The organism is Streptomyces sp. NPDC001093, from assembly GCF_040298985.1.
Classification (GTDB): domain Bacteria; phylum Actinomycetota; class Actinomycetes; order Streptomycetales; family Streptomycetaceae; genus Streptomyces.
On the sequence record NZ_JBEPBF010000061.1, the window covers coordinates 1 to 56,634 of the forward strand.

Genomic DNA, 56,634 nt, shown 5'->3' on the forward strand with positions numbered 1-56,634 from the left:
GGTGTGCAGGGCCGCGCACATCAGCGCCACGACCGCGCCGCCGGTGACCAGCGCCACCGCCACGCGCTGGGCCGCGTCCAGGGAGTGGCTGTCGGAGGAGCCGACCAGGGCCAGCAGCCCGGCGAGGCCCACGGTGGCCATGACCGCGCCGCGCCAGGCGGTCGTGCCGGCCCCGCGGCCGACGCACAGCGCCGCCATGGGCAGGGCGAAGACGATGGTCAGCGCGCCGAGCGGCTGCACGAGACTGAGCGGGCCGTAGGCCAGCGCCACCACGTGCAGCACGCCGCCGAGCCCGTTCAGCGCCATGGCCCCCCACCAGCCGGGCCGCCGCAGCGGCAGGTACGCGGTGCCGGGGGAGGCGAGCGCCACCTGCTCCTGCACGATCGCGCCGGCCGCGTAGGCGAGGGCGGACACGAACGACAGCAGCACGGACAAGGCGAGGGCGCTCATCGGCGTCTCCTGTGCGGGCGGCGGGGGCCCTGAGCCCGGCGCGACGTACGGTCGGCTTCCATGGCCAACACTCTGCCCGGTCGCACTCTTCCCGTCGTCGTACCTGAGCACGCAATGCCTCCTACTGCCGATGGAGTACACCCGTCGCGCGATCATCCTCGCGATGGGTGACGCGAGGCGGACACCCCGTGTCGGGCCCGGGGAACGCACCTGGTAGCAGTACTCGTTGTGGACCTCGACCCCGCTCTCGCCGCCCTCCGCCCGCTCGGCGGCTTCTTCGTCCTGCGTACGGTGCCCGGCCCGGCCGGAGCCGCCGCCGGACCGGATCCCGGCCAGCTGCCGACCCTCGCCGAGACCTACGGACGGGCGACGCCGGACGCGTTGGCGGTGCGGGTGGCCGTGGTCGCGGACCGGCTCGGCACCCGCGGGCCACGCGTGGCCGCCTCCATCGCCCAGCAGGGCCTGGCCGCCCGGCTGTGGTCGGCGGCCCTCGGCTGCGCCGCCCTGTACGGCCGGTTGCCCGACCTCGCCCCGCGCCTGCTGCGCTGGGACCCGCTCGCCTCCGCCCCCGACGACCTGTACCTGACCGAGCTGCGCCCGCGGCCCGGCGACGCCGCCGGCCTGGCCGCCGCCGTGCTGCACGGACACCTGGAACCCCTGACGGAGGCCCTGGGCGCCGGGTACGGCAGCGCGCCCGGACTGCTGTGGGGCAACGCGGGCTCCGCGCTCGCCGGGGCGGCCCGGCAACTGGACCGCTGGGCCCGCGCCCACGACCGTACCGACGTGGCCGACCGGGCCGGCGCCCTGACCGACGAACTCTTCGCCCACCCTCTCCTGCGCACCACCGGCGCCCGTACCGGCACCGCCTTCCGCCGCCGCAGCTGCTGCCTGTACTACCGGGTGCCCGGCGGCGGTGTCTGCGGCGACTGCTGCTTCATCCGGCCGCCGCGCTCTTCCCCAGGGGCCGCTTCTGGGTGACCATGAAAGGAACCTGCCGCTGGTACAAGGGGGTTGTCAGGTGCGTGTGGGACTGCTGACCCGGGAGTACCCCCCGGACGTGTACGGCGGCGCCGGTGTCCATGTGGAGTTCCTGGCCCGGGAGTTGGCCTCCCTGGTGGAGCTGGAGGTGCACTGCTGGGGCGAGGGCCGCGGCGTGGGCGTCGTACGCCACCGCCCCTGGTCCGCGCTCGACGGCTCCAACGACGCGCTGCGCACCTTCTCCGTGGACCTGTCCATCGCCGCCGCCCTCGAAGGCCGCGAACTCGTCCACTCCCACACCTGGTACGCGAACCTCGCCGGCCACTTCGCCAAGCTCCTGTACGGCGTCCCGCACGTGCTCACCGCCCACTCGCTGGAGCCGCTGCGGCCCTGGAAGGCCGAGCAACTGGCAGGCGGATACGCGCTGTCGAGCTGGGCCGAACGCACCGCCGTCGAGGCCGCCGACGCGGTGATCGCCGTGTCCGGCGCCATGCGCGAGGACATCCTGGCGTGCTACCCGGCGCTCGACCCGGCCCGCGTCCACGTCGTGCACAACGGCATCGACACCCACCTCTACCGGCCCGACCGCGGCACCGACGCCCTCACCCGGCACGGCATCGACCCCGCCCGCCCGTACGTCCTGTTCGTCGGCCGGATCACCCGCCAGAAGGGCGTGCCCCATCTGCTGCGCGCGGCACGGGACATCGACCCGGGCGTCCAGGTCGTGCTGTGCGCGGGCGCCCCCGACACCCCCGAGATCGACCGGGAGTTCCGCGAGCTGTTCGAGGAGCTGAGCCGCATGCGCGCGGGCGTGTTCTGGATCCCGCAGATGCTGCCGCGCCCCGAGGTGGTCCAACTCCTCACCCGCGCGGCCGTGTTCGTCTGCCCGTCGGTGTACGAGCCCCTCGGCATCGTCAACCTGGAGGCGATGGCCTGCGGCACCCCGGTCGTGGCCTCCCGGGTCGGGGGGATCCCGGAGGTCGTGGACGACGGCCGTACCGGTGTGCTGGTCGACGTGGACGAGGAGTTCGAGACGCGTCTCGCAGCTGCCCTGGAGGCCGTCCTCGGCGACCCGGAGGCGGCCCGGCGGATGGGCGAGGCCGGACGGGAGCGCGCGGCGCTGGAGTTCGGCTGGGACGCGGTGGCCCGGCGCACGGCCGCGCTGTACGAGGAGATCCTCAAGCAGGCTTAGTCCCGTCCGCTCGGGGCAGCCATGGTTCAACCAGGGTGAGGGGAGCGGCCATGCGTCGTGGAGGGCCTTCCGTACTCGGGATCGTACTGGCGGGCGGCGAGGGAAAGCGGCTGATGCCGCTGACCGCCGACCGCGCCAAACCAGCCGTCACCTTCGGCGGCACCTACCGTCTCGTCGACTTCGTCCTGTCCAACCTCGTCAACGCCGACGTGCTGCGCATCTGCGTGCTGACCCAGTACAAGTCGCACTCGCTGGACCGGCACATCACGACCACCTGGCGGATGTCCAGCCTGCTCGGCAACTACGTCACACCGGTCCCGGCCCAGCAGCGGCTCGGCCCGCGCTGGTACCTGGGCAGCGCCGACGCGATCCTGCAGTCGCTGAACCTGATCCACGACGAACAGCCCGAGTTCGTGGCCGTGTTCGGCGCCGACCACGTCTACCGCATGGATCCGCGGCAGATGCTCGCACAGCACATCGACGGCGGGGCCGGCGTGACGGTGGCCGGCATCCGGGTGCCGCGCGTGGAGTCCTCGTCCTTCGGGGTGATCACGCCGGGTTCGGACGGCCGTACGGTGCGGCGCTTCCTGGAGAAGCCCGCCGATCCGCCGGGCCTGGCCGACGACCCGGAGACCGTCTTCGCCTCGATGGGCAACTACATCTTCACCACCAAAGCCCTGATCGAGGCGCTGCACCGGGACGCCGAGGACGAACAGTCGGTGCACGACATGGGCGGCTCGATCCTGCCCCAGCTCACCGTGCGCGGCGAGGCCCAGCTGTACGACTTCGGCGAGAACCACGTGCCCGGCGAGACCACCCGTGACCAGGGCTACTGGCGGGACGTGGGCACGCTGGACGCCTACTACGAGGCGCACATGGACCTCATCGCCGAGCGGCCCGCGTTCAACCTCTACAACCGCCAGTGGCCCATCTACACCCACTCGGGCCAGCTCTCCCCGGCCCGCTTCAACGCGGGCGGCATCGCGAGCGAGTCCATCGTCAGCGCGGGCTGTCTGATCCGCGGTCAGGTGACCAGGTCGGTCCTCTCCCCGGGCGTACGGGTCGACCCGGGCGCGGTGGTCCAGGGCTCGGTGCTGCACGACAACGTGCGCATAGGCCGGGGCGCGGTGGTGCGCGGCGCCGTCCTCGACAAGAACGTCGAGGTCCCGCCCGGCGCGACCATCGGCGTCAACCCGGAACGGGACGCCGAGCTGTACACCGTGTCCAAGGGCGGGGTGATCGCCCTGGGGAAGGGACAGCGGGTGCCCTAGGGACAGGGTCCGCGGCATGCGATGCGCCATATGCGGGTCCGGCCGGCTGAGACCGGTCGGTGAGCTCATCTCGGGGGAGAGGTCGTTCCAGCGGCTGCGGCTGAGGTTTTGCCGGCCGGGATTCCTCAAGTCCCGGCCGGTGTTCGTGGCTTCCCTCGGGCGCGCCTGCCGCGACTGCGGAGCCCTGTTCCCCTTTCTCACGGAGTACGACCGGCGGGAACTGGATGCCGCGGCCGACGACCTGATCGAGGTCGAGGACGTCGTCCCGGAACCACACGCCTGGGACCCGCCCCGCAGTGCGGGTCAGGGCCGGACGCATGTCCGATGCCGCCGCACGCGTGTTCCGGTCCGCGATCCGCCCCGATCCGCCCGCCGTTCCCGCTCTGCCGGCCGACGAGGAGAGTGCCGTGGACCCGGCGGCCGTCGCCGGAGCCGGCACCGGCACGGTCATGGGCTTTCCGCAGGCGACCTGCGTCCCGGAGCCCGGCCGGACGCTGATGGAGCGGGCCGTGCAGCGGGCACGCGCGTGAAGCGTGCACACTTGTTCGGCTCACCAGCGACAGGAGCCGTGCGGACACGCACCGCTGCGACGCCGCGCTCGGCTTCGCCCGCAGCCACGAGGGATTCCCGCAGGCACTCTGACGAACCGTCATCATCCCGCCGATGCCGGGTGCGACGCGTTTGATCCGATAGCCGTACCTTGCCCGGATCTGAGTCGTTCGACCTTCAGGATTCAGACATCGATGTCGAACCTGCGGAGGTCATGCGACATGAGAGGGACCCGGCGCACGCGGCTGTGCCTGGCCGGGGTGATGGCAGCGTCCGCGCTGATCGCCACCCCCGCCGCACGGGCCGCCGAGCGGACCGACGGCCACCTCACCGATCTGGTCAACCCGTTCATCGGGAGCCAGGACGAGGGCAACACCTTTCCCGGCGCGGCCGTGCCCTTCGGCATGGTGCAGTTCTCTCCGGACACCGGGCACAACACCGGCTACGACTACACGCAGAACCGCATCCGCGGCTTCTCCCTGGTCCATCTCTCGGGCGTCGGCTGCCGCATCGGCGGCGACCTGCCCGTGCTGCCCACCACCGGCGAGGTCACGCAGACGGACTACACCCGGTACGCGGCCGGCTTCTCGCACCGGGACGAGACGGCGAGCCCCGGCTACTACCGGGTCGGTCTCTCCTCGGGCATCCGTGCCGAGCTGACCGCGACCGAGCGCACCGGCGTGCAGCGCTACACCTTCCCGGTCACCGACAAGGCCAACGTCCTGCTGAACGCGGCCCAGTCGCTGCACAAGGGGGTCTCCAGCTCCGTCGAGATCCTCGACGACCACACGGTGCGCACCGAGATCACCGGGCACGGCTTCTGCCGGGACACCGGCCCCTACACGGTCCACACGATCACCCGCTTCAGCCGGCCCTTCACCGCGTACGGCACCTGGGACGGCGGGACGCTCACCCCGGGCTCGCGCCGCGGACCCGGCGGCGCCTATGTCCGCTTCGACACCACCAAGGACCGTACGGTCGTCGCCACCACGGCCCTGTCGTACGTCGACGCGCGCGGCGCCGCCGGCAATCTGGCCGCCGAGGGCGGCCGGTCCTTCGACACGGTGCGCGAGCGGGCCCGCGAGGACTGGGAGAGGCGGCTCGCCGCCGTCCGCGTCCAGGGCGGCACGCGTACGCTGCGCCGGACCTTCTACTCCTCGCTGTACCGGTCCTTCCTCGCGCCGAACGTCGGCAGCGACGCCGACGGCCGCTACTTCGGCTGGGACCGCCGTGTCCACCGGGCCCAGGGCTTCACGTACTACCAGAACTGGTCGCTGTGGGACACCTACCGCACCCAGGCCCAGCTCCTCGCGCTCCTCGCGCCGCGCGAGGCACGGGACATGGCCCGCTCGGTCCTCGCGATCGACGAGGACGGCGGCTGGCTGCCCAAGTGGGGCTACGGCCCGGTCGAGACGAACGTCATGAGCGGTGACCCCGTCACCCCGTTCCTCACCACGGCCTACCAGACGGGGCTGCTCAAGGGCTTCGAGGAGCGGGTCTACCGCGCGCTCAAGAGGAACGCCGACGGCGTTCCCCCGGCCGCGTACCCGGGCATCGGCCGGGAGGCCAACACCGAGTACCTCGCGCACGGCTTCGCCCCGTTCGACCAGGACCGGCCGTACGCCAAGATGGGCGACTCCGACTACCACCACGGCGCCTCCGTCACGCTGGAGTACGCGCTCGCCGACGCCATGCTGGCCCAGATGGCGCGCGGCCTCGGCCACGAGGCCGACGCCGCCCGCTTCGCGGCACGGGCGCAGAACTACCGGAACATCTTCGACCCCTCGACCGGCTTCTTCCGTGCCCGCGACGCCTCCGGGGCCTTCACCGGCTCGGCCGACCCGGCGCGCGGCACCGGCTTCCACGAGGGCACCGCCTGGCAGTACCAGTGGCTCGTGCCGCAGGACGTGCCCGGCATGGTGCGGCTCATCGGCGGCGAGCACGCGGCCAACGACCGGCTGGACTCCTTCTTCGCCTACGACCGGCTGCTCGCCGACCCGGCGCAGACGGCCCGCGAGGTGTGGGTGCACGGCGACGCGTACGCGTACTACAACGCCGACAAGTACAACCCGATGAACGAGCCCGACCTCATCGCCCCCTACACCTATCTGGCCACCGGTCAGCCGTGGAAGACCACCGACGTGGTGCACGCCGCCCTGACCCTCTTCACCGACGGGCCCACCGGCATCACCGGCAACGACGACCTGGGCACGATGTCCGCCTGGAACGTGCTGTCGTCCATCGGCCTGTTCCCGATCCAGCCCGGCTACGGCACCTGGGGCCTGTCCACGCCGGTCTTCGACCGCGTCGACCTGACTCTGGACCGCCGCTACTGGCCGAGCGGCCGGCTGACCGTCGCCGCGCCGGGCACCTCCGCCACCGACCGCTACATCCAGACCGTCCGCACCGACGGAGCACCGCACGGGCAGACGTATCTGACGACGGGTGCGCTGCGCTCCCTGCGCTCGCTCGCGTTCACGGTCGGCCCGCGCCCGTCTGAGTGGGGTACGTCACCCGGGGCGGCGCAACCCGTGCTGAGGTGACCTCACGTTCCACCTGCGTCCCGCCTCTTTCGGACGAGGCGGGACTTAATCTGCTGTTAACTGAGCGTAGCCTGATCGTACTTGACCGTAATCGGGTGGCAGAGATTGACTGCGAGCGACTGCAGATCCGCCCGTCGTCGACGCGTGAGGCAATCCCTTGACTTCCGACCTGCTCGCCCCCCTGGACCTGGCGTTCTGGAACATCGAGTCCGACCGGCATCCGATGCACCTCGGCGCGCTCGGCGTCTTCGGCGCGCACTCGCCCACCGCCGGTGCCCACGCCGCCGACCTGCTCGCCGCCCGGGCCGCCGCCGTGCCCGGGCTTCGCCTGCGCATCCGCGACGTGTGGCAGCCGCTCGCCTTCGGCAGCGCCACCCGGGAGCCCGACCCGGACTTCGACCCGCTGAACCACGTACGGCTGCACGCCCCGACCCCCGACTTCCACGGCGTCGCCGGCCGGCTCATGGAGCGCCCGCTCGAGCGGGGCCGGCCGCCGTGGGAGGCGCATGTGCTGCCCGGCGAGGACGGGATGTCCTTCGCCGTGCTGTTCAAGTTCCACCACGCCCTCGCCGACGGGCTGCGCGCGCTGAAGCTCGCCGCCGGCATCCTCGACCCGGTGGACCTGCCCGAGCGGGCGCCGCGCGCCATCGAGCCGCAGCGCGGGCTGCTGCCCGACGTGCGCAGGCTGCCGGGGCTCGTCCCCGGGCTGGTCAAAGGTGCGCTGTCCGACGTGGGCCGGGCCCTGGACATCGGGGCCTCCCTCGCCCGGTCCACCCTCGGCATGCGGCCCACCTCCGCGCTCACCTCCGCCCCGAGCGGCACCCGCCGCACCGCCGGGGTGGTCTTCGACATCGACGACGTGCACCGGGTGCGCAAGACCGCCGGCGGCACCGTCAACGACGTGCTGATCGCCGTCGTCGCCGGGGCGCTGCGCCGCTGGCTGGAGGAACGCGGCGAGTGCACGAAGGACGTGGCGCCCCGTGCCCTCATCCCCGTCTCGCGGCGCCGTCCGCGCACCGCGCACCCACAGGGCAACCGGCTCTCCGGCTATCTGATACGGCTCCCGGTGGGCGAGCCGGATCCGCTCGGCCGGCTCGGCACCGTGCGCACCGCGATGCTCCGCAACAAGGACGCGGGGCCGAACCGTGGCGCGGGTGCCGTGGCGCTGCTCGCCGATCACGTCCCGGCCCTCGGCCACCGGCTCGGCGGGCCGCTCGTCGGGCAGGCGGCCCGGCTGTGGTTCGACATCCTCGTCACCAGCGTGCCGCTGCCGGGGCTGGGACTGCGGCTGGGCGGGCACGAGCTGAGCGAGGTGTATCCGCTGGCACCGCTCGCCCCGGGGCAGTCGCTGGCGGTGGCCATCTCCACGTATCGCGGCCGTGTGCACTACGGCCTGGTCGCCGATGCGCAGGCAGTGCCGGACCTGGACCGGTTCGCTCACGCGGTGTCGACCGAGGTGTCGACGTTGCTGGCGGCCTGCGAGGCCTGACCCGGCCTCGCAGGCCGGGACGGGGTTCCCACCCGCACCGCCGAGCGGCTTTCACCACCGGGTGCGGGTGGCTCCCGGTGGTGCGCTCTCGTGGTGGGTGGCTGTGGCTGGTCGGGGGCGGGGGTGGTCTGGCTTCGGTCGGGGTGGGGTTCGCGCGCGTACTGCCGTGTGGTTTTCGTCGCCGGGTGCGGGTGGCCCCGGCGGTGCGCCTGCGCCGCCGCCGGCGGCGGCTGTGGCTGGTCGGGGGCGGGGAGGGCGCTCGGCGGGGGCCGCCCCCGAGGCGACCGGATCTCCGGCTGGTGCGGCACTGCAGCCGCGGGGGCCCGGTCCGCTCGGGCGATGGGGAAACGGGCGCGGGAGTGGGTGGTTTCGCTGCTGGTCCTGGTGGGTTTGGCGGTGGGCCGGTGCGCTCCGTAAAATTCCCCGTTCGAAAGCGGGCGCGAGTCGGAGCGCTGCGCGGGTGATCAGGGAAGCGGCAGCGCGATGACGGTGACAGAGGACGGCTCCATGGCCTCCATGGCCACGGAGGAAGTGGTCTACGGCCCCGGTATCGACCCGGAGCGGCTGGCCGTCTGCCTCAGCGTGCTCGAGGAGCTCGACACCATCGAGGTCGACCACCCGGACGCGATCAAGGTCCGCCGGGCCACCTCGCACATCTACCGCACGGTCAAGCAGCGCCGCCGCCAGGAGCGCCGGGCCGCCAAGACCGCGCACGACCGCGCCGTCACCGAGGCCACCGCCACCGGCTCCGCCGAGCGCATCGACGACGAGACCGAGGGCATCCTGCCCTCCTCCAAGGTCGACGCCGGCACGATCGCGGGCATACTCCAGCGCCCCCGCTCCTGCTACACCTGCAAGACCCGCTACGTCGAGGTCGACTACTTCTACCACCAGCTCTGCCCGGACTGCGCCCGCACGAACCGCGCCAAGCGCGACGCCCGCGCCGACCTCACCGGCAAGCGCGCCCTGCTCACCGGCGGCCGCGCCAAGATCGGCATGTACATCGCGCTGCGCCTGCTGCGTGACGGCGCGCACACGACCATCACCACGCGCTTTCCCAAGGACGCCATCCGCCGGTTCAAGGCGATGGAGGACTCGGCGGACTGGATCCACCGTCTGGAGGTCGTCGGGATCGACCTGCGCGACCCGGCCCAGGCCGTGGCCCTCGCCGAGCAGGTCGCCGAGGCGGGCCCGCTCGACATCCTGATCAACAACGCGACCCAGACCGTACGCCGCCTGCCCTCCGCGTACGCGGCCCTGGTCGAGGGTGAGACCGCCCCGCTGCCCGCCGGTGAACTCCCCGCCCACCACGTCATCGGCGCCTTCAACTCCGGCGCCGTCGACGGTATCGCCGCCCTGCCCGTCGGCACCAGCGGCCTGGACGCCCAGAAGGTCGCCGACCTCGCCCTGGTCGCGGGCAACGCCAGCGTCGCCCGGCACCTCGACGGCACCGCCATCGACGCCGGCGGCCTCGTCCCCGACGTCGTCGACACCAACACCTGGGTGCAGACCATCGACCAGATCTCGCCGGTCGAGCTGCTCGAGACCCAGCTGTGCAACTACACGTCGCCGTTCATCCTGATCAGCGCCCTGCGCCCGGCCATGGCCGACGCCGCGAAGAAGGCGGGCAGCGGGCGTGCGTACATCGTCAACGTCTCGGCGATGGAAGGCGTCTTCAGCCGCGGCTACAAGGGCGCCGGGCACCCGAACACCAACGCCGCGAAGGCGGCCATGAACATGGTCACGCGGACCAGCGCGGCGGAGATGTTCGAGACCGACGGCATCCTCATGACCTCCGTCGACACCGGCTGGATCACCGACGAGCGCCCGCACTACGACAAGCTGCGCCTCGCCGAGGCCGGCTTCCACGCCCCCCTCGACCTGGTCGACGGCGCCGCCCGCGTCTACGACCCGATCGTGCGCGGCGAGGCGGGCGAGGACCTGCACGGCGTCTTCCTGAAGGACTACGCGCCGGGCAAGTGGTGACCGTGCGCAGGTGACGCCCTTCCCCGCGCCCCGGGCGTCAGTCCACCGCGCCGAGCCGGGAATGGCGGGCCGCCACCAGCTCCAGCACCGTGCGCCAGTCCTCCAGGACGCCCGCGTCGAACCCCGCCGTACGGCTCTCCTCGTCGGCCTGGCGCAGCCGCAGCACATCGTCGTCGGCCGGGCCCGCCTCCCCGCGCACCAGACGGAACACCCGCTCCCCGAGCAGGGAGCGCACCGCCTCGGCCGCGCCGAGCGCCCGGCCCCTCTCGTCACCCGGGCACAGCACCGGCCCGATGCCGTGCACCAGCCCCGCCACCTGGAGCTCCTTGTCGGCGGGGCGGCTGCGGCGCAGCAGCGCGGCGGTTCGCAGCGCGTGCTGGTGCCGGCCGGCGTACAGCAGATCCATCAGCTCCTCGACGCTGCGCAGCTCCATGCGTCAGTCCTTCCGCGAGACAGCCGTTGCAGCTCATCAGCAGATCATGGCGAGCTTGCGCCCCGGCCAACGGCACCTGAACTGAGCCGCATGCAGTCCGAGTGGGTGACCCGCTCGACGGCCGGGTGATGCGCCGCAAGGTAAATGGCCGCATATTAGGAGGTATTGGGGGGCGAAACGACTTCTGATAGTTACACCTTGTTTGCACTCCCGATCGAGCGCGAGCCCGCTCATTTGGGTAATCTGGAGGGGACGGGCAGCAGCACCGGGTCCCACCCAGACCCATACGTCCGTACCGGCGCCACCGCGTCCGAACTGGCCTTCCAACCAGACCCGAGCGGGCGCCGAGTGCCGGAGCGCAGGCTGTCCGGCAGGCCCCCCGAGGGTGACCGACACATAAGGAGTGCGCGGTGACACCGGAGAAGACGAATCGCGATCAGCGCCCCAAGGAACGCACGGAACGCGTGGGCCGGCGCCCTGGGGAGCTCGGCAGCCTCGATGTGTGGGCCCGGTCCGCCCCGATCCGCCTGGCGGGTTACGAGGACGACCTCGCCGAACCCCACATCCTGCCCAGCGTGGACTGACCCCCGGGCCGGACCCCTGGCGATCGCCGGCCGCATGGGCGTGACCTGACAGACTCACGCCCATGTTGATCAGAGCAGCCCTGGCCGACGACTGGCCGCGGATCTGGCCTTTCTGGCACCGGATCGTCGCCGCCGCCGAAACCTACGCCTGGGACCCCGAGACCTCCGAGAACGACGCCCGCGCACTCTGGATGAACCCCGCCAAGCGCGTCTACGTCGCCGAGGACGCGACCGGAGCGGTGCTCGGCTCGGCCTATCTCACCCCGAACTACGGCGGCCCCGCCGCCCGCGTCGCCAACGCCGGTTTCATGGTGGACCCGGACCGCGCCGGCGAGGGTATCGGCCGGGCCCTCGCCGAACACGTCCTCGCCCAGGCCAGGGCCCACGGCTACCGCGCGATGGTCTTCAACGCCGTGGTCGAGACGAACCCCGCCGTCGCCCTGTGGACCTCCCTGGGCTTCATCGTCCTCGGCACGGTCCCGGACGCCTTCGACCATCCCCGGCACGGCAGGGTGGGCCTGCACATCATGTACCGGTCGCTCGAGTAGGCCGCCAACAGGCGCGGGCCTCCTGACCCGTACGGCCGGGGCTCAGGAGCCGGCCACCGGCGCCGTCCGCCGCCACGGGCGCAGCGTCTCCAGCTCCTCCGCCAGCTCCAGCAGCACGGCCTCCGAACCCGGCCGGCCCACGAGCTGTACGGCGCAGGGGGCGCCCGAGGGAAGGGTGCCGAACGGGACCGACATCGCGGGCCAGCCGGTCAGGTTCCAGGGCGGGGTGAACGGGGAGTACGCGGTGTTGGCCAGGACGTTGCGCAGCCAGCCGCGTTCGTGCCACGGACCGGCCCCGGGGGAGCGCCGGGCCAGGGCCGCGGTGAGCAGGACGTCGTACTCGGTGAAGAAGGGGGTCAGCCGGGCGCGCAGGCGCTCACGGCTGTCCCCGGTGCGCACCGAGCGGACGAACCGACGCCCCAGCGCCGCGTGCACCCGGGTCCGCCGGGCCAGCAGGGCCCGGTCCAGGCCCTCGGCGTCGACCGCGGTCCCGGCCGTCCAGTGCCGCAGCGCGGTCACGCCCAGCGAGAGGGGATACGGCGGCTCGGCCCGCCGCACCCGGTGCCCGGCCCGCGTGAGCTCCCCGGCCGCCTCCCGGACCGCGGTCGTATACGGTCGGCTCACGCTCACCCCGGCGAGCGGACTGCGCACGGCCGCGGCGATCCGCCGGCGCGGGGGCTCCGCCGCACCCGGGACCTCCGCGCCCGCCAGCACGCCCAGCATCAGCCGCAGGTCCTCGACCGTCGTGGCCAGCGGGCCGTTCTCCGCCATGCCGAACCAGTCGCCGTTGCCGATCCCCGCCGGCACCACGCCGTGCCCCGGCTTCAGCGTGACCAGGCCGCAGTTCGCCGCCGGGATGCGCAGTGACCCCATCCCGTCGTTGCCGAGCGCGATCGGTACCAGGCCCGCGGCCACCGCGGCCGCGCTGCCGCCGGAGGAGCCGCCCGCCGTCCGGGAGACGTCCCAGGGATTGCGGGCGGTGCCGAACACGCCCTCCGTGGTGCCGAACACACACAGCTCCGGCACGTTGGTCAGACCCACGACCACCGCGCCGGCCGCCCGCAGCCGGGCCACCGTGACGTGATCCTCGGCGGCCGGGGTGTCGGGGGTGGCGGCGGAGCCGTCGCGGTGGGACTCGCCGCGCACCGCGAGATTGTCCTTCACGGCCACCGGCACGCCCGCGAGCGGCAGTTCGGCCAGATCGGCGCGGGAGGCCACCTCGTCGGCCTCGGCGAGCGCCGCCTCGGCCCGCACCTTCCGGAACGCCCCGATCCGGCCGTCGAGCCGCTCGATCCGCGCGAGATGCTCGGCCGCCACCTCCCGGGGTGTCACCCGCTTCTCGCGTACGGCAGCGGCTATCTCGGCGGCACTCCGCCCGGCCCAGTCACCCACGGGCACTCCTCGCTCGGTCTCGCTCGGTCGTCGGCTACTCGCTGGTACGAATCACGGCGCAGGGAGAACTGTGCCTGGTCGGGCGGGGTACGTCGAGAGCCAGGGCGACGCAACGTGTTCGTCATCCGATCAATCCTTCAAGTCCCGTACCCTGCAGCGCCGTTGACAGGCTTGTCGGCGCCACACAATTATCAAGACGTCCGATGAATCGGAGTTTATGGGAGCCGCTCATGAGCACGCCCGGGGCCACGGCAGGCGCCCGGCTGCGGGAGACGGGGGAGTGGCTCAAGGTCAACGGGGAGGCGGTGTACGACACCACGTACTGGTCCCGGATGGGCCAGCTCGGGGAGGATCCGCGCTTCACGGTCCGCCCGGACGAGGCTTTCAACGTCCATTCACTGGCCCGCCCGGGCGCGAAGCTGATCGTCGGGGCGCCGGTGCCGGTGCGGGCGGGGGACAAGGTGACCATGCTCGGCCACGACCGGCCCCTGACCTGGACCATGACGAACGGTTCGCTGGTCATCGACGTACCGGAGGCCGCGCGGATCGCGGGCCGGTACGTGTGGGTGTTCAAGGTGGACTGGCGGGCTTGAGCGGTCGGGCCTCGGCGCAGGCACGGAGGTCGGGCGGGAGCAGGCCGAGGATCCGGTCCCGCTCGGCCTCGCTCGGGCCGACCTCCCGGGCAAGGCGGAAGAGGCCGAGGTGGGCCTCGGCGGTCTCGCGGAGACCGAGCAGCGCCCCGGCGGCCTCGACCCGGTCGGGGACGGGGGCGGAGGTGTCGGCGAGCACCGTCTTCAGTGCTTCCTCGGCCAGGTTGCGCACCGGGCGGTACGCCGCGAGTCCTCGTGCCGCCCGGACCCGGTGCCGGGCCGCTGCGGAATCGGATTCCAGGATCCTGCGATAGGCGGCCACCGCCTCGTTGCCCACGTCCAGTCCGTCCCAGGCGGAGGCGGCGGCGAGGTGAGCCTCGGGGTCCGTGGTGTGCGAGCCGGAGAGGTCGCGCAGGACGTTCCGTCCCTCCTCGCCGAGGTCTTCGGTGAGCAGGGCGGCGGCCCCGGCCCTGACCGCCGGCGGCACGTCCGGGTCGGTGGCCAGGGCGCGGGTGAGGGGGATGCGGTTGTGGGCGCCGCTGGTGGGGAGGAACGCGCAGAGGGCTACGCGGAGTTCGGGCGGTTCGGTGGGGTCGCTCGCGAGGGAGTGCCTCATGGCCGGCTGCGCCCAGCCGACCCCCTCCGCGGCCGCGATCCGGTCCGGCAAGGGCGCTTCGGGATCCTTCGCCCAGGCCAGCAGCAGACCCTCCGTCCGGCGCTTCCCAGGTTCGTCCCGCAGCAGCAGGCCGAGCGGCCTCAGCAGTGTCAGGGCCTCGGTCCGACGCTGCTGGACCAGGTCCATCCACCGGTCGACGGCCTCGCGGGGGTCCACACCGGCGATCGCGGCGATGCGGAGGTGAGTGCGGTCGGTGCCCCGCCCGAGAAGCACGTACTCGGCACAGCCGCCGGACAGACCGGACACGTACGATCCCGTCGCGGCCAGCTGCATGCTCAGCCGGTGCAGCCGGCCGTCGCGCATCCCCGCGACCAGCGCCATCCACCGGTCGTAGGGAATCCACTCGAAGGCCCGGCTCAAGGCCCTCACCCGGATCGCCTCGTCGATCCCGGGATCCTCCACCATGCCCATGAGCGCGAGGCGGACGCACGGTGCCATGGCCGCGCGGTACTGCCACCGTTCCTCTTCGATGTCCAGCAGAGCGTCCGGGGGCGTCGTGGTGCCGGCGAACATGGCCCGCATCCGTTCGTGCACCGGTGACTCGGTCACCAGCGCGTCAGCGAGATCCAGCAGCTGCCACAGCCGTTCGTCCTTGATTCCGGGCTCGTCCAGCAGACGGTGCAGCGTCTCCGAGGCCGCGCGCTGGTCCACCGCGGCCAGTCGCTCGAGTGACTGGATGCGGTGCCGCACACCGGCGAGGGGGTCCTCCGCGATCCGGCGCAGCAGACCGGACGCGGTTTCGCGGTGTTCGGCGCCCAGGATCCCCGTCGCGGCGCGGAGGCGCACGGCTGCGGGCAGTGTTCCGTCGGATGCCGTCCTGACGAGGCCTTCCGCCCAGGCCGCGGTGTCGTCGTCGGCGGGGAACTCCACGAGGGCCAGGCGCTCGGACATCCCCACGTCGGGATCGGAGGCCAGGTGGCGCAGTTCGTCACGTGTCCGCTCGCTCGCGCCCATGCCGATCAGCCGGGAGGCGTACCCCAGGCGCTCGGTCAGGGTGGCGTCCGGGTCGCGCATCGCCGTCAGCAGAAGTTCCCGGGCCCTGGCCGGGGGCCCCAACTCCCTCAGGAAGTGCGCCAGTTCGTTGAGCTGCGAGCCCTGCCGCCGCGTCTGCGGGAACTCGTCCACGCAGGCTTGCGCAGTGGTGAGCCGGCCGGCTCGGACGAGGGCGCGGACGGCTGCCCAGCGGGTCGAGGCGGACAGCCTCTCGTCGCGGGCCGTCCGCTCGAGAAGCTGAGCGTCGGTCGTGGCACCAATGGCGTTGCGGATCACGTCGTCGGAAGCGGTCCGGTCGCGCAGGATCTCGGCCGCCAGCGTCCGCGTGACCTGCAGCCGCAACGGTCGGCGCAGCCGCATGGCGGCTTGCAGACGCAGGTGGGCCGGAGCGGAGGTGTCCCGGCAGAGGCTCTCCAGCACCTCGGGCCGCTCCTGCGACAGCAGCGTGCCGACCAGGTACACGGCCTCGTACGCAGGCAGCCGGGCCAGCCGGGGATTCGCCGCCAGGGCCTCGGCCAGAGCGGTCCTCGTGTCGGAGTCGGTGACGTTCACCAGGTGGTACAGCTGGTCGTCGGTGTCGATGTCCAGCAAACCCGTGGACGTGCGCAGCAGACGTGCGAGCAGATGCGTGCCCCCGGCGCGGTCCAGTCCCCACAGCGCCGTGGCAGCCAGCAGGCGGCGGTCCGGCAGCCGGCCGGGATCCCGGGCCATGGCCACGAGACGCTCACACGCCCCGGCGGGATCCCCCGCCTCGGCCAACAGCTCCGCGATGTCGATCCGCAGCGACAGCGGCAGGTCCTCGTCGTCGGCGAGTTCCGCGGCGAGGGCGGCCGCGTCCGCGCACGCACGCCGTACGTAGCGTTCCAGCGCGACCAGACGCGGCCCGTTCGGCACGGTGCCGTCACGCACGAGGGCGGCCAGGTCCTCTTCGTGCAGCACGGTGCACAGCCGCTCCAGCACGGTGTTCACCGTGACCGAGTCGCCCACCCGGACGCCCCGGTCGTACAGCTTGATCACCGCCCGGGTGAACCAGGCCGCCAGCCGCCGGTCCACGGTCGCCTCGTCGCAGAGGATGGTCGCGCACAGCAGCAGGTCCCGCCAGCCGCCCGTGCGTACGGCGGTGCGCAGGAACTCGTCCAGCGGGTGGGCCTGCTGCCAGGCCGCCGCGATGAAGAGGATCAGCTTGGGCTGTTCGGCGGCGATCGCGTCCCGCAGGATGCGCAGCGCCTCCGGGGCCCGGGGGCTCAGCCGCTCGGCGATGGCGCACCCCGCCAGGTACTCCTGGACGGTGTGGTGCAGGAAGTAGAACCCGCCGCTGCGCCGGGTGATCAGACCGGTGAGGGTCAGGGCGCGCTCGACCACGTCCGCGGGCGCAGTCGCCTCCGGGGCCCGCACGGCGAGGAGTTCGAGAACCTGGTCCAGCAGCGGACGGGTGTCCCCGGCCTGCCGGCGGTCCGCCACCGGCCCGAGGACGTCATGCACATGGGCCAGCAGCTCGGGGGTGACACCGAGCACCGCCGCGCCGCCGTCGGCGAGGCGCCGGCCGCCCTTGTCGCGCAGCAGCCGGACGAACCGGGCGTAGAGGTCGGCGTGATGCCGGGGCAGGCCACCCGTCGCCGCGATCACGCAGATCATGGTGAGGTACAGCGGGTTGCGGGCCATGTCCCCGAGCCACCCGTGGCGCAGCTCGTCGGTCAGGGACGCGACCCGGCGCGCCGCGTCCGGCACCTCGAGCTCGGTGAACCAGGCCAGCGCGACCTTGGCGATCTCCTCCTCCCCGAACTGCTCCAGCGTGTACTGCCGCAGCTCGCCCAGCTGGTACATCTCCGCCGCCACCAGCGACCGGCTGGCCACCGCGAACCGCAGGTCCGGATCGTCCGTGAGCCCCTTGAGGCGCCGGACGACCTTGCGCCGGGCCTCCGGGTCCAGGACCTCGTCCAGACCGTCGACGCACACCAGCCAGGGCACGCCCGGCAGGGGAGCGGCCGCGAAGAACTCCGCGCCGAACGAGCGGCGCAGACCGGTGAGATCGCGCCGTACCGTCTCCGCCAGGGCCTCCGGCAGCGGGCGGTCGACCAGCTGGTCGGCGGCGATGCGCACGGGGACGTACGACGGCGCCTCCGCCGGGTGCTCCAGCCACGCCGTCGCCGCCGTGAACGTCAGGCGCCGCAGCAGGCTGGACTTGCCGGACCCGGCCTCACCGGTGAAGAGCACATGCCGGGCGCCGTCGAGAACGCCCTCGGCGGGCCGCTTCTCGTCGGATGCCCGCCGGTCGGGCGTCTCGCGCCGCGCCGACGCCTCCTGCCGCACGTACACGGTGGACAGCGGAATGTCCTTGGTGTCGGCGACCAGCATCGCGTAGGGATGCTCGTCCGCCCCGATCCGTGCCGCCCGCAGATACTCCCGCAGCCGGGGGCCGGGGTGGCGGAAGCCGCCGGCGCGCAGCTGAGCGTCGTCCAGCGCGGACAGCCAGGCGATGGGGGCCCCGGGAACGGCACAGCGCGCCAGCACCTCCTCGATCGGCACCATGTGGGCGCTGCCCGCCAGGTCGGAGCGCGCCAGCATGCCGCAGACCGCGCCGGTCCGCTCGTTCACCACCGGGCTGCCGCTGTAGCCCTCGCCGACCGGTGTGCCGTAACCGCGCGGCATGGCCAGCGGGTCGTGGAGGGTGAGGCGGGAAGGGCCCAGGTACTGCAGGGTCGCCCACTGGCCCGGCTGGTAGTGGCCCTTGGGATGACCGTAGACGGACAGGCTGTCGCCGGCCCGCAGATGCGGTGAGGTCGCCACGGGGTGGGCCGCGGTCCCGCAGCGCAGGAAGGCGACGTCCAGCCCGTTCGGCGAACGGTGGATGTCCTCCTCGGCGACCGTGAGCGCGAGGTCGGCCTGGCTCGCGACGATCCGGCCCCGCACCGCGCCCGCCGCCCCGGCCACCACATGCGCGCACGTCACCACCACGCCGGGAGCGATGACGAATCCGGTCCCGCCCCTGTCCTGACCGGGCAGGTCCAGCGCGACGGTCGACGCCTCCAGCAGCTCCCTCCACCCGTCCACCGCTACGCTCCCGGCGCCTCCGCAGCGGTCCACTCCAGAGTGACCTTCCAGGTGGATCTGGTGGACGCCTTGCCCACGACGGCGAGGAACTGCCCGGTGTCGAAGGAGATGTCACAGCCGAACTCGACCGTCGCCCTGGACGCCCCGGTCTGCTGCAGGCGTGTGCCCATCGCGCGGGCGAGCGCCGTCAGGCCGTCGAGCACGGGTTCCAGGCGCGGCCGGCCCCAGCCGATCTCCTGCTCCTCACCCAGTGCCGGACCCGCGGGCCGGCCACCCGGACCGACGGACAGCAGCACCTTCTGGCCGTCGATCTCCACCGGTACGACCGTCTCGCCGCCCGCGTCCCGTTCTTCGTCCAAGCCCGCGCCCCTTCCCCGTCACAACGTCAGCCGGACGGCCCATCGTAGTGGCGGGCCGATGGCTCAAGGGGCCTGTTCCGTCGCCATGTTGCCCGGTACGGGGCCTGTGCTGCCGCGCCCTGTCAGTCGTGGCACGGGGACTCCCACCGAGCGGGCGGGGTTGCCGTCCAGCAGGGGCAGCAGTTCGCGTGCCGCGGTGCGGCCGAACTCCGCGCTGTCCCGGGAGAGGGCGGACAGCCGGGGGGTGACCATGCGGCACAGGGCCGAGTCCTCCCAGGAGACCAGCGACACGTCCTGCGGGACACGGAAGCCCAGTTCGGCGGCGGCGGCCAGGCCGGCCACGGCCATCACGTCGTTGTCGTAGATGAGCGCCGTCGGGACGGGCGGGTCGCCGAGGACGCGGCGGGTGACGGCGGCGCCCTGCGCGTCGGAGTAGTCGGTGGTGACCGAGCGGACCTCGGTGAGCCCGCGCCGCTCCGCCTCCGCGCGCAGCGTGGCGATACGGCGCTGGGTGTGGGCCAGGCCGGGCAGTCCGGCGATGTGCACGATCCGGCGATGGCCGAGCGCGGTCAACTCGTCCACCACGGAGGCCATCGCCCCGGCGTCGTCCGCCCAGACGGTGGACAGGCCGGGGTGCCGTACGTCGGGTGCGCCGCCGATCACCACGGCGGGCAGCCCGAGTTCGTCCAGCAGGCCGGGGCGCGGGTCGTCGGCGCGCGGGTCGGCCACCAGGACGCCGTCCACCCGGTGCTCCGCCCACCAGCGCCGGTACACCGCGCACTCCTCGCTCACGTCCTCCGCGACCTGGAAGAGCAGGCCCAAGTGCCGCTCGGCCAGCACCTCCTGGATGCCGGAGACGAGCTGGAGGAAGAAGGAGTCGACGCCCAGGGTGTGCGCGGGACGGGCGAGGACGAAGCCGACCGTGGCCGCGCCCTCGCCGGACAGCGCGCGGGCGGCCGTGCTGGGACGCCAGCCGAGCTGCTCGGCGACCCGGCGGACCCGCGCCCGGGTGGCCTCGGAGACACCTGGGCGGTCGTTGAGCGCGAAGGAGACGGCGCTCTCGGAGACCCCGGCCCGCCGGGCGATGTCCTTCATCGTGGGCCGGCGTGCGGGTGACCGTTTGGTCGGCACGTTTCCCCCTTCCTGACGATGCTCGCTAATGCGCTTGAGTGTCAAGACTCTAAAGCGCATTAGTGAATGACGGCAAGCTCTCGCCCGGACCGCTCTGACCTGCACTAATGAAACTGCGGATGTCTTTAGTCCGGTGAATGCATTGACTTCCCTCGAACGGCGCGGGCAAGGTCTCTCGCGCCACCCCACAGCCCCACACCGCAAGGGAGCCGTGTCACCGTGCCCATGTCCCGCAGAGCCCTCGCCGCCGCTGCCGCCGCCCTCGTCCTGCCGCTGAGCGCCTGCGGCTCGGGCGGCGACGGCGGCGGCTCGACCGACGCCTCCGGCACGATCCAGGGCGACATCACCTTCCAGACCTGGAATCTGCGCGCGAACTTCCAGTCGTACTTCGACGGCCTCATAGCCGACTTCGAGAAGAAGTACCCCGGTACGCATGTGAAGTGGATCGACCAGCCCGCCGAGGGCTATCCCGACAAGCTCAGCGCGGACGCCGGCGGCGGCACCCTGCCCGACGTCGTCAACGTCTCCCCGGACCTGGTCGCCCCGCTCGCCAAGGCGGGCCTCGCGCTCGACCTGGACAAGGCGGCCGGCACGTACAGGTCCGAGTACCTCGAGGGGGCCTGGGCCGGCCACCAGGTGCCGGGCATGAGCGGCACGTACGCCTTCCCCTGGTACCTGAACACCGGGCCGCTCTTCTACAACAAGGCCCTGTTCAGAGAGGCCGGAATCGACCCCGACCAACCGCCGAAGACGTACGACGAACTCTTCGCCGACGCCCTGCGGATGGCGAAGAAGAGCGGCGGCAAGGTCGCCACCCTCGCCAACGTGCCCACCATCGAGGACTTCGGCCGCTACGGCGTCACCCTGATGAACCGGCAGGGCACCGCCTTCGCCTTCAACGACGCCAAGGGAGTCGAACTCCTCACCAGGTACAAGGAGCTGTACGACGCCAAGGCCCTCGACCCGCAGGCGCTGACCGCCACCCCGGAGTCCTCCGGCAAGAAGTTCCTCACCGGCGCCGTCGCCATGAACCCCGGCAGCGCCCTCGACCTCGACAACTTCAAGAAGAACGCGCCGAGCCTCTACAGGAACATCGGCATCACCGACCAGATCACCAGCACCGGGCACGTCAACATGTACGTGATGGGCGTCATGGTCAACTCCCGCACCAGGCACACCCCGGCCGCCGTCGCCTTCGCCCACTTCGTCACCGACGCACAGAACCAGATGTCCTTCGCCAGGAAGGTCGCGATCTTCCCGAGCACCGCGGGCTCCCTGAACGACCCGTACTTCACCAAGGAGGACGGCACCGACGAGACCCGGGTGCGCATCGCCGCCGCCAAGTCCCTGAAGAGCGCCGTCAATTACACGCCCGTACTGTTCAGCGACCAGATGAAGACCGCGCTGCGCAACGAGGTGGCCAAGGCGCTCCAGGGCGAGGAGAGCCCCAAGCAGGCTCTTGACAACGCTGTCAACGCCGCCAACCGGCTGCTCCAGCAGGGCTGACGGCCATGGCGACCTCGGTCCGTGTCAGGCGCCAACTACCCGTCAGCCCGTGGCTGTTCGCCGCACCCGGGCTGCTCGTCACCGGCGCCTTCGTGCTCTACCCGTTCGTCTCCACCCTGGTGAACTCCTTCACCGACCGCCGCACCCTGCTGCCGGGCCACTTCGTCGGCCTCGCCAACTTCCGCGAGCTGCTCCACGACGACATGTTCTGGACCGGCCTGCGCAACAGCTCCCTGTACGTCCTCGGGGTCGTACCCGCCCTGGTCGTCCTGCCCCTGCTGCTCGCGCTGCTGGTGCAGAAGAACATCCCCGGCATCACCTTCTTCCGCTCCGCCTTCTACACCCCGGTCGTCGCCTCGATCGTGGTGGTCGGGCTGATCTGGGTGTGGCTGCTGGACGAACGCGGCCTGGTCAACTCCCTGCTGGAGGCGACCGGGATCGGCCGCGTCGGCTTCCTCAGCGACCAGTGGCTGCTCCTGCTGAGCGCGATGGCCGTCACGGTGTGGAAAGGCCTCGGCTACTACATGATCATCTATCTGGCGGCGCTGGCGAACGTGCCACGCGAACTGCACGAAGCCGCCGCCGTGGACGGCGCGGGTCCGGTGCGGCGCTTCCTCTCGGTCACCGTGCCCGCCGTCCGCTCCACCATGGTCCTGGTCGCCGCGCTCTCCTCGGTCGCCGCCTTCAAGGTGTTCTCCGAGGTGTATCTGATGGCCGGCCCGAGCGGCGGCCCGGCAGGCGAGGACACCACCCTCGTCATGCTCGTCCAGCGCACCGGCACCGGCCTGACCGGCCGGGTCGGCTACGCCTCCGCCCTGTCGGTCGTCGTGTTCGCCGTCACCGTCGCGCTCATGCTGCTGGTACTGCGCGCCGACCGCCGGGAGGAGTCATGACCGTCCTGGAGAAGGTACGGCCCGAGCAGCCGGTCACCGTGCGCAAGGAGCCGCGCGTCACCGACGAACACGGCCGCCGTATCCGCGTCGGCGAGCTGGTCTGGCGCTACCTGCTGCTCCTCGCCGTCCTCGCGCTGACCGTCGGCCCGTTCCTGTGGCAGCTGTCCACCTCCCTGAAGGGCCCCACCGAGGACATCTACAGCTCACCGCCGTCGTTCCTGCCCGACCGTCCCACCCTGCACAACTACACGCGGGTCGCCGACACCATCCCCGTCTGGGACTACGCCCTGAACTCCCTGAAGGTCGCCACCGCCAACGTCGTCACCAACTGCGCCGGCTCGGCGCTCGCCGGATACGCCCTGGCCCGCCTGCGCTTTCACGGCCGGAAGGTGACCACGCTGGTGTTCGTGCTGGCGATGCTCGTGCCCGTGGAGGGCATCGTCATCGCCCAGTTCACCACCATGCGCGAACTCGGCCTGAACAACACGCTCATCGGGGTCGTGCTGCCCGGCGCGATCGGCGCGATGAACGTGCTGCTGATGCGCAACGCCTTCCGCAACCTGCCGTACGAGATCGAGGAGGCGGCCTACGTCGACGGCGCCACCGTCTGGCAGCGGTTCCTGCGCGTCGCCCTGCCGTCGGTGAAGGGGACGGTCGCCGTCGTCGCGATCTTCGCCTTCATGGGCGCCTGGGACGACTTCCTGTGGCCCCTGATCGTGCTCAGCGATCCGTCCAAGTTCACCCTCACCATCGGCCTGAACTATCTGCACGGCACCTTCGCCGACGACGAACGCCTCGTCGCCGCCGGCACCGTGATCGCCGTGGCCCCGCTCATCGCGCTCTTCGCCTGCCTGCAGCGGTACTTCTTCCGCGGGGTCGGCGAGGGCGCCGTCAAGGGCTGAACACCCGTATGCCACAAGGACACTCCATGCCCCCTGCCGTGCGCTTCGGCGTCAACTACACACCGAGCGAAGGGTGGTTCCACCACTGGCTCGACTTCGGCCTCGATTCCGTGCGCGCGGACCTCGACGCGATCGCCGGGCTCGGCCTCGACCACATCCGGGTCTTCCCGCTGTGGCCCTACTTCCAGCCCAACCGGACCCTGATCCGCCCACGCGCCGTCGAGCAACTCGTGGCCCTCGCCGACGCCGCCGCCGAACGCGGCCTGGACCTCAACGTCGACGGCCTGCAGGGGCACCTGAGCAGCTTCGACTTCCTGCCCGCGTGGACGCGCACCTGGCACCGGCGCAACCTCTTCACCGACCCCGACGTGGTCGAGGGCCAAGCCGTCTACCTGCGCACCCTCGCCGCCGCACTCGCCGACCGGCCGAACTTCCTCGGCATGACCGTCGGCAACGAGGTCAACCAGTTCGCCGCCGGGCCCCACCCCGACCCCGACCGCATCACGGCCGACGAGGCCGAACTGTGGCTCGTACGGATGCTGGCCGCCTGCGCCGACGGCGCCCCCGGCCGGCTCCACCTGCACGCCTCCTACGACGCCGCCTGGTACCAGGACGACCAGCCCTTCACCCCCGGCCACTCCGCCCGGCTCGGCGACCTCACCGCCGTGCACTCCTGGGTGTTCAACGGCACCGCCCAGCGCCACGGCCGTACCTCCGTACCGGCCGAGCACCACGCCGCCTACCTGGTCGAGCTGAGCAAGGCCTGGGCCGAGGAGCCGCACCGGCCGGTATGGCTGCAGGAAATCGGGGCACCCGCGCCGCTCGTGCCCGCCGAGCACGCCGCCGGCTTCGCCGAGGCGACCGTCGCCCATGCCCTGGACTGCCCCGACCTGTGGGGCATCACCTGGTGGTGCTCCTACGACGTCTCGCGCGACCTGGCCGACTTCCCCGAACTCGAGTACGGGCTCGGCCTGTTCACCAACGAGCGCAAGCCGAAGGACATCGCCCGGGTGCTGGCCGCGGCCGCCCGCTCACCGCACGCGGAGGCCGTCCCGCGCACCACGGCCCTCGTCGTACCCGGCCATCCGGGCCGCCGCTCCCGCTGCGCCCCCGGCGGAGCCGTCTTCGACGCCTTCTTCCGGCTCGTCGCCGACGGCGCCCGCCCCACCACCGTCCTCGAGACCCACGCGGACGACAAGGACCACCTCGCCGCGCGCGGCATCACCGAGGTCGTCACTCCGGATCAGGTACTCCCCACCCCACACGGAGGCACCCGCTCGTGAAACCCAGCAGACGCACCGTCCTGATCGCCGGCGCCGCCGCCGGCCTGTTGCCGCCGCCCGCCTTCGCGGCCGCCCGCCCCAGAGCCGGGGCGACCCCGCCGTACGCCTCCTACTGGTATCCGGACTCGCTCCCCTCCGGCAGCCCCGGCCCCGGCATCACCTGGCGCAGTCTGAAGAGCTGGCGCGCGGCCGACGACCCCGACCTCGCCTTCAATGCCGCGTCGGTGCCGCTCGCCGCCCGCTTCACCCCGACCCCGGCGAACACCACGGCACGCTCCGGCCAGGCCCGCGTCCAGGCCCTCGTCTCCTTCGGACCGACGTCCGGCAATCCCTCCCAGGGCTCGGCCACCGCCGACTACTACGCCCTCACCCACTGGGCCTACCTGGACGAGCTGGTCTTCTGGGGCGGCTCGGCCGGCGAGGGCCTGATCCTCGCGCCGAACGCACCGATCGTGGACGCGGCCCACCGGCACGGCGTCCCGGTGCTCGGCAACATCTTCCTGCCCCCGGTGGCGTACGGCGGCCGGCTCCAGTGGACCCGGGACCTCGTGCAGAAGGACGCCACCGGGCACTACCCGCTCGCCGCCCAACTCGTCGCGGTCGCGTCGGCCTACGGCTTCGACGGCTGGTTCGTGAACGCCGAGACCGGCGGCGGGAACACCGCGCTGGGCCAGGCCATGCTCGGGTTCGTCAAGGAGCTGGAGGCGCTCGGGGCGGCGCGCGGACAGCGGGTGACCTGGTACGACGCGATGACCGTGAACGGCACGGTCAGCTGGCAGGGCGCGCTCGACAGCCAGAACCAGGCCTTCTTCCAGGCCGCCGACGACATGTTCGTGGACTTCCGGTGGAGCGCGGCCACGCTCGCCTCCTCGGGGACGAAGGCGGAACAACTGGGTCGCAGCCGCTACGCGTTGTGGGCCGGTGTCGACGTCGAGTCGAACGGGTCCGGTACGTCGGTGGACTGGGACGCGATCGTGCCGTCCGGCAGGCCGCACACCACCTCGATCGGCTTCTACCGGCCCGAGTGGACCCGCAACCACCTGCCCGCCGACCAGCGCGCTCCGGAGGACTTCCACGCCGCGGACGACCGGTTCTGGACCGGGCGGTCGCTGGATCCGTCCCGGCCGGACGCGAGCGATCCGTGGCGCGCGCCGGCCGTGTCCGTCGCGGACCGGTCCACGGTGACCTCGCTGCCGTTCGCGACCGTGTTCAACGCCGGGCACGGGCTGCGCTGGTACGAGGACGGCGCCGTCGCCTCGGACGCCGCCTGGAACCACCTCGGGCTTCAGGACCGGCTGCCGGCGCGGCGGTGGGTGGTGCGTACTGCGGGGGAGCGGCCGGCGGTGTCCTTCGACTTCGCCGATGCCTGGCGGGGCGGCAGCAGCGTGCTGGTGGACGGTGAACTCGGTCAACCGATCGTGCTGGACTTGTACGCGACCCGGCTGCCGGTCGGTGTGAACACGACTGTCGAACTCACCTCCCGGACCGATGCGGGCGCTGTGAACCTCGAACTGGCGGTGGCGACGGCCGAGCCGAGCGGGGCCGGGGCGATTCCGCCGTACACCTATCTGGCTGTGAACCCGGTCAACAGCGGCCTGCGCGTGAACTCGGTCAACGGCTGGCAGACCGTGACACTTCCGCTCACCGGACTGACCGGCACCGGCACCGTGCACGCCCTCGGTGTCCGGCTCACCGCCACCGAGGGCCCGGTGCGCTGGCGGCTCGGCGGACTCGCCGTCCGGGACTCCGCCACCACCCCCGAGGCCCCCACGGGCGCCCGCGTCACCGCCGCGACCGGCGGCGACCTCCGCCTCGCCTGGAACGCCGCCCCCGGCACCGTACGCCACTACGAACTGCACCGGCTCCTGCCCGACGGCACCCGCCGCTTCCTCGGCGGCACCTGCCAGCGTGCCTTCTTCCTCACCGGACTGCAGCCCGAGCAAGGGGAGACCGCCGCACGATTCGAACTGCGCGCCGTGGGGGAGCTCTACACCACCTCGGCCCCCGTCACCGTCACCCACCCCTGGTAACGACCGCCATCACCCGGAACCCGCAGGGAGCACCCCGCATGCATGACGACCGCACTCTGGTGGAAGCCCGCCTCAGGCGCGTCCTCGACGAACGCATCCGCCCCGCCGTGTACCCCGAGTCCGTGCCGCTGCAGGTCGCGGTGTGGCACGCGCCCGGCGAGCCCGTGCCGGTCGAGGAGGGACTCGCCGCCGAGCCGGAGCCCGTCGAGGCCGGTGCCCGGTGGGGTGCTCCGTGGGGCACCAGCTGGTTCCGGGTGACCGGGACCGTGCCCGAGGCGTGGGCCGGGAGGACCGTCGAGGCCCTGCTCGACCTGGGCTTCGACGAGAACATGCCCGGCTTCCAGTGCGAGGGCCTGGTCTACCGGCCCGACGGCACCCCGGTGAAGGGCCTCAACCCCCGCAACCAGTGGGTGCGCATCGGCGCCCCCGTGGCGGGCGGCGAGGAGGTGGTCCTGCACATCGAGGCCGCCTCCAACCCCGTCATCCTCGACTACCACCCGTTCCGGCCCACGCGGCTCGGCGACAAGGAGACCGCCGGACACGAGCCGCAGTACACCCTCGCCCGCATGGACCTCGCCGTCTTCGACGAGCCGGTGTGGCAGCTGGTCATGGACCTGGAGGTGCTCGGCGAGCTGATGGCCGAGCTGCCCGTGGACTCCGCGCGCCGGCACGACATCCTGCGCGCCGTCGAGCGGGCCCTGGACGCCGTCGACCTCCAGGACGTGAACGGCACGGCCGGCCGGGCCCGGGAGCAGCTCACCGGAGTGCTCTCGGCCCCCGCCGTACCGTCCGCGCACCGGATCAGCGCCGTCGGGCACGCGCACATCGACTCGGCCTGGCTGTGGCCGCTGCGCGAGACGGTCCGCAAGGTGGCCCGTACGACCTCCAACATGACCGCGCTGATCGAGGACGAGCCGGAGTTCGTCTTCGCCATGTCCCAGGCCCAGCAGTGGGCCTGGGTGAAGGAGCACCGGCCCGAGGTGTGGGCGCGGGTGAAGAAGGCCGTGGCGGAGGGGCGGTTCGTGCCGGCCGGGGGGATGTGGGTGGAGTCGGACACCAACATGCCCGGCTCGGAGGCGATGGCCCGGCAGTTCGTGCACGGCAAGCGGTTCTTCCTCGACGAGTTCGGCATCGAGAACGAGGAGGCCTGGCTGCCCGACACCTTCGGCTTCGCCGCCGGACTCCCGCAGATCATCAGGGCCGCCGGTGCCAAATGGCTGCTGACCCAGAAGATCTCCTGGTCCCAGACCAACACGTTCCCGCACCACACCTTCCAGTGGGAGGGCATCGACGGCACCCGGATCTTCACCCACTTCCCGCCCGTCGACACCTACAACTGCTCCATGAAGGGCAGCGAACTCGCCCACGCGGCGAGCAACTTCAAGGACAAGGGGCGCGCCCGCCACTCCCTCGCGCCCACCGGCTGGGGCGACGGGGGCGGCGGCACGACGCGCGAGATGGTCGCCAAGGCGGCACGGCTGCGCGACCTCGAGGGCTCGGCCACCGTCGTCTGGGAGACACCCCGCGCCTTCTTCGAGAAGGCCGAGGCCGAATACCCCGAACCGCCCGTCTGGGTCGGCGAGCTGTACCTGGAACTGCACCGAGCCACCCTCACCAGCCAGGCGAAGACCAAGCAGGGCAACCGGCGCAGCGAACACCTGCTGCGGGAGGCCGAGCTGTGGGCGGCCACCGCGGCCGTGCGCACCGGATTCCCCTACCCCCACGAGGAGTTGGACCGGATCTGGAAGACGGTCCTGCTGCACCAGTTCCACGACATCCTGCCCGGCTCGTCCATCGCCTGGGTGCACCGGGAGGCCCGGGCGACGTACGAGAGGATCGCCGCCGAACTGAACGACATCATCACCGCGGCACAGCGCGCCCTGGCGGGGGAGGGGTCCCGTCACCTGGTCTTCAACCCGGCACCGCACAGCCGTCACGGCGTTCCCGCCGCAGGCGCCGGGGCGCCGCGCCTGCCGCAGGGAACGGAGGTGTCGCCCCGCGCCGCGGGCGGATACGTCCTGGGCAACGGCCTGCTCCGCATCGAGATCGACGCCCACGGCCTCGTCGTCTCCGCGTACGACCTCGACGCCGGCCGCGAGACCATCGCCCCCGGCGGGGCCGCCAACCTGCTCCAACTCCACCCGGACTTCCCGAACATGTGGGACGCCTGGGACGTCGACTCCTTCTACCGCAACACCGTCACCGACCTCACGGACGCCGAGTCGGTCGAGCTCGGCGAGGACGGCGCGTCGGTGCGGATCGTACGGAGCTTCGGCGCCTCCCGGGTCACCCAGGTGCTGACGCTGCCGCCGGGCGAGCGGAGACTGGCCATCGACACCGAGGTCGACTGGCACGAGACGGAGAAGTTCCTCAAGCTGGCCTTCCCGCTCGACCTGCACGCGGAACGGTACGCGTCCGAGACCCAGTTCGGGCACGCCTACCGCCCCACGCACACCAACACCTCCTGGGAGGCCGCCAAGTTCGAGGCGTGCAACCACCGCTTCGTCCACCTGGAGGAGCCGGGCTGGGGCGTGGCGGTGGTCAACGACTCGACGTACGGCCACGACGTGACCCGCACGGTACGCACCGACGGCGACCGCGGTACGACGACCACGCTGCGCGTCTCGCTGCTGCGTGCCCCGCGCTTCCCCGACCCCGAGACCGACCAGGGCGTCCACCGCTTCCGTCACGCCCTGGTCCCGGGCGCCTCGATCGCCGACGCGGTCCGCGAGGGCTGGCGGATCAACCTGCCGGAACGGCACCTGACCGGCGCCCACGAGGTCGCGCCGCTGGTCACGGTCGACAACGACGCCGTCGTGATCAGCGCCGTCAAACTCGCCGACGACGGCAGCGGCGACGTGGTGGTCCGTTTCCACGAGGCCCACGGCGGCCGGGCCAGGGCGACGCTCACGGCTGGTTTCGAGGTCACGGACGTCACGGTGACGGACCTGCTGGAACGGCCCCTGACCGACGCGGTCGGCCAGGATCGCGACGGCGAGCGGCTCACGGTACGGCTGCGGCCGTTCCAGCTGATGACGTTGCGGCTGCGGCGGCGCTGACCCGGGGCGGGTGCCGCCCGCGTCAGTCCCCCGGGGGTGACGCGGGCGCCGCCGGATCGCCGCCGGACGGGTGCTCGTAGCGCAGCGGCGGTCTCGGTGACAGCCCCTGCCGCCACAGCCTGCCGAGCGCCTCGTTCGCCCGCTGCTCCTGCTCCCGGTCGGCGGGAAGCGGCAGGTGCAGCGCGCCGAGCAGGTCGAAGCGGTGCAGGTCGAAGGCCGCCTCGACGTACTGGCCGTAGCCGACGGCCGCGTGGACGGCGGCGAGGTAGGCGAGCCGGGAGACGACCACGAGGAGCACGGCGAGCAGCAGCCACCAGCCGGACCGCCACAGCAGCCAGACCGTCGGCGGCGCGCACAGCGCGGCGGTGACGCTCAGCCGTGCCGCCGCGTCCATCGCGTCCCGCTGCTCGCTGACCGTCGTGGCGATCCGGCCGCTCAACAGCGGCTCCAGACGGGTCCAGAACACCGGCGCGTCCAGGCCGTACAGCCGCCCCGCCCTGGACTCGGCGGCGGTGAGCGCGTTGCCGAGAGCGGTGGGCCGGAAGAGGTGCTGGTCCTCGACCGGGTAGCGCAGCCGTTGCAGATGGCCCTGCGCGAAGCGTCGTTCGACGGCTTCGGGGTCACGGACCTCCTCGCGCGTCAGGGCAGCGACGGTGGGCCCGCAGCGGCGTCTCTGCCGTGCCCTGCACCAGCGGGCCGGCCGTTCCAGGTACCGCGGCCAGTACCCCTCCAGCCAGCGGACCACGGGCAGTTGCAGCGGCATGGTGATCACGCCGACCGCGGTGACCAGCAGGAGCAGCAGCAGGCTCGGGCCGACGCCCAGTCCGGCGGCGGTGCGCCAGGCACGCCCGAACCGCACCGGGCCGGGCGCACCCGCCCACACCAGCACGAGCAGATACGTACCGGCGAGGGTGGTGGGCAGTGTCGAGACCAGGAAGAACCTGCCGCTGAACGACGGTCCGGCCGGTCGGGCGAGCACGGACAGGTTCACCGGCCGCGCTCCTTCCCCGCCGTCCGGCCCCGGCGCCCCGGACGGCGGTGGGACGGCCGCATCACTCCTCCTCGGCCATGGGGCCGTGCCCGTGCGGGCACTCCGGCGGCCGGCCGCCGCCGAACAGCAGGATCTCCGAGGCCGTGCACTGCGCGTCCGTGCAGACGTAGTACTGGGCGCGGGCCCGGGTGGGCAGGCCCGGCATGGGCTGGGCCCCGGGCACGCTCCTCGTGTGGCCCGCGCCGGGCGCGTCCGGCTGCAGCGCGTCCCGGCGGACGACGCCGAGGGTGTCCTCGCCCGCGGTGAGGACCACCGCCGCCAGGTCGTGCTGCTGGAGGAAGAGGTCGGTGAGCCGGGTCCTGAGGGCTGTACGGGAGGGCGGGTCGGCCGGGTCGACGGCGAGTGTCGTGACCGCCGGTCCGTCCGCCGGGTCGGCCTGTTGATCCATCAAGTCGGCGTACTGGAGGCGCAGTTCGTCTATGGTGCGCATGCTCTTCTCTGTCGCTTCGTGCCGGTGGGGTCAGGGTCCGATGTGCAGATGGGCGGCCCACAGGTCCGGGCGGCCGGGCTCGCGGCGGCGGGCCTTGCGCACGGCCGCGTCGAGTGCCGCGGCGGGATCGTGGCCGGGTGCGGCGCGCAGGCCCTTGTAGAAGTCCTCGGTGAGCTGTGCGGCCTCGCCGTCGCGGACGCGCCACAGGGTGCCGACCGCGTTGCGGTAGCCCGCCAGGTGCAGCGCGCCGGCGAGATGCAGGGACTCGTCGGCGAGCTGGGCGGTGCCCCTGGCGGTCTCGCAGCCGGACAGGTACACCAGTTCCGCCGAGGGCAGGGACAGCCGGTCGACCGCCGACGGTGTGAGCAGTTCCTCGCCGAGCACCAGGGCACCGGCGGTGCCGTGCCCGGCGTAGTGGAGCCAGGGGTGCTCGGGCAGCGCCTGTGCCACCGTGGCCAGGGTCGCCTCCTCCGGCGCCAGATACCGTCCGGCGCCGACGGTGTCACGCACGTCCAGGGCCTCGCCGACGGCCCAGCGCAGCCGGCCCGGGGAGCCGGCCGCGCCCGGGGCCGCGATCGCCAGCACGCTGGGCCGGCCCGAGGGGGCGGACCGCAGCCGGGCGTGGCGCAGGGCCCGCAGCGTCGGCGTGTACGACGAGACCACGCGGTCGAGCACGTTGTCCCCGGGGACCTGCTGCGGGGCGCCCGGCGTACCGCTGAGGCGGCCCGCGGCGTGCAGGGGCAGGAACACGGCCGGCCCGGACGGCACCCACCACACCCGGCGCCGGCCGGCCGGTGAGCCGGGCGGACCGGCGACATCGAGCGCGCGAAGGACGGGGCTCGCGACCGCGTCCCACAGCTCGCCCAGCACCCCCCGGACCTCCCCGGCGCCGGCGGCCGTGCCGGCTCCGGCCTGTTCCAGGCGGGCGATCCACTCCCGCGCCAGGGAGGGGGTGACGCCGGGCAGTGCCAGGGATTCCACCCCGTCGGCGGTGACCACGAGGGCATGGGAGCGCACGGCATGCACGGTCACGTGGATCAGCGGGCCGCGCTCGGCGAGGGCGCGGATCGCCACCGGGTCGAGCGGCTCCAGGAAGTCCGCGAAGCCGGGCAGGTCCCTGATGCGGCGGACCTCGCTCTCCCAGCGGTCGGTCGCTCGGTGCCGTAGGGTCACGCCCTCCATGCCGGCGGACGCCGAGATCTCCTGGGCGGCCGCAAGCGCGTCCGTGGCCGACTCGAACCGGGCCGCGGCCTCGGGGTGTGCGCGACGCAGCGTGCCGAGTTCGGTCATGGAGCTGAGCGCGCCGGCGGACAGCAGGCCGCGGGCCGCCTCCAGGACCGCCACCGCCCGCTCGGCGGGCTCGTCGGCCAGCAGCGCGGCGGCGCACGCCACATCCCCCAGCCCGTCGACGTACCGGGCCAGCAGCTCCTCCCGTTCGGCGCGCGGGAAACGCGGCGAGGCCAGTGTCCCGGCGGCCCGGACGGCGGCGGCCAGCAGCGGTGCGACGGACGGCACGTCGTCCAGCCGTACGGCCGACTCGGCCATGAAACGGGTGACGGGCAGCAGGTCGGCGGGCGAGGCGGCCGGGTCGGCGCAGGCCCGCTCGCAGAACGCCAGCGCCCTGGACCAGGCGTCGGTGTACGAAATGCCGCGTTCCCGCTCCGCGACCGCTCGCTGAGCCTCCTGCCGGGCCACGGTGAGCCGCATGCGGACGACCTGGTGCCCCCGGAGATGCCGCCGTGCGAGTGCCTTGTCCCGCCCCTGCCGCGGGCCCTGGGCGCCGTCCGGCGGTGAGGTGACGTCCTGGCGTCCGTCGTCCCCCCGGCCGAACACGGAGTCGTCCAGCAGCCGGTCCGGGGAGCCCTCCGTCAGCACATCGGCCACCAGCCCCACGGCGGTACCGATCTCACCGCTCTCCATGGCGTCGGCCTGCCGGACGGCGAGCGCGGCCGCCGCACGGCTTCCGTCGGCCATGTCCCGGTTCTTCGGCACCGCGGCGGCGAACTCGTCCGCCGCCCGGCGCAGTTGCGCGGCCGCCCTGCGCAGCGCCTTCGGTCTGTTGTCATAGGTGGCCTGGACCCATTGCGCGGTGAACTGCTGGTGGGCCTGGTGGAGCCGGGCGGCGGCCAGCCGCCGCCGGTTGATCACGTCGAAGACGTCGCCGGAGCCGGTGAGGGCACCGGGATCCGGCTCCTGCTGCCGGGTCAGCGCTTCCTGCCGGGACGTGTGGTCACCGCCGGTGAGTTCGGAGCGGGTCAGCAGAACCGCTCGCAGGTCGTTGTGCGCGGAGACGCGGACCAGCTCCCGCTCCGCCGCCTCCTCGGGGGTGTCGTCGGCGACCGGCAGGCCGAGCTTCCCGGTGACCCGGAGGAACTGGTCCGCGGCCGCGTTCAGGCCGGGCAGGTCGCCGCGTGCCGCCGCCCGCTGGAACTCGGCCCAGCCGAGCGTGCAGGCCGCCCTCGCCGCGACGACCGACCCCGCCGGCGCCACCCGGTCCGCGGCACCGGTCGCGTGGATCAGCTCCAGGAGCAACTCCTGATCAGTGGTCCAGAGGAAGAGCATCTTGAGGTACTCGCTCAGTTCCAGCCAGCGGGTGGCCTCCTTGTGCGGAGAACCGCCGACCCGCTCCGCGGCGAGCCGCCCGTACCGCAGCAGCTCCGTCCGCAGGGCCTGGTCGTGCGGATCGCCGCACAGGAGCAGGAAGAGCGCCGACGTCTGGAACGCCAGGGTGTCGCCCACGCGCGGGTTGTCGTCCGCCAGCAGGGCGAGCACCTCGCGGCCCAGCTCCACGGCCTCCCGGCACGCGTCGGGCGGCAGCAGGACCTCGGGGCGGGTCATGTCGGCGTCGATCAGCAAGGAGCTGAGGGCCGAGACCCGATACGCGTGCAGGGCGGCGAGGGACCTCGCCCGTTGCGGGTGGTGCCGGTGAGCCGCCTCGACGGCCTGCCGTGCGAAGCGCTCCGCCTCCTCGGTGTACAGCGCGCCCTGGGCCAGGGCGACCAGAGTACTGGTGTTGGCGGCGAGTCCGAGGGCGTACGGGCGCAGCCAGTGCCGTGCCGGAAGGGTCGCGACGGCCTGCCGCGCGGCCCCGTGCGCCTCGGCCGTCGTCTCGTCGCGCAGAGAGAGGTCACGGCCGCGTACGTAGGCCGAGATCGCCTCGGCCTCCTCGGGCGTCGCCGCCCAGCCGAGTCCGCCGGCGATGAACTCCTGCGCCGCGGCCAGCGCGCGTTCCCGGTCGTTCGCGGCTCCCGTGAGCCCGGCCAGCTCCTCCGGGGTGAACTGCTCGCGCCGGGCCGACCGCAGCGGCTCGGGGAGCAGTGCGGGATCGGCTTGGTGGACGACGGCCAACCACTGGGCGGCGACGCCGAGTTCCGTCCGGTCTCCTGTCTCGGCGCCAAGCACCCAGGCGAGCATCCCCAGTTGATGCACCATCAGGATGTTGCCCCAACGCCCGCTGTCGCACTCGGCCCTCAGTGCCGTGCGCGCGGCCTCCGTACGCTCATGCCGCAGCACCTCGGAGCGCTGCTCGGCGCTCTCCGCGCGGGCGAAGAGCAGCAGGCGGTCGAGCAAGTCCCGCTCGGGCGGTGAGAGTTCCGGCCAGGCGGGCTCGCCGGCGGGCAGCTCGCACGGCCCTTCCCGTAAGGATGTTCCAGTCACGCGTACATGATGTGACATGGGCCGGGGGCGGACGGCCGTATCGACGGACAAGACGTGGAGCCAGGTTCTGGTCTGATGCCCGGTTCCGCGCGCCGCCGCCGGGCCACGGTCCGACCCGCTCCCCGGCCCCACTCGACGCCGCCGTTGCCTACTCGCCGGCCTGCCCGCCCCCGCTCTGCCCCCCGAGCTGTGCCCGCAGCCACTCCTCGACCTCGCCGACATGGGCCGCGGCAGCGGCTCTCGCTGCCTCCGGGTCGCGGGCGGTGAGGGCGCGGTGGATGGCGGCGTGTTCGCGGCGGGTGCGGGCGAAGGCGCCCTCCTCCTGATAGCCGCGCCAGACGCGGGCGCGGAAGGTGCGGGAGGACAGGCCCTCCAGGATGGCGGCCATGGTCTCGTTGCCGGCGGCCGCGGCGATCTCGCGGTGGAAGGCGAGGTCGTGGGCGAGGATCTCCTCGGGGTCGTCGGTGGCGTTCATCGCCGCCACGTGCTTGCCCACGGCGGCCAGTTGGTCCTCGGTGATGCGTGCGGCGGCCAGCGCGGTCGCCGTCGACTCAAGGATCCGGCGGACCTCGAGGAGTTCCACCAGGCGCGGGCCCCGGGACAGGTCCGCGACCACCCCGAAGGTCTCCAGCAGGTCACCGGCCTCCAGCGCGGTGACGTAGATCCCGGAGCCGTGCCGGGCCTCCAGGACGCCCATCACGGTCAGGGCGCGGATCGCCTCCCGCATGGAGCTGCGGGAGATGCCCAGCCGGGCCGCCAGATCCCGTTCGGTGGGCAGCCGCTCGCCGGGCTCCAGCCGGCCCCCGGCGATCATCGCCTTGATCTCCTCGATGGCGCGCTGCGTCACCGTGCCCTTCTGCGGCACTTCTTCCTCGTCCACGCCGCTCCTCCTTCCCCCCGCTGCGCCGCAGTCTAACCAGCCAAGTGGTCCGACCACTACGCCCGGAATCCTCGAATTTTCCGTGCACGAGGGTGTTGATCCGGCTCATTGGTCTGATAAGTATGCGGCGTCTGCTCGAACACCCTCGACGAGGAGCCGCGAGATGCCCGCCAGCACTGTCAGGAAGCGCAGCAGGTCCCGGATCATCGGCGCGGTGGCTCTGGCCGCCGGTGCCTCGCTCATGCTCGCCGCCTGCGGCAGCACCAAGGACACCGCGAGCGCGGGCGGCGGCGGCACCGGCAAGGTCGGCGTGATCCTGCCGCTGCTGACCTCGCCGTTCTGGCAGTCGTACAACGACTACGTGCCCAAGATGGCCAGGTCCGAGGGCGTCGAGGTGCTGAAGACGGTCAACTCCAACAGCGACCCCTCCCAGCAGATCACCGACATCGACAACGAACTCAACCAGGGAGTCAAGGGGTTGGTGGTCGCGCCGCTGGACAGCGCCGCCATCCAGGCCGGACTCGACCAGGCCGAGCGCAAGGGCGTGCCCGTGGTCGCCGTGGACGTCGCGCCCGACAAGGGCAAGGTCGCCATGGTGGTGCGCGCCGACAACGTGGCCTACGGCGAGAAGGCCTGCGACTACCTCGGACAGCACGTCAGCAGCGGCAAGGTCGTACAGGTCATGGGCGACCTCGCCTCGGTCAACGGCCGTGACCGCTCCGAGGCCTTCCGGTCCTGCGTGAAGAAGAAGTACCCGAAGCTCAAGGTGCTGGAGATCCCCGCCAAGTGGGAGTCCGACACCGCCGCCGCCAAGCTGGACACGCTGCTGGGCGCCAACCCGGACATCAAGGGCATCTACCTGCAGGCGGGCGGTGTGTACCTCGCGCCGACCCTGCAGACCCTGAAGTCCAAGGGCATGCTGAAACCGGCCGGGCAGCAGGGCCACATCGCGATCGTCTCCAACGACGGCATCCCGCAGGAGTTCGACGCCATCCGCAAGGGCCAGATCGACGCCACGGTCTCCCAGCCCGCCGACGCCTACGCCAGGTACGGCCTGTACTACATCAAGGCGGCGATGGCGGGGAAGACGTTCAAGCCCGGGCCCACCGACCACGGCTCCGTGATCGTCGAACTGCCCGGCGGGATCCTGGAGGACCAGCTGCCCGCACCGCTGGTCACCAAGGCCGACGTCGACGACCCCAAGCTGTGGGGCAACACGGTCAAATGAGTACACCGCTCGTGGAAGCCGAGGGCATCGTCAAACGGTACGGCCCCACCGTCGCCCTCGCCGAGGGCCGGCTCACCGTCCTGCCCGGCGAGTCCCACGCCCTGGTCGGCCGCAACGGCGCCGGCAAGTCGACCCTGGTGAACGTCCTCACCGGCCTCCAGGCCCCGGACGCGGGGACCGTCCGCTTCGACGGCGAGCCCGCGCCCCCGCTCGCCGACCGGGACGCCTGGCGCCGCAGGGTCGCCTGCGTCTACCAGAAGCCCACGGTCGTCCCGGAGCTGACGGTCGCCGAGAACCTGTTCCTCAACCGGCAGCCGACCGGCCGCGGCATCATCAGCTGGCGCCGGCTGCGCAGGGAGGCCACCGCACTCCTCGACACCTGGGACGTGCGCGTCGATTCCGAGGCGCGCACCGCCGACCTCCGGGTCGAGGACCGCCAAATGGTGGAGATCGCACGGGCGTTGAGCTTCGGCGCCCGGTTCATCGTGCTGGACGAACCCACCGCCCAGCTCGACAACCGGGAGATCGAGCGGCTGTTCACCCGTATGCGCTCCCTGCAGGACTCCGGCGTCACCTTCCTGTTCATCTCGCACCACCTCCAGGAGGTGTACGAGGTCTGCCAGACGGTCACCGTGCTGCGCGACGCCCGCTGGATCACCACCGCCCCCGTCGCCGACCTGCCGAAGGCGGCGCTGGTGGAGGCCATGGCCGGGGAGTCCGTCGCCGAGCAGGCCGGACATGGCGGGGGAGCCGGCACCGGCGCCCCCGTCCTGCTGGAAGCGCATGCGCTCACCTCACCGGCGTACGAGGACGTCGACCTCACCGTCCGCCGCGGCGAGGTCGTCGGGCTCGCCGGCTCCAGCGGCAGCGGCAAGACCGAGCTCGCCGAGTCCTTCGCCGGGCTGCACACCCCGACCGGCGGCACCGCTCGACTGGGTGACAGGAAGCTGCCGTTCGGGGACGTCCGGGCCGCCCTGCGGGCCGGGGTCGGCTGTGTGCCGCGCGACCGGCACGAACAGGGACTGGTGCCCGGCATGAGCATCGGCGACAACGCCACGCTGAGCGTGCTGGACCGGCTGGGCCGGGCCGGATTCGTCGCCACCGACGCACGGCGCCGCTTCGCCGCCGAGCTGATCGACCGCCTCGACATCCACGCCGAGGGCCCCGACCAGCCCGTGTCCGACCTGTCCGGCGGCAACGCCCAGAAGGTCGTCATGGCCCGCGCCCTCGCCTCCGACCCGCGCCTGCTGGTCCTGATCAACCCCACCGCCGGCGTCGACGTGAAGTCCAAGGAGTCGCTGCTCGCGCGCATGGACAGCGCACGCGAGGACGGCACCGCGGTCCTCGTCGTCTCCGACGAACTCGACGACCTGCGCCGCTGCGACCGCGTCCTCGTCCTCTTCCACGGCCGTGTCGTCGCCGAGCACCCGGCCGGCTGGCGCGACCACGAGCTGATCGCCTCCATCGAAGGAGTTGACCATGGCTGACACCCGGGCCGCCCCGCCGCTCGCACCCCCGAAGACCCCGGACGCCAGGTCGGCCCGGACCGTCCTGCTCCGCCGGGCCCGCGAACTCGCCCTGGTACCCGCGCTGTTGCTGCTCATGGTGCTCGGCACGGTGGTCAACGACTCGTTCCTGACCGAGCGGAACCTGATCTCGATCCTCGGTGCCTCCGCCGCGCTGGCGATGGTCGTGCTCGCCGAGTCGCTCGTGCTGATCACCGGCAAGTTCGACCTGTCCCTGGAGTCGGTGGTCGGCATCGCCCCCGCCGTCGGCGCCCTGCTGGTGCTGCCCGCGAGCCAGTCCGGCTGGGGCACCGGATTCCCGGCCGGGCTCGCCCTGCTCGCGATCCCGGTGGCCGGCGCGGTCATCGGCGCCTTCAACGGCGTCCTCGTGGTCAAGTTCCGGCTCAACGCGTTCATCGTCACGCTCGCGATGCTCATCGTGCTGCGCGGCCTGCTGGTCGGGGCCACCAAGGGCAAGACCCTGTTCGGCATGCCCGACAGCTTCTACTCCCTGGCCACCACCACCTTCCTCAACGTGCCGCTGTCGGTGTGGCTCGCCGCCGTCGCCTTCGCCGTCGCCGGGTTCGTGCTGAAGTACCACCGCGCCGGCCGCGCCCTGTACGCGATCGGCGGCAACGCGGACGCCGCCCGCGCGGCCGGTGTGCGCGTCGACCGGGTGATGCTCGGCGTGTACGTCGTCGCGGGCGTGCTCGCCTCGCTCGGCGGGCTGCTGCAGACCGGGTACGTCGGCGCGATCAGCGCCAACCAGGGCCAGAACATGATCTTCACCGTGTTCGCGGCCGCGGTGATCGGCGGCATCAGCCTGGACGGCGGCAAGGGCACCATGTTCGGCGCGCTGACCGGCGTCCTCCTCCTCGGCGTCGTACAGAACCTGCTCACCCTCGCCCAGGTGCCGTCGTTCTGGATCCAGGCCATCTACGGCGGGATCATCCTCGTCGCCCTCGTGATCGCGCGCGTGACGACGGGCCGCGCCCAGGACTGACCAGCCGCCAAGTGCCGGACGAACGAAAGGACTTCAGTGTCCCAGGCCCCCGCCCGCGTCACCGCGGTCGACACCCACGACATCCGTTTCCCCACCTCGCGCGAGCTGGACGGCTCCGACGCGATGAACCCGGACCCCGACTACTCGGCGGCCTACGTCGTGCTGCGCACCGACGCCGCCGACGGGCACGAGGGACACGGGTTCGTCTTCACCATCGGGCGGGGCAACGACGTCCAGGTCGCCGCGATCGACGCGCTGCGGGACCATGTGCTCGGCCGTGACGTGGCCGAGCTGTGCGCCGACCCCGGCTCGCTCTTCCGCGACCTGATCGGCGACAGCCAGCTGCGCTGGCTCGGCCCCGAGAAGGGCGTGATGCACATGGCGGTCGGCGCCGTCGTCAACGCCGTCTGGGACCTCGCAGCCCGCCGCGCCGGCAAGCCGCTGTGGCAGCTGCTCGCCGACGCCGAACCCGAGTGGCTGGCCGGGCAGATCGACTTCCGCTACATCGCGGACGCGCTCACCCCCGCCGAGGCCCTCGACCTGCTCGGGCGGGGCAGGGAGGGGGCCGGGGAGCGCCGGGCACGGCTGCTGGAGCGCGGCTACCCCGCCTACACCACCTCCCCGGGCTGGCTCGGCTACGACGACGACAAGCTCGGCCGGCTCGCCGCGCAGGCCGTCGCCGACGGCTTCACGCAGATCAAGCTGAAGGTCGGAGCCGACCTCGACGACGACATCCGGCGCTGCCGGGTCGCCCGCGCGGTCGTCGGACCGGACATCCGGCTCGCCGTCGACGCCAACCAGCGCTGGAACGTGGACGAGGCGATCCGCTGGACCAAGGCGCTCGCCGAGTTCGCGCCCTACTGGATCGAGGAGCCCACCAGCCCCGACGACGTCCTCGGCCACGCCGCGATCCGCCGCGCCGTGGCCCCGGTGAAGGTCGCCACCGGCGAGCACGTGCACAACCGGATCATGTTCAAGCAGCTCCTCCAGGCGGGCGCCCTCGACATCGTCCAGATCGACGCCGCCCGCGTGGCCGGCGTCAACGAGAACCTCGCCATCCTGCTGCTCGCCGCCAAGTTCGGGGTGCCCGTCTGCCCGCACGCGGGCGGGGTCGGCCTGTGCGAACTCGTCCAGCACCTGTCGATGTTCGACTACCTGGCCGTCTCGGGCACCACCGAGGACCGGGTCATCGAGTACGTCGACCACCTCCACGAGCACTTCGTCACCCCGGTCGTCATCCGCGACGGCCACTACACCACCCCCACCGCGCCCGGCTTCTCCGCGGCCCTGCGCCCGGAGTCCGTCGCGCGGTACACCTTCCCCGGCGGCACCTACTGGGCCGCCGGCCCCGACAACCGGAAGGGAGAGGCCGCATGAGCGACTTCGAGGGCCTGAGGGCCCTGGTCACCGGCGGCGCGTCCGGCATAGGCCGGGCCACCGCCGACCTCCTCGCCGCCCGCGGCGCCCGGGTCGCCGTCCTCGACCGGGACCCGGCCGACGTCGGCAAGCCGCTCCTCGCCCACCGCGCCGACGTCACCGACGACACCTCGGTCCGCGCCGCCGTCGAGCGGGCCGCCGAGGACCTCGGCGGCCTGGACGTACTGGTCAACAACGCCGGGATCGGCGCCCAGGGCACGGTCGAGGACAACGACGACGCCGAGTGGCAACGCGTCTTCGACGTCAACGTCCTCGGCATGGTCCGCACCGCCCGCGCCGCCCTCCCGCATCTGCGCCGCTCCGACCACGCCGCGATCGTCAACACCTGCTCCATCGCCGCCACCGCCGGACTGCCCCAGCGCGCCCTGTACAGCGCCACCAAGGGCGCCGTGTACTCCCTGACCCTCGCCATGGCCGCCGACCACGTCCGCGAGGGCATCCGCGTCAACTGCGTCAACCCCGGTACGGCGGACACCCCGTGGATCGGCCGGCTGCTGGACGCGGCCCCGGACCCGGCCGCCGAACGCGCCGCCCTGGAGGCCCGCCAGCCCACCGGCCGGCTGGTCTCCGCAGCCGAAGTGGCGGGTGCCATCGCCTACTTGGCCAGTCCGCTGTCCGGCGCCACCACCGGCACCGCCCTCGCCGTCGACGGCGGCATGCAGGGCCTCAGGCTGCGCCCGGTGGGCCGGTGACGAGGCTCGGCCGCAGCGGGGTCGAGGTCACCCCGCTCGGCTTCGGCGCCGCGACGCTCGGCAACCTCTACCGCCCGGTGGACGACGAGCAGGCCCGGGAGGCCGTACGGGCCGCCTGGCAGCGCGGCATCCGGTACTTCGACACCGCGCCGCACTACGGCCTCGGCCTCTCCGAACGCCGGCTCGGCGCGGCCCTCAGAGAGTACGGCCGCGCCGACTACACCGTCTCCACCAAGGTCGGCCGCCGCCTCGAACCCGCCGACGGCACGGGCGACGACCTGGCGCACGGTTTCGCCGTACCCGCCGCCCACCGCCGGGTGTGGGACTTCAGCGCCGACGGCGTCCGCCGCACCCTGGAGGCGAGCCTGGAGCGCCTCGGCCTCGACCGCGTCGACATCGTCTATCTGCACGACCCCGACGACCACGCCGAACAGGCCTTCCGCGAGGGCTACCCGGCCCTGGAGAAGCTGCGTGCCGAGGGCGTCGTCGGCGCGATCGGCGCGGGCATGAACCAGACCGGCATGCTCACCCGTTTCGTCCGCGACACCGACGTGGACGTGGTCCTGTGCGCGGGCCGCTACACCCTGCTCGAGCAGAGCGCCGGCGCCGAGCTGCTGCCCGCGGCCGCCAAGCACGGCGTGTCGGTCGTCCTCGGCGGCGTCTTCAACTCGGGCCTGCTGGCGGACCCGACGCCCGAGTCGACGTACGACTACGGGCGTGTGGCACCGGAGTTGCTGCACCGGGTGCTGCGCATGAAGGCCGTCGCCGAGCGGCACGGCACCACTCTGCGCGCCGCCGCGCTGGCCTTCGCCTCCGCCCACCCGGCCGTCGCCAGTGTCCTGCCCGGGCCCCGCTCCGCCGCCGAAGTCCACGACTGCGCCGACCAGTTCGCGTCCGCCGTCCCGCCGGAGTTCTGGCGGGAGCTGCGGGAGTCCGGCCTGCTGCCCCGGAAGGAGGGCCCCTCATGAGAGTCGCCCTGCACACCAAGGTCCGATCGGACCGGATCGCCGCGTACGAGGCGGCCCACCGCGAGGTCCCCAAAGAGCTCACCGACGCCATCCGTGCCGCCGGTGCCACGTCCTGGACCATCTGGCGGTGGGGCGCTGACCTGTTCCATCTGCTGGAGTGCGCGGACTACGCCCGCCTGCTCGCCGAACTGGAACGCCTGCCGGTCAACGTGGCCTGGCAGGCCCGGATGGCCGAGCTGCTCGACGTCGTGCACGACTACTCCCAAGGCGGTGCGGACGCCGGGCTGCCCGTCGTCTGGGAGCTGCCATGAGAGCCGTCGACGCGCACCACCACGTCTGGGACCTGTCCGTCCGCGACCAGGACTGGATCAAGGGGCTCGAACTGCAGCCCCTGCGCCGCAACTTCCACCTCGCCGACCTGGAGCCGGAGGCCCGCGCGGTGGGAGTGGACCGCACGGTCCTCGTCCAGACGGTCACCGTCCCGGAGGAGACCCCGGAGTTCCTGACGCTGGCGGCCGAGCACGACCTGATCGCGGGCGTCGTGGGCTGGACCGACCTCACCCGCCCCGACATCGCCGACGAACTGTCCCGGCTGCGTGAACTCCCCGGCGGGGCCTTCCTGAAAGGCATCCGGCACCAGGTCCAGGGCGAGCCGGACCCCCAGTGGCTGTTGCGGCCCGAGGTCCGGCGCGGGCTGGCGGCCGTCGCCCGCGCAGGTCTGGTCTACGACCTGGTCGTCCTGCCCCACCAGCTCCCGGCCTGCGCCGAAGCCGCAGCCCGGCTGCCCCAACTCACTTTCGCCCTCGACCACTTGGGGAAGCCCCCGATCGCCTCGGGCGACCGCGAACCCTGGGCGTCCGCCCTGCGCGCGCTCGCCGCCCTCCCCAACACCGTCGCCAAACTCTCCGGCCTGGTCACCGAGGCCGACCCCGCCTCCTGGACGACGGCCGACCTGCGCCCGTACACGGACACGGCCCTGGAGGCCTTCGGACCCGACCGGCTGATGTTCGGCTCCGACTGGCCGGTGTGCACGACGGCGGCCACCTACACGGAAGTGCACACCGCCATGAGCGAGTTGACCGCGGACCTCGGCGATGCGGAACGTCGTGCCCTCTTCGAGGGCACCGCCACAGCCGTCTACGGCCTGTGAGCCACGGCGTGGGCGACGAGCCCCTCGGCAACGTGTACCTCACAATGACCGGCATGACTGATCATCAGCAGCACACGCCCGCCGCTCCCTTGCTCCGCACACCCGAGGACGGCGAACTCATCGACGTCGCCGGCGTCGCGCACTTCTTCCGGCTCACCGGCGAGCACACCGGCGGGCGCTTCGCCTTCGAGGAGTTCAGCCTCGCCCCGGGCACCATCGGGGCCAGGCCGCATGTGCACGACGGACACGACGAGTACTTCTACGTTCTCGAGGGGGAGCTGACGCTCCACACCGGCGACGGCGAGGTGACGGCCGGCCCCGGACACCTGCTCGCCGCCACCCGTGGCACCCCGCACGGTTTCCGCAACGGCGGCCAGGTCCCCGCACGCGCTCTGTGTCTCTACACCCCGGCCGGTTACGAGAACTACTTCCGCGATGTCCACGCGGCCGTGAGCGCCGGGGCCGAGGCGACCGACGAGCTGCTGGCCGAGTTCCGCAGCCGCTATCGGACCCGGTCGCACCCGGTTCCCCGGACAGGTGACGGGACCCGCAGGCCGGCTCTGTAGACCGATCCCGTAGGTCGAAGCCGCGTGTCGGAGGGCCCGGCCGCTCACGACCGCCCGGCCACCGCCGCCAGCCGCGTCGGTGGCATGTACTCCCGGACGTACGTCCGCTCCCAGCACGCCCCGCTGTCCCGCAGCTCCCGCCAGGTGGTGTAGCGGTACCGGAACAGGCGGGCGCGGACATACCGGGGCGGGGTGTCCGGCGGGAAGGGGGAGCGGCGCAGCAGGCGCAGGGTGTCGCGGTCGTTCTCCAGCAGCCGTTCCACCAGACCGCCGAACCAGTCACCGGCGTAGGCGGGGGACAGCGCCGCGAACCACATCAGCCAGTCCAGGCGCAGATGGTAGGGGGCGAACTGGCGCGGCCAGTGCCGGGTGTCGCCGGGCTTGCCGCGGAACTCGTACTCCCGCCAGTCCGAGTCCTCGCGCGGTACGTCGTCCAGCGTGCCCTCCACCACCACCTCGTAGCGGACCCGGCTGACGCTGCCGAACGCGCCGTAGGTGTTCACCAGGTGCAGCGGGTCGAAGGAGCGGTTCATGACCTGGCGGCGGGAGATCATGTTGACCACCGGGCGGTAGCTGAGGAAGAGCAGCAGCGCGCCGACCGCGAGCACCAGAACCTCGTACCACAGCGGCGCGGCCGGCACGGACGGCGCAGACCCGGGGAGCCGCAGCGCGGACACGGCCAGCACGATGGCGATCCAGTTCAGCCAGGAGAAGTTGCCGGACAGCACCAGCCACAGCTGGGTGACGATCATCAGCGCGGCGGCGGCCGAGGCGATCGGCTGCGGAGTGAACAGCAGCACCGGCACGACCAGTTGGGTCACGTGGTTCGCGGCCACCTCCACCCGGTGCAGCGGCTTCGGCAGATGGTGGAAGAACCAGCTCAGCGGGCCCGGCATGGGCTGTGTCTCGTGGTGGTAGTCGAGGCAGGTCAGCTTCCGCCAGCACGCGTCGCCCCGCATCTTGATCAGCCCGGCGCCGAACTCCACCCGGAACAGGATCCAGCGCAGCAGGAACAGCACGACGACCGGCGGCGCCACCTCGTCGTTGCCGAGGAACGCGGCCAGGAATCCGGTCTCCAGCAGCAGCGACTCCCAGCCGAACGCGTACCACGTCTGGCCCACGTTCACGATCGACAGATACAGCGCCCACGGCACCAGCCACAGCAGGATCCCGGCCCACAGCGGCAGCAGGGAGTCCGCGCCGGCCAGCAGCGCCGCCGACACCGCGCAGCCGGCCCAGGCACAGCCGGCGAAGAAGCGGTCGGAGTAGTGCAGATGGAACAGGCTCGGCGCCCGTTTGAAGGGGATCCGTGCCACGAAGCGGGGGATCGGCAGCATGCCGTGCTCGCCCAGCAGCGCCCGGAACTGCAGCGCCGCGGTCAGGAACGCCACCAGGTACAGGGCGGCCAGGGCCCGCTGGAAGACCAGCCGGGTCAGCCAGTAGTCGGCAGCGGTGAACCAGTTCACGGCTGTGCGCGCCCTTCGTCGCGGCTGAACCGCCGTGTCGTCTTCATCATGACCTGCCCCCGAGTTGCCAGCCAAACGGGCACGATGCAAACAATGGGGAGAAATCACCCACAGTGATGCGGAGTGTACGGTGCGGATACCCGCCGGTTCCATCGCCATCGCCTGCGCCCTCTCGGTGGCGCTCCTCGTCGCCGGCTGCGCCCGCCCCGGCGTCAAGGAGGCCCGGATCGTCGAGGACGTCTATCTCCTGCCCGCCGCGGCCCAAGGACCCGACCCCTTCACCGGGTCCACGGTCACCGCGCGGGCGACATCCGGTGCGGGGAGGGCCGATCCCGCCGCCACCGGACCGCCCGGCGCCGGGTCCTCCCCGCCGGCACTGCCCGCCGGGCTGGTCGTCGTGCCCCTGCCCGCCATCCGCGTCCTGTCCGGCGAGACCCCCGGCCTCTACAGCGGCACCGCCCGCGTCGCCGGCTGCGACGTCGAACGGCAGATCCGGTATCTGACGGCGGACCGGGCCAAGGCCGACGCCTTCGCCCGCTCGGCCGGTGTCCCCGCGAGAGGCCTTCGCGGCTATCTGCGCGGCCTGACCCCCGTCGTGCTGCGCGCCGACACCCGGGTCACCGACCACGGCTACCGCGACGGAGACGGCGTCGGATACCAGGCCGTCCTGCAGGCCGGCACCGCGGTCCTCGTCGACAACCGTGGGGTGCCCCGCCTGCGCTGCGCCTGCGGCAACCCGCTCGGGGCACCCGCACCGGCCGACGGCGCCGGCTTCGGGGCCCGCGGCAGCGCCTGGTCCGGCTACCGTCCGGGCCAGGTGATCGCGGTGAAACCGGCACCCCGGGCGGTCACCAGCATCACGATCGTCAACGCCGGGACACGCACCTGGATCGAACGCCGCATCGGTCACGACGTACGCGATGACCAGGTCGTACCCCCGCCCGCATGGGCCACCGCCGCGCCCGGGCGCGACCCCGGCCCGGCGGACACCGTCTCCCCGGGCACCACACCGCCGTACCCCACCCCGCCCGGTCCGCGGCAGAGCCGGCCGGGAATCCCCGTGGGCAACACCGGCGGCCCGTCCACGGCCGCCGCCCCGACGGCACCGGGCATGCCCGCCGGGCGGAGCACCCAGGCCCCCGGTACGGCCGGCCCGTGGACCCCACCGTCCCGCGATCTCGTCCCGCAAGCCCCAGGCAGCCCGGACCCGCCGTACGCGATCGGCCCGCCGGACGGGATCGGCCCGCCGGGCATGCCCGACGCCTCCGGCCCGCCCGGCCTCGGCGGACAGATCCCGGACGACGCACCGGACGCTCGCGCCGGCGCCGTCCCCGACACCACCGACCGCGATGCCACCGCGGACCTCCCCGGCGGCTGAGCCCCTCCGGCACCGGCCGCGCACGCCCGGAAGCCGCCCGGAGGAACAGGTCGAAGAATCGGATGAATCCTGGCAAGGTGGGCCCATGGCAGTTCGGGGAGCGAGTGCCGTGTCACTCCCGGAGGACTGGCCCGCCCACCCGGATCCGATCCTGGCGCTCAACCGCATGGGCAGCTTCGACTGGGACCTGGACACGGGTCTGTTCCACATGGACGCCCAGGCCCACGAGGTGTTCGACCTGCTGCCAGGGGAGTACGACGGACACCCCGAGTCCCTGTCCGTCCGGGTGCCGCAGCCCGAGGTGGCCCGGATGGACGCCATGGTGGCCCAGGCCATCAAGGACGGCAGCGAGAACTACGGAGGCTACTTCCGCATCCGCTGCCGTGACGGCAGCCTCCGCTGGACCCACACCCAGGGTTACATCCGCCGGGACGACACAGGCCGCCCGCGCCGGGTCGTCGGCATCGTCCGCGACGCCACCGAGGAACTCGCCGAGAGCGAGGTGCGCAGCCTGCGGGCCGCCCAGGACGAGGCGTTCCGCCAGCAGACCAACGTCGTCCAGGCCGTCTCCGCCGCCCTCGCCCACGCCCGCAGCGTCCAGGACGTCATCGACGCCCTCAAGGACACCAGCGGCATCCGCCATCTCGGCGCGGCCAGCCTGGTGATGGGGCTGGTGGAGGCCGGCCGCATCCGGCTGGTCGCGGAGGGACCGGTCGAAGCCTCGGTCCCCGGCACCCAGATCACCCGGATCGACGAGCCCTACCCGATCAGCGAGGTCGTCCGCACGCTCCGCCCGCGGTTCATCGAGTCACCGGAGGAGTTCGCCGCGGGCTACCCGATCCTCTGGCCGCACCTCACCGACCTGCACATCACCTCGGCCGCCTACCTCCCCCTGATCGCCCAGGCCCGCCCGATCGGCGGAATGGGCCTGCTCTACAGCGACCGGCACGGCTTCTCCACCGAGGAGCGCGCCGTCCTCGTCGCGCTCGGCAGCACCGTCGCGCAGAGCCTGCAGCGGGCCGTGCTCTACGAGCAGGACGAGGACCTCGCCCGGGGCCTGCAGCAGGCCATGCTGCCCCGCACCATCCCCAGCGTCCGCGGCGCCGACGTGGCCGTCCGCTACCGCGCCGGCACCGCCGCGGGCGTCCTCGGCCGCGACATCGGCGGCGACTGGTACGACCTGATCCCGCTGCCCGGCGGCCGGGTCGGCGCGGTCATCGGCGATGTCCAGGGCCACGACACCCACGCGGCGGCCGTCATGGGCCAGCTGCGGATCGTGCTGCGCGCCTATGCCGCCGAGGGACACACCCCGGCCGCCGTGATGGCCCGCGCCTCCGTCTTCCTGCACGAACTCGACACCGACCGCTTCGCCACCTGCCTGTACGCCGAGGCCGATCTGTCCACCGGAGTCGTGCAGGCGGTCCGCGCCGGGCACATCGACCCGCTGATCCGGCACGGCGACGGCAGGTGCTGCCGGGTGCCGGTCGAGGGCGGGCTGCCGCTCGGGCTGTCCGCCGAGTTCGGCCGGCTGGAGTACCCCGTCTCCACCCTCGAACTCGACCCCGGCCAGATCCTGCTGCTGTGCACCGACGGGCTCGTGGAACAGCCCGGCGCCGACCTCGACGACGGCATGCGCCGCCTCTCGGCGCTCGTCGCGGACGGCCCCGACGACGTGCGCGCGCTCGCCGACCGGCTGATCCAGATGGCCGAGGACCGGGGCGGCGACGACGACGTGGCGCTGCTCCTGCTGCGCCGGCGCGCCCCGGAGGCCCCGCCCGCCGGCGGCCGGCTCCAGCAGCACGTGGCACCCGGCGACGCGGACGCGCTCACCCAGGCCCGGCACCTGATCCGCGCCGCGGTCCGCTCCTGGGGCTACCGCGACCGCGCCGACGAGATCGAGCTGGTCGCCGACGAGCTGATCACGAACGCGCTGATGCACACCGAGGGCTCCGCGATCGTGACCCTGCGGGCCCTCGACGGCGGCCACCGCAGACTGCGCATCGAGGTCGAGGACTCCTCCAGCGCCCTGCCGCGCCGCCGCGAGGCGGGGGAGGACGGCGTTTCCGGCCGGGGTCTGCTGCTCGTGGACATGCTGGCCGACGAGTGGGGCGTGGAGGCGCGCGGCAGCGGCAAAGCGGTGTGGTGCGAGTTCCGCCGGAGCACCTGAGCCGGCTCGGCGTGGGAGTTGTCAGTACCGGATGGCACTCTGGATTCATGCCGGAACTGCCTGAGGTAGAAGCGCTGAAGGACTTCCTCACCGAGCACCTGGTCGGCCGCCGGGTGGTGCGGGTGCTGCCGGTCGCCGTCAGCGTCCTGAAGACGTACGACCCTCCCGTCACCGCCTTCGAGGGCGGCGAGGTGACGGCCGTGCAGCGGCACGGCAAGTTCCTGGACCTGGCGGCGGACAGCGGGCTGCACCTGGTGACCCACCTGGCCCGCGCCGGTTGGCTGCAGTGGAGGGACCGGCTGCCGGACGGCCCGCCCAAGCCGGGCAAGGGCCCGCTCGCGCTGCGCGTGGCGCTGGAGACCGGCGAGGGCTTCGACCTCACCGAGGCCGGCACCCAGAAACGCCTCGCGGTGTACGTCGTCCGTGATCCGCAGCAGGTCGAGGGCATCGCCCGGCTCGGCCCCGACCCGCTCGCCGCCGACTTCGACGAGAACCGCCTCGCCGCCCTCCTCAAGGACGAGAGACGTCAGCTGAAGGGCGCCCTGCGCGACCAGTCCCTGATCGCCGGCGTCGGCAACGCCTACAGCGACGAGATCCTGCACGCCGCGAGGATGTCCCCGTTCAAGCTCGCCGCCGCCCTGACTCCGGAGGAGACCCACCGGCTCTACGCCGCGCTGCGCTCGACGCTCACCGAGGCGGTCGACCGCTCCCGTGGCGTGGCCGCCGGGCGGCTGAAGACCGAGAAGAAGACCGGCCTGCGCGTCCACGGCCGGACCGGCGAGCCCTGCCCGGTGTGCGGCGACACCATCCGTGAGGTCTCCTTCAGCGACTCCTCGCTCCAGTACTGCCCCACCTGCCAGACGGGCGGCAAGCCACTGGCGGACCGCAGGTTGTCGAGACTGCTGAAGTAGTCCGCGTGCTCACCAGCGTTTGCTCACGACGTTGTAAGCGATGCTCATGAGCACGGCCAGGACGAGGACCGGCGCCGCGCAACGCCTTGCCGTCGAGGTGAGGGAACGCGTGGTGCTCCTCACCCCTTGTGTGTAGCGCTTGCGCCGCACGCTCAGATCGTGCCGGGCGAGCGCACCGAGGAGGAGCGCGGCCACCGAGGTGATCAGGGAGGCGATGAGCGGATGGAGCGCGTGGTGGACGTGCATGAAGTACGCGAGATCGCCGGACTTACTGGCGTCCACCGCCGCGTACACCGTCGCCACGACGGACACGCTCCACATGATCACCGAGGTGACGGCGAGGGCCAGGGCGGCCGCCGCCAGGGTGGGGGCCCACAGGGCTCTGGCCGGGCGCGTGTGCGTGGGGGTCGGTGGCGGCACCACCTCGGCCGCGACCTGGACCACGGCATCGTCGGCGACCCCCTTCAGCGAGACGGCCCCGGTCAGCCGCCCCTCGGTGGATGCGTCGACTGTGACGGCCAGGCCGTCCGCGGACTCCGAGACGCGCAGCCACCTGCCCGTGGCGTGGGCGACGCAATGGCGGGCCAGCGGGATGCCCTGCAAGGTCAGGGACTGCTGCGGCACGGCGGCGCCCCGGGGGACCCGGCCGAAGTCCAGGCGGGCCGGGGCAGGCTTGAGGCGGGCCTCGTTCAGGGCGCCGAGCGCCTCGTCCGCCACCTGCCGGGTGTCGTCGCGGACCACGGCCTCCAGAGCCCGGCGCGCTCCTTCGGCTATGGAGAGGTCCGGGCTCCGCATACGGGCGTGGACGTCCCTGACGGCGCCGAGACGTGTGAACTCGTTCCTGCTGCGGAGAGCTTCCTGTACGGGGCGCGGGATGGGGACGGGGTCGATTCTGATGCGGCGGTGGCGGCTGTGCGCCAGATGCATGCTTCCCTGCATCTCGACGGTCTTGCTCGGAGTCTGGTTGGGGTTCTGGTCCTTCACGTGGGCGTAGACGTATTTGTACAGGTCGTCGAGCGAGATCTCACCGTCCTCGTCGAGGTCGGCATCGCCGGTTCTCAGGCCCTCCACCACCGCGTGGGTGAACACGGACGGCTTTTGGGCGCTGCCCTCGACGAGTTCGGTGTCCTCGAAGGAGTACTCCATGGAGTTCGATGCCGTGATGACGGCCCTGCCCCGCCCCCCGCTCGGCTTCTCGTCCGTGAAGGCGTCGAGGACGTGCACGTCCCGGTCGGCCTTCGTGGACGCCCCGCGGGAGAAGGCGCCCGCGTAGCAGCAGTCGAGGAACAGCACGGTGCAGCCCGCGAACGTGCGGGACATGCACCGGTGGACGAAATAGGCCGGGGTCGTCGTGGCGTCGAGCAGTCCGAGCCGGGTGTCGCTGGCAGCGAAGTACAGTTCGCCTGATTCGTCCTTGATCCCGTGACAGGAGAAGTGCAGTACCAGCGTGTCGTCACGGCGGCGGTCCTTGAAGAAGGCCTCGATGCGCGTCTTCATGTCCTGGGCCGAGGCGTTCCTCAGGACATCCACCTCGAAGTCGCCGATCTGCGGGTTCCGCAGGACTGCGGAGAGGGCGTCGGCATCGAGCCCGGGCGCTCTCAGCTTCTTGAGGCCCTGATCCTCGTACGCGTCGTTGGCGATGATCAGCGCGTGCCGGGACTCGCCCATGTCTAGGTCTCCGTCGCGGAGTGCTTCCGGCGGAAGATCTCCCACGCCTCGGCCATCTGCTCGTCCGTCGCCGGCGAGATCTCCACGGTGTCCCCGTCCAGCGTCAGGGTCAGCGACGGCCGTGTGTTCCCGAACCGACCCAGCCAGTCACGGAGTACGGTCGCCATGTGGTTCAGGCCGGAGCAGGACTGGCCCAGGCCCACCAGCAGGGAGCCGACCAGAGCGACGTCCGCGCATCGTGTGCCGGGTGGCGCCTCTGAGGCGGGGGCCGCACGGACATCGTCGACCACACCGGCCGCGAGCAGTTCCTGACGCAGATAGCCGGTCAGCTGCTCGACACGCTCGGCTTCCGCCCCCTCCTGGGAGAGGCAGATCAGTACTTGGTTCTCCACCGGCTCAGCCCCTTCGTCCGTGCTCTGAGGGGCGGCGCGGAGCGGACCTTCACAAACTCCACGTCATCGTCTTCAGTTTCCGCCCACGGCCGCGCGGCCGCAAACCGTGTGCGGGGCCAGCTGATTGACGCTTCAACGGGGTGTTCTCAGTCGGCCTGGAGGGTCACCAGGTGCTGCCCGTCCTCGGTGCGCACGTCGTAGCGGGCGATCTCGTCGGGGTGCATCGTGGACGCTCCGAGCGTGGTGAAGGTGCGGGTGGCGTGGCTGGGTTCCATCCAGGTACCGGCGACCTCTTCGGAGCCGTCGCGGCCCACGACGACGAGCCGGCAGGCGTGCGGGCCGGTGCCGTCCTTCACCTTCAGCCGCAGCCGGCTGCCCGCGTCCCCGTCGTCGGCGGTGACCTCCGCCCACACCCCGGTCCCCGGATCGGTCGCCGCGGTGACGTGCGAGGCCGGCTCCTCACGGCCGGCGAAGGCCACGATCCCGGGACCGGCCACGGCCAGCACCACGGAGGCGGCCAGGCCGTACAGAAAGCGCCGGCGGCGCGCCCGGTGCCGTTGCACGACCTCGCCGAGCAGCCGGTCCAGCAGCCGGGGACCGGGCTGTGCCATGGGGTGCACGATGCGCGGCGTGGCTCGGCGGTACAGCATCAACTGCCGTGTGGCGGGACCGAATTCGGTCACCTGTGCCGCGCACTGAGGGCACTCCATGAGGTGGTCCTCGAAGCGGAAGGCTTCCGCCTCGTCCAGCACGCCGAGCGCGTAAGCGCCGACGTCGCGATGCCTTTCCAGGGACCTCATGCCGAATCCTCGTGCCGATGGGTGCGGGTGGGGTTACTCCGTGCACCCATCCGTACGCAGCCGACAGCCGAATCACTCAAGCCACCGCAGAATCCCGGACCAGAGATTCGGAGCCGCGCGGCCCTCGGATTGGTCCGATTCCGGAAAACTTCGGAAAGCCCCGGAGGGGCGGTCAGAACAGATGGATCGCGAGGTGCCCGAGGGGCAGCCCGAGGCGCCAGGCCGGCGTCCACACCTTCGGCCCGTCGTCCTCGCCGGCCGGCCCGCCGCCGCCCGGCACCGCGTCCAGGTCCGGCGCGAGCAGCTCGGTCTCCTCCAGCCAGCGCCAGGCGTCCGCGGCGAGGGCCAGGTCGGGCGAACGCGTGCCGGACCGGTCGGCCCCTTCGGTCAGCTCGGCCATGCGCTCGCGCACCCAGTCCCGCCACGGCTGGTCGTAGGCGGTCAGGGAGAGCCAGTTCTCCAGCTGGGAGATCACCCGGATGCCGGACAGCTCCCCGTCGGTGTCGGACAGGAAGACGGTCAGCGCCAGCGCGTCACGGCCGGCCCGGAACTCGAAGGACGTCGGCGGCATCAGATCGCCGGTGCGCAGCAGCTCGTCGGCGATGTACTCGGCATACAACCAGGCCATGGGGACGACCAGTTCACCGCCGTCGGTGCCGTCCGTGCTCTCGTGCCCTCTGTGCAGCATCCCTTCCTGCCCTTCCTCCGGTACGTGCGCGTCGCCCGGCCCCTGGGTCGGGCCGCCCGCCCGGAACGCGGATGAGGACAGCCCATTGCCCGAACGGGGGCCACAGCAAGGCGCTTTGCCGAGGTTTGACCCGGCCTCCGGTTTCAGTGCAGGTCCGCCGCATAATCCGGAAGGACCCGGCGCAGCGCGCGCAGCGCGTAATACGCGCGGGACTTCACGGTACCGGGTGGAACGCCCAGGGTCTGCGCCGCTTCCGCCACACTGGCCCCGAGGAAGTACACGAGTACAAGGACGTCACGGTGTTCCGGCGTGAGCGTCTTCACAGCCTCCCGGACATCGAGCATCGCGGCGGCCCGTTCGGCGTGATCGGCGGTCACGCGCGCGCTCTCCGGGATCTCGGCGCCGGTCTCCCGGGGCCGGGCCTGCCGGGCCCGCCGGGCGTCGATCGCGAGCCGCCGGGCGACCGTCAGCAGCCAGGGCCGTACGGAGTCGAAGTCCTCCGCGTGCAGCGCCTCGGGATGCTGCCAGGCGCGCACCAGGGTCTCCTGGACCAGGTCCTCGGCGCGCTGCCGGTCGCCGTCGCAGAGCCTGAGCAGCAGGGCGAAGAGCGGTCCGCCGTGCTCGCGCTGGAGCGCGGCCAGTTCGTGCTCGGCGGTCGTCGTCCCGTGGGCCCGTGCCGCCGTCTTGTGGATCAGTGTGGTTCCGGCCGTCATGGCCGTATGGCAGCGCAGGGTGCGGCCGGGGGACAGGGTGCGCGCACGGCTCTGCGGCGGACGGTCGATCCCGTCGGCGAACGGTCGGACCGACGGTCCGGGACGGCGCCGGACGGGCTAATGACAGCACTCGGGCCGTTTATCCGATGAGTTGGATTCATACCCATATATGTGTCAACAGCTTTGTCGGTCGTACGACATCCCTGGGGTGAGCTGATGATCGGACGCAGACAACAGGTGGCACTCGCCCTCACCGCGGTCCTCGCGGCCGCGGCCGCGTGCCAGAACCACGAGCGACAGCAGTCCCGGCACCCGGCCCCGCCCGGAGCGGCGGCCCGCCCGCAGGCCGCCGGGGCCGAGCTCGTCCCGGACCGGTACGGCCTCGCGGCCGGTCATCGGGCGGGCCGCACCTCGGCCAGCGCCGAGCGCCGGTAGGAGTAGCCGAAGTAGATCACGCAGCCGATCACGAACCACACGGCGAACCGCACCCAGGTCTGCCACATCAGGAACGTGATCAGCCAGACCGAGAAGACGACTCCCATGGCCGGCACGACCGGCATCCACGGAGTACGGAAGGTGCGCGACAGGTCCGGCTGCCGGTAGCGCAGCACGATCACCGCCGTGCACACCACCACGAACGCCAGCAGGATGCCGATGTTGGTCAGCTCGGCCGCCTCGCCGATCGGGACGAACCCGGCGATGACCGCCGAGGCCGCACCGACGATCCAGGTGACGCGGGTCGGCACGTGCCGCGTCGGGTGCGTCTTGGCGAACCACCGGGGCAGCAGCCCGTCCCGGGACATCGCGAACCACACCCGCGTGACGCCCAGCATGAACGTGAACATCACGGTGAGGATGCCGATGATGGCGCCCACCGCGATCACGTCCGCGAGCGCGTTCAGACCCACCGCCTTGAACGCGCTCGAGAAGCCGCTCTCCGGGTCGATGTGCCGGTAGTCCTGCATGCCCGTCAGCACCAGGCACGCCGCCACGTACAGCACCATCGAGATCACCAGCGAGTAGATGATCGCCTTCGGCATGTGCCGCTGGGCGTCCTTGGACTCCTCGGCGGCCGTCGACATGGCGTCGTAGCCGAACACGGCGAAGAACACGGTCGCCGCGCCGGTGAAGGCGCCGCCGATGCCGAACGGGAAGAACGGCTGGTAGTTCGCCGAGTCGATGTGGAACACGCCCACCCCGATCACCAGCAGCACCACCAGGACCTTCAGTACCACCACGAACGTCTCGAAGCGGGCCGCGCTGCGGATGCCCAGGTTCAGCAGCCAGGCGATCAGCAGGCACAGCACGACCGCGAACAGGTCCACCCGGTGCCCGTCCCCGGTGCCCGGCGCCCCCAGCATCCAGTGCGGCAGCTTCGCGCCCATCTCCTCGACCAGGAACCCGAAGTAGCCCGAGATGCCGATCGCCACCACGGCCACGATCGCGGTGTACTCCAGCAGCAGGTCCCAGCCGATGAACCAGCCCGCGAACTCGCCGAGCACCGCATAGCCGTAGGTGTACGCCGATCCCGCCTTCGGGATCAGTCCGGCGAACTCGGCGTACGACAGCGCCGCACAGGCGCTCGCCACACCGGCGACCAGGAACGACACCACCACCGCCGGCCCCGCCGTGCCGTTGGCGACCGTGCCCGCGAGCGTGAAGATACCGGCGCCGATGATGCCGCCCACCCCGATCGCGGTGAGCTGCCACAGCCCGAGCGAGCGGTCCAGCCGGGTGCCCTCGCCGACCTCGGTCTCCTCGATGCGTTCGATGGGTTTGCGGCGGAGAATCCCCTCGCCCGCGCGGAGCCTGGCCATGCGCCTCACCTCTTCGCCGACGGCAACGGCTGACGGCGGATCATGATGGCTCAGGGGTGTCGGACAGGGAAGACGCCACGCACGGCCCGGGCGGGCGTCGAGGCGCGGGCCGCGGGCCGGGCGGGGCCGGGCCGGCAGCCGCAGCCGGGCGGTGGGGCGGCGCGCAGGGCGGCGAGCCC

General features: G+C 72.4%; 45 protein-coding genes and 1 pseudogene. 29 read left to right on the forward strand and 17 right to left on the reverse strand.

Features of this window, described 5'->3' with window-relative positions; translation table 11 throughout:
• Positions 1–450, reverse strand: a pseudogene (locus ABT288_RS27125) (DMT family transporter); the annotation flags it as partial.
• 228 nt (positions 451–678) lie between these two features.
• On the opposite strand from ABT288_RS27125, the gene ABT288_RS27130 reads away from it, so the two are divergent.
• The 7 genes from ABT288_RS27130 to ABT288_RS27160 all read left to right on the forward strand — a co-directional run bounded on the left by ABT288_RS27130 (position 679) and on the right by ABT288_RS27160 (position 10,458).
• Positions 679–1,428: a (2Fe-2S)-binding protein gene (locus tag ABT288_RS27130; RefSeq protein ID WP_351612763.1), complete on the forward strand. Its 750-nt coding sequence runs from the start codon at positions 679–681 to the stop codon at positions 1,426–1,428.
• A gap of 40 nt (positions 1,429–1,468) precedes the next feature.
• Positions 1,469–2,620 carry a glycogen synthase gene (gene glgA / locus ABT288_RS27135; protein WP_351612766.1) on the forward strand — a complete coding sequence of 384 codons (1,152 nt, stop codon included), beginning with the start codon at positions 1,469–1,471 and terminating at the stop codon, positions 2,618–2,620.
• Positions 2,621–2,670: 50 nt separating this feature from the next.
• On the forward strand, positions 2,671–3,891 hold the full coding sequence (gene glgC, locus ABT288_RS27140; RefSeq protein ID WP_351612768.1) for a glucose-1-phosphate adenylyltransferase: 1,221 nt from the start codon (positions 2,671–2,673) through the stop codon (positions 3,889–3,891).
• Between the two features lie 317 nt (positions 3,892–4,208).
• Positions 4,209–4,421, forward strand: a complete 213-nt coding sequence (locus ABT288_RS27145; protein ID WP_351612771.1) for a hypothetical protein — start codon at positions 4,209–4,211, stop codon at positions 4,419–4,421.
• A gap of 240 nt (positions 4,422–4,661) precedes the next feature.
• The gene (locus tag ABT288_RS27150; protein ID WP_351612774.1) at positions 4,662–6,983 is read left to right on the forward strand and encodes a GH92 family glycosyl hydrolase; all 2,322 of its coding nucleotides are present in this window, start codon (positions 4,662–4,664) and stop codon (positions 6,981–6,983) included.
• A 157-nt stretch (positions 6,984–7,140) separates the two neighbouring features.
• Entirely contained in the window at positions 7,141–8,472 is a 1,332-nt protein-coding gene (locus ABT288_RS27155) for a wax ester/triacylglycerol synthase family O-acyltransferase (protein WP_351612777.1), read from the forward strand.
• Between the two features lie 483 nt (positions 8,473–8,955).
• The gene (locus ABT288_RS27160) at positions 8,956–10,458 is read left to right on the forward strand and encodes an SDR family NAD(P)-dependent oxidoreductase (protein WP_351612780.1); all 1,503 of its coding nucleotides are present in this window, start codon (positions 8,956–8,958) and stop codon (positions 10,456–10,458) included.
• A gap of 37 nt (positions 10,459–10,495) precedes the next feature.
• On the opposite strand, the gene ABT288_RS27165 is transcribed toward ABT288_RS27160, so the two are convergent.
• Positions 10,496–10,891 carry a hypothetical protein gene (locus tag ABT288_RS27165; RefSeq protein ID WP_351612782.1) on the reverse strand — a complete coding sequence of 132 codons (396 nt, stop codon included), beginning with the start codon at positions 10,889–10,891 and terminating at the stop codon, positions 10,496–10,498.
• Positions 10,892–11,301: 410 nt separating this feature from the next.
• On the opposite strand from ABT288_RS27165, the gene ABT288_RS27170 reads away from it, so the two are divergent.
• Both ABT288_RS27170 and ABT288_RS27175 read left to right on the forward strand, forming a co-directional pair.
• Positions 11,302–11,475, forward strand: a complete 174-nt coding sequence (locus tag ABT288_RS27170; RefSeq protein WP_184966741.1) for a hypothetical protein — start codon at positions 11,302–11,304, stop codon at positions 11,473–11,475.
• Between the two features lie 62 nt (positions 11,476–11,537).
• Positions 11,538–12,023, forward strand: a complete 486-nt coding sequence (locus ABT288_RS27175; RefSeq protein WP_351612784.1) for a GNAT family N-acetyltransferase — start codon at positions 11,538–11,540, stop codon at positions 12,021–12,023.
• A 42-nt stretch (positions 12,024–12,065) separates the two neighbouring features.
• Here ABT288_RS27175 and ABT288_RS27180 read toward each other — a convergent pair whose 3' ends face one another.
• Complete coding sequence (locus tag ABT288_RS27180) at positions 12,066–13,415, reverse strand: amidase (protein WP_351612786.1); 1,350 nt, start codon at positions 13,413–13,415, stop codon at positions 12,066–12,068.
• Between the two features lie 230 nt (positions 13,416–13,645).
• Between ABT288_RS27180 and ABT288_RS27185 the strand changes: the two genes are divergently transcribed.
• Positions 13,646–14,008, forward strand: a complete 363-nt coding sequence (locus ABT288_RS27185) for an alpha-L-fucosidase C-terminal domain-containing protein (RefSeq protein ID WP_351612789.1) — start codon at positions 13,646–13,648, stop codon at positions 14,006–14,008.
• Here ABT288_RS27185 and ABT288_RS27190 read toward each other — a convergent pair.
• The 3 genes from ABT288_RS27190 to ABT288_RS27200 form a co-directional block, all read right to left on the reverse strand.
• The gene (locus ABT288_RS27190; RefSeq protein WP_351612792.1) at positions 13,986–18,725 is read right to left on the reverse strand and encodes a trypsin-like peptidase domain-containing protein; all 4,740 of its coding nucleotides are present in this window, start codon (positions 18,723–18,725) and stop codon (positions 13,986–13,988) included. The genes ABT288_RS27185 and ABT288_RS27190 overlap by 23 nt on opposite strands.
• Positions 18,726–18,727: 2 nt before the next feature.
• Complete coding sequence (locus ABT288_RS27195; RefSeq protein ID WP_351612794.1) at positions 18,728–19,084, reverse strand: CU044_2847 family protein; 357 nt, start codon at positions 19,082–19,084, stop codon at positions 18,728–18,730.
• A 63-nt stretch (positions 19,085–19,147) separates the two neighbouring features.
• Positions 19,148–20,215, reverse strand: coding sequence for a LacI family DNA-binding transcriptional regulator (locus ABT288_RS27200; RefSeq protein WP_351612797.1), 1,068 nt, complete (start codon positions 20,213–20,215; stop codon positions 19,148–19,150).
• Between the two features lie 219 nt (positions 20,216–20,434).
• Here ABT288_RS27200 and ABT288_RS27205 point away from each other — a divergent pair, with 219 nt between their 5' ends.
• From ABT288_RS27205 to ABT288_RS27230, 6 genes are read left to right on the forward strand one after another with little or no spacing between them, the layout of a single operon-like run.
• A complete protein-coding gene (locus tag ABT288_RS27205) occupies positions 20,435–21,721 on the forward strand; it encodes an ABC transporter substrate-binding protein (protein ID WP_351612799.1) in 1,287 nt (428 codons plus the stop codon).
• Positions 21,722–21,726: 5 nt separating this feature from the next.
• Positions 21,727–22,614, forward strand: coding sequence for a carbohydrate ABC transporter permease (locus ABT288_RS27210; RefSeq protein ID WP_351612802.1), 888 nt, complete (start codon positions 21,727–21,729; stop codon positions 22,612–22,614).
• Positions 22,611–23,516 carry a carbohydrate ABC transporter permease gene (locus ABT288_RS27215; RefSeq protein ID WP_351612805.1) on the forward strand — a complete coding sequence of 302 codons (906 nt, stop codon included), beginning with the start codon at positions 22,611–22,613 and terminating at the stop codon, positions 23,514–23,516. Before ABT288_RS27210 ends, ABT288_RS27215 begins: the two co-directional genes overlap by 4 nt.
• A gap of 26 nt (positions 23,517–23,542) precedes the next feature.
• Complete coding sequence (locus ABT288_RS27220; RefSeq protein WP_351612808.1) at positions 23,543–24,799, forward strand: glycoside hydrolase 5 family protein; 1,257 nt, start codon at positions 23,543–23,545, stop codon at positions 24,797–24,799.
• Entirely contained in the window at positions 24,796–26,829 is a 2,034-nt protein-coding gene (locus tag ABT288_RS27225; RefSeq protein WP_351612810.1) for an endo-beta-N-acetylglucosaminidase, read from the forward strand. Before ABT288_RS27220 ends, ABT288_RS27225 begins: the two co-directional genes overlap by 4 nt.
• Positions 26,830–26,867: 38 nt before the next feature.
• Complete coding sequence (locus tag ABT288_RS27230; RefSeq protein ID WP_351612812.1) at positions 26,868–29,888, forward strand: alpha-mannosidase; 3,021 nt, start codon at positions 26,868–26,870, stop codon at positions 29,886–29,888.
• Positions 29,889–29,910: 22 nt separating this feature from the next.
• On the opposite strand, the gene ABT288_RS27235 is transcribed toward ABT288_RS27230, so the two are convergent.
• From ABT288_RS27235 to ABT288_RS27250, 4 genes are all read right to left on the reverse strand, one after another.
• Positions 29,911–30,879 (reverse strand): hypothetical protein, encoded by a 969-nt coding sequence (locus tag ABT288_RS27235; RefSeq protein WP_351612815.1) that lies wholly within the window; start codon positions 30,877–30,879, stop codon positions 29,911–29,913.
• Positions 30,880–30,940: 61 nt separating this feature from the next.
• The gene (locus ABT288_RS27240) at positions 30,941–31,369 is read right to left on the reverse strand and encodes a hypothetical protein (RefSeq protein ID WP_351612818.1); all 429 of its coding nucleotides are present in this window, start codon (positions 31,367–31,369) and stop codon (positions 30,941–30,943) included.
• Between the two features lie 30 nt (positions 31,370–31,399).
• Positions 31,400–35,026: a CHAT domain-containing protein gene (locus tag ABT288_RS27245; protein WP_351612820.1), complete on the reverse strand. Its 3,627-nt coding sequence runs from the start codon at positions 35,024–35,026 to the stop codon at positions 31,400–31,402.
• A gap of 148 nt (positions 35,027–35,174) precedes the next feature.
• Positions 35,175–35,906, reverse strand: coding sequence for a FadR/GntR family transcriptional regulator (locus ABT288_RS27250; protein ID WP_351612823.1), 732 nt, complete (start codon positions 35,904–35,906; stop codon positions 35,175–35,177).
• A gap of 163 nt (positions 35,907–36,069) precedes the next feature.
• Here ABT288_RS27250 and ABT288_RS27255 point away from each other — a divergent pair, with 163 nt between their 5' ends.
• Genes ABT288_RS27255 through ABT288_RS27295 form a run of 9 tightly spaced genes read left to right on the forward strand, consistent with a single transcriptional unit; the run spans position 36,070 to position 44,455 of the window.
• Positions 36,070–37,134 carry a sugar ABC transporter substrate-binding protein gene (locus ABT288_RS27255; RefSeq protein WP_351612826.1) on the forward strand — a complete coding sequence of 355 codons (1,065 nt, stop codon included), beginning with the start codon at positions 36,070–36,072 and terminating at the stop codon, positions 37,132–37,134.
• On the forward strand, positions 37,131–38,621 hold the full coding sequence (locus ABT288_RS27260) for a sugar ABC transporter ATP-binding protein (RefSeq protein WP_351612829.1): 1,491 nt from the start codon (positions 37,131–37,133) through the stop codon (positions 38,619–38,621). Before ABT288_RS27255 ends, ABT288_RS27260 begins: the two co-directional genes overlap by 4 nt.
• A complete protein-coding gene (locus ABT288_RS27265; RefSeq protein WP_351612831.1) occupies positions 38,614–39,642 on the forward strand; it encodes an ABC transporter permease in 1,029 nt (342 codons plus the stop codon). Before ABT288_RS27260 ends, ABT288_RS27265 begins: the two co-directional genes overlap by 8 nt.
• Before the next feature lie 36 nt (positions 39,643–39,678).
• Positions 39,679–41,019, forward strand: a complete 1,341-nt coding sequence (locus ABT288_RS27270) for an L-fuconate dehydratase (RefSeq protein WP_351612834.1) — start codon at positions 39,679–39,681, stop codon at positions 41,017–41,019.
• Positions 41,016–41,771, forward strand: coding sequence for an SDR family NAD(P)-dependent oxidoreductase (locus ABT288_RS27275; protein WP_351612837.1), 756 nt, complete (start codon positions 41,016–41,018; stop codon positions 41,769–41,771). The genes ABT288_RS27270 and ABT288_RS27275 overlap by 4 nt, the downstream gene beginning before the upstream one ends.
• Entirely contained in the window at positions 41,768–42,739 is a 972-nt protein-coding gene (locus ABT288_RS27280; protein ID WP_351612840.1) for an aldo/keto reductase, read from the forward strand. Before ABT288_RS27275 ends, ABT288_RS27280 begins: the two co-directional genes overlap by 4 nt.
• Positions 42,736–43,050, forward strand: a complete 315-nt coding sequence (locus ABT288_RS27285; protein ID WP_351612843.1) for an L-rhamnose mutarotase — start codon at positions 42,736–42,738, stop codon at positions 43,048–43,050. Before ABT288_RS27280 ends, ABT288_RS27285 begins: the two co-directional genes overlap by 4 nt.
• The gene (locus tag ABT288_RS27290; RefSeq protein ID WP_351612846.1) at positions 43,047–43,889 is read left to right on the forward strand and encodes an amidohydrolase family protein; all 843 of its coding nucleotides are present in this window, start codon (positions 43,047–43,049) and stop codon (positions 43,887–43,889) included. The genes ABT288_RS27285 and ABT288_RS27290 overlap by 4 nt, the downstream gene beginning before the upstream one ends.
• Positions 43,890–43,942: 53 nt before the next feature.
• Complete coding sequence (locus ABT288_RS27295) at positions 43,943–44,455, forward strand: cupin domain-containing protein (RefSeq protein WP_351612849.1); 513 nt, start codon at positions 43,943–43,945, stop codon at positions 44,453–44,455.
• A 44-nt stretch (positions 44,456–44,499) separates the two neighbouring features.
• On the opposite strand, the gene ABT288_RS27300 is transcribed toward ABT288_RS27295, so the two are convergent.
• On the reverse strand, positions 44,500–45,921 hold the full coding sequence (locus ABT288_RS27300) for a lipase maturation factor family protein (protein WP_351612852.1): 1,422 nt from the start codon (positions 45,919–45,921) through the stop codon (positions 44,500–44,502).
• Between the two features lie 130 nt (positions 45,922–46,051).
• Between ABT288_RS27300 and ABT288_RS27305 the strand changes: the two genes are divergently transcribed.
• The 3 genes from ABT288_RS27305 to ABT288_RS27315 all read left to right on the forward strand — a co-directional run bounded on the left by ABT288_RS27305 (position 46,052) and on the right by ABT288_RS27315 (position 50,377).
• Entirely contained in the window at positions 46,052–47,299 is a 1,248-nt protein-coding gene (locus tag ABT288_RS27305) for a DUF6777 domain-containing protein (RefSeq protein ID WP_351612854.1), read from the forward strand.
• Positions 47,300–47,384: 85 nt separating this feature from the next.
• On the forward strand, positions 47,385–49,466 hold the full coding sequence (locus ABT288_RS27310; protein ID WP_351612857.1) for a SpoIIE family protein phosphatase: 2,082 nt from the start codon (positions 47,385–47,387) through the stop codon (positions 49,464–49,466).
• A gap of 47 nt (positions 49,467–49,513) precedes the next feature.
• Positions 49,514–50,377 carry an Fpg/Nei family DNA glycosylase gene (locus ABT288_RS27315; protein WP_351612860.1) on the forward strand — a complete coding sequence of 288 codons (864 nt, stop codon included), beginning with the start codon at positions 49,514–49,516 and terminating at the stop codon, positions 50,375–50,377.
• Positions 50,378–50,386: 9 nt separating this feature from the next.
• Here the strand turns inward: ABT288_RS27315 and ABT288_RS27320 are convergent, their stop codons facing one another.
• The 5 genes from ABT288_RS27320 to ABT288_RS27340 all read right to left on the reverse strand — a co-directional run bounded on the left by ABT288_RS27320 (position 50,387) and on the right by ABT288_RS27340 (position 54,638).
• Positions 50,387–52,045 carry a caspase family protein gene (locus ABT288_RS27320; RefSeq protein ID WP_351612863.1) on the reverse strand — a complete coding sequence of 553 codons (1,659 nt, stop codon included), beginning with the start codon at positions 52,043–52,045 and terminating at the stop codon, positions 50,387–50,389.
• Positions 52,046–52,047: 2 nt separating this feature from the next.
• Positions 52,048–52,437, reverse strand: a complete 390-nt coding sequence (locus ABT288_RS27325) for a hypothetical protein (protein ID WP_351612866.1) — start codon at positions 52,435–52,437, stop codon at positions 52,048–52,050.
• 146 nt (positions 52,438–52,583) lie between these two features.
• Complete coding sequence (locus ABT288_RS27330) at positions 52,584–53,237, reverse strand: zf-HC2 domain-containing protein (RefSeq protein ID WP_351612869.1); 654 nt, start codon at positions 53,235–53,237, stop codon at positions 52,584–52,586.
• 172 nt (positions 53,238–53,409) lie between these two features.
• Positions 53,410–53,925: a hypothetical protein gene (locus tag ABT288_RS27335; RefSeq protein WP_351612872.1), complete on the reverse strand. Its 516-nt coding sequence runs from the start codon at positions 53,923–53,925 to the stop codon at positions 53,410–53,412.
• Positions 53,926–54,068: 143 nt separating this feature from the next.
• A complete protein-coding gene (locus ABT288_RS27340) occupies positions 54,069–54,638 on the reverse strand; it encodes a sigma-70 family RNA polymerase sigma factor (protein WP_351612874.1) in 570 nt (189 codons plus the stop codon).
• A gap of 216 nt (positions 54,639–54,854) precedes the next feature.
• Here ABT288_RS27340 and ABT288_RS27345 point away from each other — a divergent pair, with 216 nt between their 5' ends.
• Complete coding sequence (locus ABT288_RS27345; RefSeq protein WP_351612876.1) at positions 54,855–55,073, forward strand: hypothetical protein; 219 nt, start codon at positions 54,855–54,857, stop codon at positions 55,071–55,073.
• On the opposite strand, the gene ABT288_RS27350 is transcribed toward ABT288_RS27345, so the two are convergent.
• A complete protein-coding gene (locus ABT288_RS27350) occupies positions 55,031–56,455 on the reverse strand; it encodes an amino acid permease (RefSeq protein ID WP_351612878.1) in 1,425 nt (474 codons plus the stop codon). The genes ABT288_RS27345 and ABT288_RS27350 overlap by 43 nt on opposite strands.
• Positions 56,456–56,634 lie beyond the last annotated feature (179 nt).

Bases quoted from the DNA above. Each gene is read 5' to 3' on its own strand.
- ABT288_RS27160 (WP_351612780.1), top strand. From the start codon at position 8,956: ATGACGGTGACAGAGGACGGCTCCATGGCCTCCATGGCCACGGAGGAA.
- ABT288_RS27285 (WP_351612843.1), top strand. From the start codon at position 42,736: ATGAGAGTCGCCCTGCACACCAAGGTCCGATCGGACCGGATCGCCGCG.
- ABT288_RS27165 (WP_351612782.1), bottom strand. From the start codon at position 10,891: ATGGAGCTGCGCAGCGTCGAGGAGCTGATGGATCTGCTGTACGCCGGC.
- ABT288_RS27345 (WP_351612876.1), top strand. From the start codon at position 54,855: ATGATCGGACGCAGACAACAGGTGGCACTCGCCCTCACCGCGGTCCTC.
- ABT288_RS27210 (WP_351612802.1), top strand. From the start codon at position 21,727: ATGGCGACCTCGGTCCGTGTCAGGCGCCAACTACCCGTCAGCCCGTGG.
- ABT288_RS27320 (WP_351612863.1), bottom strand. From the start codon at position 52,045: ATGGGCGAGTCCCGGCACGCGCTGATCATCGCCAACGACGCGTACGAG.
- ABT288_RS27330 (WP_351612869.1), bottom strand. From the start codon at position 53,237: ATGAGGTCCCTGGAAAGGCATCGCGACGTCGGCGCTTACGCGCTCGGC.
- ABT288_RS27335 (WP_351612872.1), bottom strand. From the start codon at position 53,925: ATGCTGCACAGAGGGCACGAGAGCACGGACGGCACCGACGGCGGTGAA.
- ABT288_RS27240 (WP_351612818.1), bottom strand. From the start codon at position 31,369: ATGCGCACCATAGACGAACTGCGCCTCCAGTACGCCGACTTGATGGAT.
- ABT288_RS27220 (WP_351612808.1), top strand. From the start codon at position 23,543: ATGCCCCCTGCCGTGCGCTTCGGCGTCAACTACACACCGAGCGAAGGG.
- ABT288_RS27265 (WP_351612831.1), top strand. From the start codon at position 38,614: ATGGCTGACACCCGGGCCGCCCCGCCGCTCGCACCCCCGAAGACCCCG.
- ABT288_RS27260 (WP_351612829.1), top strand. From the start codon at position 37,131: ATGAGTACACCGCTCGTGGAAGCCGAGGGCATCGTCAAACGGTACGGC.
- glgC (WP_351612768.1), top strand. From the start codon at position 2,671: ATGCGTCGTGGAGGGCCTTCCGTACTCGGGATCGTACTGGCGGGCGGC.
- ABT288_RS27230 (WP_351612812.1), top strand. From the start codon at position 26,868: ATGCATGACGACCGCACTCTGGTGGAAGCCCGCCTCAGGCGCGTCCTC.
- ABT288_RS27340 (WP_351612874.1), bottom strand. From the start codon at position 54,638: ATGACGGCCGGAACCACACTGATCCACAAGACGGCGGCACGGGCCCAC.
- ABT288_RS27290 (WP_351612846.1), top strand. From the start codon at position 43,047: ATGAGAGCCGTCGACGCGCACCACCACGTCTGGGACCTGTCCGTCCGC.
- ABT288_RS27350 (WP_351612878.1), bottom strand. From the start codon at position 56,455: ATGGCCAGGCTCCGCGCGGGCGAGGGGATTCTCCGCCGCAAACCCATC.
- ABT288_RS27215 (WP_351612805.1), top strand. From the start codon at position 22,611: ATGACCGTCCTGGAGAAGGTACGGCCCGAGCAGCCGGTCACCGTGCGC.
- ABT288_RS27275 (WP_351612837.1), top strand. From the start codon at position 41,016: ATGAGCGACTTCGAGGGCCTGAGGGCCCTGGTCACCGGCGGCGCGTCC.
- ABT288_RS27175 (WP_351612784.1), top strand. From the start codon at position 11,538: ATGTTGATCAGAGCAGCCCTGGCCGACGACTGGCCGCGGATCTGGCCT.
- ABT288_RS27295 (WP_351612849.1), top strand. From the start codon at position 43,943: ATGACTGATCATCAGCAGCACACGCCCGCCGCTCCCTTGCTCCGCACA.
- ABT288_RS27185 (WP_351612789.1), top strand. From the start codon at position 13,646: ATGAGCACGCCCGGGGCCACGGCAGGCGCCCGGCTGCGGGAGACGGGG.
- ABT288_RS27145 (WP_351612771.1), top strand. From the start codon at position 4,209: ATGTCCGATGCCGCCGCACGCGTGTTCCGGTCCGCGATCCGCCCCGAT.
- ABT288_RS27150 (WP_351612774.1), top strand. From the start codon at position 4,662: ATGAGAGGGACCCGGCGCACGCGGCTGTGCCTGGCCGGGGTGATGGCA.
- ABT288_RS27315 (WP_351612860.1), top strand. From the start codon at position 49,514: ATGCCGGAACTGCCTGAGGTAGAAGCGCTGAAGGACTTCCTCACCGAG.
- ABT288_RS27310 (WP_351612857.1), top strand. From the start codon at position 47,385: ATGGCAGTTCGGGGAGCGAGTGCCGTGTCACTCCCGGAGGACTGGCCC.
- ABT288_RS27255 (WP_351612826.1), top strand. From the start codon at position 36,070: ATGCCCGCCAGCACTGTCAGGAAGCGCAGCAGGTCCCGGATCATCGGC.